The sequence below is a fragment of the Streptomyces sp. XM4193 genome (genome assembly GCF_023072595.1).
In the GTDB taxonomy this organism is placed as follows: Bacteria; Actinomycetota; Actinomycetes; order Streptomycetales; family Streptomycetaceae; genus Streptomyces.
On sequence record NZ_JALLGK010000003.1, the window covers coordinates 343,657 to 401,327 of the forward strand.

Annotated in this window: 46 protein-coding genes and 1 tRNA gene (2 of these 47 only partly in view); 27 read left to right on the forward strand and 20 right to left on the reverse strand. The window is 72.1% G+C overall.

Annotated features, from left to right (window positions below; all coding sequences use genetic code 11):
- The 7 genes from pth to MTQ01_RS12655 all read right to left on the reverse strand — a co-directional run.
- Window positions 1-81, reverse strand: the beginning of a protein-coding gene (pth, locus tag MTQ01_RS12625; RefSeq protein ID WP_247489703.1) for an aminoacyl-tRNA hydrolase. It extends 516 nt beyond the left edge of the window; only the first 81 of its 597 coding nucleotides appear in the window; its start codon is at window positions 79-81; its stop codon lies off the left edge, out of view.
- 155 nt (window positions 82-236) lie between these two features.
- Window positions 237-824: a 50S ribosomal protein L25/general stress protein Ctc gene (locus MTQ01_RS12630; RefSeq protein WP_247489704.1), complete on the reverse strand. Its 588-nt coding sequence runs from the start codon at window positions 822-824 to the stop codon at window positions 237-239.
- Window positions 825-1,129: 305 nt separating this feature from the next.
- Window positions 1,130-2,110 carry a ribose-phosphate diphosphokinase gene (locus MTQ01_RS12635; protein WP_247489706.1) on the reverse strand — a complete coding sequence of 327 codons (981 nt, stop codon included), beginning with the start codon at window positions 2,108-2,110 and terminating at the stop codon, window positions 1,130-1,132.
- Window positions 2,111-2,363: 253 nt separating this feature from the next.
- Complete coding sequence (glmU, locus tag MTQ01_RS12640; protein ID WP_247489708.1) at window positions 2,364-3,830, reverse strand: bifunctional UDP-N-acetylglucosamine diphosphorylase/glucosamine-1-phosphate N-acetyltransferase GlmU; 1,467 nt, start codon at window positions 3,828-3,830, stop codon at window positions 2,364-2,366.
- A 320-nt stretch (window positions 3,831-4,150) separates the two neighbouring features.
- Complete coding sequence (locus tag MTQ01_RS12645; RefSeq protein ID WP_247489710.1) at window positions 4,151-5,056, reverse strand: cellulose-binding protein; 906 nt, start codon at window positions 5,054-5,056, stop codon at window positions 4,151-4,153.
- Between the two features lie 223 nt (window positions 5,057-5,279).
- Window positions 5,280-7,949, reverse strand: a complete 2,670-nt coding sequence (locus MTQ01_RS12650) for an SUKH-4 family immunity protein (protein ID WP_247489711.1) — start codon at window positions 7,947-7,949, stop codon at window positions 5,280-5,282.
- Window positions 7,950-7,955: 6 nt separating this feature from the next.
- A complete protein-coding gene (locus MTQ01_RS12655; RefSeq protein WP_247489713.1) occupies window positions 7,956-8,933 on the reverse strand; it encodes an SMI1/KNR4 family protein in 978 nt (325 codons plus the stop codon).
- A gap of 468 nt (window positions 8,934-9,401) precedes the next feature.
- Here MTQ01_RS12655 and MTQ01_RS12660 point away from each other — a divergent pair, with 468 nt between their 5' ends.
- Both MTQ01_RS12660 and MTQ01_RS12665 read left to right on the forward strand, forming a co-directional pair.
- Complete coding sequence (locus tag MTQ01_RS12660) at window positions 9,402-9,899, forward strand: YwqJ-related putative deaminase (protein WP_247489716.1); 498 nt, start codon at window positions 9,402-9,404, stop codon at window positions 9,897-9,899.
- A complete protein-coding gene (locus tag MTQ01_RS12665) occupies window positions 9,896-10,399 on the forward strand; it encodes an SUKH-3 domain-containing protein (RefSeq protein ID WP_247489718.1) in 504 nt (167 codons plus the stop codon). The genes MTQ01_RS12660 and MTQ01_RS12665 overlap by 4 nt, the downstream gene beginning before the upstream one ends.
- A 227-nt stretch (window positions 10,400-10,626) precedes the next feature.
- On the opposite strand, the gene MTQ01_RS12670 is transcribed toward MTQ01_RS12665, so the two are convergent.
- The gene (locus MTQ01_RS12670; RefSeq protein ID WP_247489720.1) at window positions 10,627-11,973 is read right to left on the reverse strand and encodes a sensor histidine kinase; all 1,347 of its coding nucleotides are present in this window, start codon (window positions 11,971-11,973) and stop codon (window positions 10,627-10,629) included.
- A 174-nt stretch (window positions 11,974-12,147) separates the two neighbouring features.
- Between MTQ01_RS12670 and MTQ01_RS12675 the strand changes: the two genes are divergently transcribed.
- From MTQ01_RS12675 to MTQ01_RS12725, 11 genes are all read left to right on the forward strand, one after another.
- Window positions 12,148-13,044, forward strand: coding sequence for a helix-turn-helix domain-containing protein (locus MTQ01_RS12675; RefSeq protein WP_247489721.1), 897 nt, complete (start codon window positions 12,148-12,150; stop codon window positions 13,042-13,044).
- 24 nt (window positions 13,045-13,068) lie between these two features.
- Window positions 13,069-13,140, forward strand: a tRNA-Gln gene (locus tag MTQ01_RS12680).
- Between the two features lie 706 nt (window positions 13,141-13,846).
- The gene (locus MTQ01_RS12685; protein WP_247489723.1) at window positions 13,847-14,635 is read left to right on the forward strand and encodes an ABC transporter ATP-binding protein; all 789 of its coding nucleotides are present in this window, start codon (window positions 13,847-13,849) and stop codon (window positions 14,633-14,635) included.
- Window positions 14,632-17,211 (forward strand): ABC transporter permease, encoded by a 2,580-nt coding sequence (locus MTQ01_RS12690; RefSeq protein WP_247489725.1) that lies wholly within the window; start codon window positions 14,632-14,634, stop codon window positions 17,209-17,211. Before MTQ01_RS12685 ends, MTQ01_RS12690 begins: the two co-directional genes overlap by 4 nt.
- Before the next feature lie 212 nt (window positions 17,212-17,423).
- The gene (mfd, locus tag MTQ01_RS12695; protein WP_247489727.1) at window positions 17,424-20,960 is read left to right on the forward strand and encodes a transcription-repair coupling factor; all 3,537 of its coding nucleotides are present in this window, start codon (window positions 17,424-17,426) and stop codon (window positions 20,958-20,960) included.
- Between the two features lie 739 nt (window positions 20,961-21,699).
- Window positions 21,700-22,953, forward strand: a complete 1,254-nt coding sequence (locus tag MTQ01_RS12700; protein ID WP_247489729.1) for a nucleotide disphospho-sugar-binding domain-containing protein — start codon at window positions 21,700-21,702, stop codon at window positions 22,951-22,953.
- A gap of 335 nt (window positions 22,954-23,288) precedes the next feature.
- Complete coding sequence (locus MTQ01_RS12705; RefSeq protein ID WP_247489731.1) at window positions 23,289-24,755, forward strand: pyridoxal phosphate-dependent aminotransferase family protein; 1,467 nt, start codon at window positions 23,289-23,291, stop codon at window positions 24,753-24,755.
- Window positions 24,752-25,993 carry a trans-aconitate 2-methyltransferase gene (locus tag MTQ01_RS12710; protein ID WP_247489732.1) on the forward strand — a complete coding sequence of 414 codons (1,242 nt, stop codon included), beginning with the start codon at window positions 24,752-24,754 and terminating at the stop codon, window positions 25,991-25,993. The genes MTQ01_RS12705 and MTQ01_RS12710 overlap by 4 nt, the downstream gene beginning before the upstream one ends.
- Window positions 25,983-26,711, forward strand: a complete 729-nt coding sequence (locus MTQ01_RS12715; RefSeq protein ID WP_247489734.1) for an ABC transporter ATP-binding protein — start codon at window positions 25,983-25,985, stop codon at window positions 26,709-26,711. Before MTQ01_RS12710 ends, MTQ01_RS12715 begins: the two co-directional genes overlap by 11 nt.
- Window positions 26,708-28,888, forward strand: coding sequence for a hypothetical protein (locus MTQ01_RS12720; RefSeq protein WP_247489736.1), 2,181 nt, complete (start codon window positions 26,708-26,710; stop codon window positions 28,886-28,888). Before MTQ01_RS12715 ends, MTQ01_RS12720 begins: the two co-directional genes overlap by 4 nt.
- The gene (locus MTQ01_RS12725; RefSeq protein WP_247489738.1) at window positions 28,885-30,105 is read left to right on the forward strand and encodes a beta-ketoacyl synthase; all 1,221 of its coding nucleotides are present in this window, start codon (window positions 28,885-28,887) and stop codon (window positions 30,103-30,105) included. Before MTQ01_RS12720 ends, MTQ01_RS12725 begins: the two co-directional genes overlap by 4 nt.
- 133 nt (window positions 30,106-30,238) lie before the next feature.
- Here MTQ01_RS12725 and ygiD read toward each other — a convergent pair whose 3' ends face one another.
- A complete protein-coding gene (ygiD, locus tag MTQ01_RS12730) occupies window positions 30,239-31,099 on the reverse strand; it encodes a 4,5-DOPA dioxygenase extradiol (protein WP_247489740.1) in 861 nt (286 codons plus the stop codon).
- A gap of 537 nt (window positions 31,100-31,636) precedes the next feature.
- Between ygiD and MTQ01_RS12735 the strand changes: the two genes are divergently transcribed.
- Entirely contained in the window at window positions 31,637-32,191 is a 555-nt protein-coding gene (locus tag MTQ01_RS12735; protein ID WP_247489742.1) for an ester cyclase, read from the forward strand.
- Between the two features lie 46 nt (window positions 32,192-32,237).
- On the opposite strand, the gene MTQ01_RS12740 is transcribed toward MTQ01_RS12735, so the two are convergent.
- Window positions 32,238-33,143 carry a helix-turn-helix domain-containing GNAT family N-acetyltransferase gene (locus MTQ01_RS12740; RefSeq protein ID WP_247489744.1) on the reverse strand — a complete coding sequence of 302 codons (906 nt, stop codon included), beginning with the start codon at window positions 33,141-33,143 and terminating at the stop codon, window positions 32,238-32,240.
- Between the two features lie 281 nt (window positions 33,144-33,424).
- On the opposite strand from MTQ01_RS12740, the gene MTQ01_RS12750 reads away from it, so the two are divergent.
- Complete coding sequence (locus tag MTQ01_RS12750) at window positions 33,425-34,672, forward strand: beta-1,3-glucanase family protein (protein WP_374207730.1); 1,248 nt, start codon at window positions 33,425-33,427, stop codon at window positions 34,670-34,672.
- Between the two features lie 347 nt (window positions 34,673-35,019).
- Window positions 35,020-35,691: a glycoside hydrolase family protein gene (locus MTQ01_RS12755; RefSeq protein ID WP_282613629.1), complete on the forward strand. Its 672-nt coding sequence runs from the start codon at window positions 35,020-35,022 to the stop codon at window positions 35,689-35,691.
- 158 nt (window positions 35,692-35,849) lie between these two features.
- Here the strand turns inward: MTQ01_RS12755 and MTQ01_RS12760 are convergent, their stop codons facing one another.
- Complete coding sequence (locus tag MTQ01_RS12760; RefSeq protein ID WP_247489746.1) at window positions 35,850-36,215, reverse strand: hypothetical protein; 366 nt, start codon at window positions 36,213-36,215, stop codon at window positions 35,850-35,852.
- Window positions 36,216-36,522: 307 nt separating this feature from the next.
- On the opposite strand from MTQ01_RS12760, the gene MTQ01_RS12765 reads away from it, so the two are divergent.
- Window positions 36,523-37,857, forward strand: a complete 1,335-nt coding sequence (locus tag MTQ01_RS12765) for a helix-turn-helix transcriptional regulator (RefSeq protein WP_247489748.1) — start codon at window positions 36,523-36,525, stop codon at window positions 37,855-37,857.
- A 5-nt stretch (window positions 37,858-37,862) separates the two neighbouring features.
- Here the strand turns inward: MTQ01_RS12765 and cutA are convergent, their stop codons facing one another.
- The 3 genes from cutA to MTQ01_RS12780 form a co-directional block, all read right to left on the reverse strand.
- On the reverse strand, window positions 37,863-38,195 hold the full coding sequence (cutA, locus tag MTQ01_RS12770; RefSeq protein ID WP_247489749.1) for a divalent-cation tolerance protein CutA: 333 nt from the start codon (window positions 38,193-38,195) through the stop codon (window positions 37,863-37,865).
- Between the two features lie 102 nt (window positions 38,196-38,297).
- The gene (locus MTQ01_RS12775; RefSeq protein ID WP_247489752.1) at window positions 38,298-39,014 is read right to left on the reverse strand and encodes a nitroreductase; all 717 of its coding nucleotides are present in this window, start codon (window positions 39,012-39,014) and stop codon (window positions 38,298-38,300) included.
- A 246-nt stretch (window positions 39,015-39,260) separates the two neighbouring features.
- The gene (locus tag MTQ01_RS12780) at window positions 39,261-39,722 is read right to left on the reverse strand and encodes a Rid family hydrolase (protein WP_247489754.1); all 462 of its coding nucleotides are present in this window, start codon (window positions 39,720-39,722) and stop codon (window positions 39,261-39,263) included.
- Between the two features lie 242 nt (window positions 39,723-39,964).
- Here MTQ01_RS12780 and MTQ01_RS12785 point away from each other — a divergent pair, with 242 nt between their 5' ends.
- Window positions 39,965-40,468 (forward strand): MarR family winged helix-turn-helix transcriptional regulator, encoded by a 504-nt coding sequence (locus MTQ01_RS12785; RefSeq protein WP_247489756.1) that lies wholly within the window; start codon window positions 39,965-39,967, stop codon window positions 40,466-40,468.
- A gap of 118 nt (window positions 40,469-40,586) precedes the next feature.
- On the opposite strand, the gene MTQ01_RS12790 is transcribed toward MTQ01_RS12785, so the two are convergent.
- Window positions 40,587-40,964, reverse strand: a complete 378-nt coding sequence (locus MTQ01_RS12790; protein ID WP_247489758.1) for a VOC family protein — start codon at window positions 40,962-40,964, stop codon at window positions 40,587-40,589.
- 95 nt (window positions 40,965-41,059) lie between these two features.
- Between MTQ01_RS12790 and MTQ01_RS12795 the strand changes: the two genes are divergently transcribed.
- The gene (locus tag MTQ01_RS12795) at window positions 41,060-41,509 is read left to right on the forward strand and encodes a helix-turn-helix domain-containing protein (RefSeq protein WP_247489760.1); all 450 of its coding nucleotides are present in this window, start codon (window positions 41,060-41,062) and stop codon (window positions 41,507-41,509) included.
- A 12-nt stretch (window positions 41,510-41,521) separates the two neighbouring features.
- Here the strand turns inward: MTQ01_RS12795 and MTQ01_RS12800 are convergent, their stop codons facing one another.
- The 4 genes from MTQ01_RS12800 to tgmA form a co-directional block, all read right to left on the reverse strand.
- Complete coding sequence (locus MTQ01_RS12800; RefSeq protein WP_247489761.1) at window positions 41,522-42,286, reverse strand: 2-phosphosulfolactate phosphatase; 765 nt, start codon at window positions 42,284-42,286, stop codon at window positions 41,522-41,524.
- Between the two features lie 234 nt (window positions 42,287-42,520).
- Complete coding sequence (tgmC, locus tag MTQ01_RS12805) at window positions 42,521-43,696, reverse strand: ATP-grasp peptide maturase system methyltransferase (RefSeq protein ID WP_247489763.1); 1,176 nt, start codon at window positions 43,694-43,696, stop codon at window positions 42,521-42,523.
- A complete protein-coding gene (gene tgmB / locus MTQ01_RS12810; protein ID WP_247489766.1) occupies window positions 43,686-44,657 on the reverse strand; it encodes an ATP-grasp ribosomal peptide maturase in 972 nt (323 codons plus the stop codon). The genes tgmC and tgmB overlap by 11 nt, the downstream gene beginning before the upstream one ends.
- The gene (gene tgmA / locus MTQ01_RS12815) at window positions 44,654-44,902 is read right to left on the reverse strand and encodes a putative ATP-grasp-modified RiPP (protein WP_247489770.1); all 249 of its coding nucleotides are present in this window, start codon (window positions 44,900-44,902) and stop codon (window positions 44,654-44,656) included. Before tgmA ends, tgmB begins: the two co-directional genes overlap by 4 nt.
- Window positions 44,903-45,362: 460 nt before the next feature.
- Between tgmA and MTQ01_RS12820 the strand changes: the two genes are divergently transcribed.
- The 6 genes from MTQ01_RS12820 (at window position 45,363) to MTQ01_RS12845 (ending at window position 52,816) form a co-directional block, all read left to right on the forward strand.
- A complete protein-coding gene (locus tag MTQ01_RS12820) occupies window positions 45,363-45,965 on the forward strand; it encodes an isoprenylcysteine carboxylmethyltransferase family protein (protein ID WP_247489772.1) in 603 nt (200 codons plus the stop codon).
- A gap of 341 nt (window positions 45,966-46,306) precedes the next feature.
- Window positions 46,307-47,128: a trans-aconitate 2-methyltransferase gene (locus MTQ01_RS12825; RefSeq protein WP_247489774.1), complete on the forward strand. Its 822-nt coding sequence runs from the start codon at window positions 46,307-46,309 to the stop codon at window positions 47,126-47,128.
- Between the two features lie 439 nt (window positions 47,129-47,567).
- Window positions 47,568-48,293 (forward strand): hypothetical protein, encoded by a 726-nt coding sequence (locus MTQ01_RS12830; protein WP_247489777.1) that lies wholly within the window; start codon window positions 47,568-47,570, stop codon window positions 48,291-48,293.
- Window positions 48,294-48,524: 231 nt separating this feature from the next.
- The gene (locus MTQ01_RS12835) at window positions 48,525-49,496 is read left to right on the forward strand and encodes a glycosyltransferase family 2 protein (RefSeq protein WP_247489778.1); all 972 of its coding nucleotides are present in this window, start codon (window positions 48,525-48,527) and stop codon (window positions 49,494-49,496) included.
- Between the two features lie 128 nt (window positions 49,497-49,624).
- A complete protein-coding gene (locus tag MTQ01_RS12840) occupies window positions 49,625-51,061 on the forward strand; it encodes an alpha-2,8-polysialyltransferase family protein (protein ID WP_247490043.1) in 1,437 nt (478 codons plus the stop codon).
- A gap of 438 nt (window positions 51,062-51,499) precedes the next feature.
- A complete protein-coding gene (locus tag MTQ01_RS12845) occupies window positions 51,500-52,816 on the forward strand; it encodes a pyroglutamyl peptidase (RefSeq protein ID WP_308294391.1) in 1,317 nt (438 codons plus the stop codon).
- 146 nt (window positions 52,817-52,962) lie between these two features.
- On the opposite strand, the gene MTQ01_RS12850 is transcribed toward MTQ01_RS12845, so the two are convergent.
- On the reverse strand, window positions 52,963-54,096 hold the full coding sequence (locus MTQ01_RS12850; protein WP_247489780.1) for an acyltransferase: 1,134 nt from the start codon (window positions 54,094-54,096) through the stop codon (window positions 52,963-52,965).
- 247 nt (window positions 54,097-54,343) lie between these two features.
- Between MTQ01_RS12850 and MTQ01_RS12855 the strand changes: the two genes are divergently transcribed.
- The gene (locus MTQ01_RS12855; protein ID WP_247489782.1) at window positions 54,344-55,642 is read left to right on the forward strand and encodes a hypothetical protein; all 1,299 of its coding nucleotides are present in this window, start codon (window positions 54,344-54,346) and stop codon (window positions 55,640-55,642) included.
- Window positions 55,639-57,671, forward strand: partial view of a polysaccharide pyruvyl transferase family protein gene (locus MTQ01_RS12860; protein ID WP_247489784.1) — the 5' portion only. It continues 301 nt past the right edge of the window; only the first 2,033 of its 2,334 coding nucleotides appear in the window; its start codon is at window positions 55,639-55,641; the stop codon falls past the right edge of the window. The genes MTQ01_RS12855 and MTQ01_RS12860 overlap by 4 nt, the downstream gene beginning before the upstream one ends.

A 57,671-nucleotide genomic window follows, 5' to 3' on the forward strand; every position in this document is an offset into this window, starting at 1 on the left:
GTTGTGCCGGTTGCCCGCGTACTGCGGGCCGGGGTTGCCGAGCCCCGCGACGAGCCAGGGACCGGTGGACGTCTCGCTCATCGCGTGTGCTCCCGATGGGGTTGCGGAAGTGAAGGGTGTACGCGTCCGCGGGGCGGCGGCTGCTCCGCGCTCCGGCGGCGCCGTCGGAGGGGCACCGCCGCGGACGAAGAGCCCCGCGCGACCAGTCTGCGGTCGCGCGGGGCCCGGGCGCGGAACTACTCCGCGGCAGCCTCGGACTCGTCGGTCTCGGCAGCCGGCTCCTCGGCCTGCGCGGCCAGGACCTGCAGGACGACGGTCTCGTCCTCGACGTCCAGCTCGGTGCCCTTGGGCAGCTTGATGTCCTTCGCCTGGATGCTGTCGCCGGCGACCAGGCCCTCGACGGAGACGGTGATGCCGTCGGGGATGTGGGTCGCCTCGGCGATCACCGGCAGCGCGCTGAGCACGTGCTCGAGCAGGTGCTGGCCGGGGCCCAGGTCGCCCTCGGCGTGGACCGGGACCTCGACGTTGACCTTCTCGCCCTTCTTCACCAGGAGGAGGTCGATGTGGACCAGGAAGCCGCGGATGGCCTCGCGCTGGATCGCCTTGGGGATGACCAGCTCCTGCTTGCCCTCGATGTCCAGGGAGATCAGGGCGTTGGAGGTCTTGAGGGCCATCATCAGGTCGTAGCTGGGGATGGCGACGTGCATCGGGTCGGTGCCGTGACCGTAGATCACGCCGGGGACCAGCTCGGCACGGCGCAGACGGCGGGCGGAGCCCTTGCCGAACTCGCTGCGGACGGTGGCCTTGATCTTCGCGTCAGCCATGGGAACGCTCCTCGTGTCTTGTCGAAGGACCTGCGGCGTCACCCGGCCCACGACAGACCTTGCTGCGAAGAGCGCGTCGATAACGGATCGCCGTCCGCGGTGTCCGCGGGACCGGCATCCCTCGCCGAGCAACGTCTCGCATCGTACCCGCCGCCGCCCAGTACACCCAATCCGGCCCCGGGGCAAGCGAACGGGGCCGGTCCGCTCGGTCTCCCGAACGTCCCGACCCCGGTCGGTGGTGCCTGTGCGCGGCTGTCGCGCGACGGCGGTGCTGCTCGCGGCGGTACTCGCGGAAGAAGGGGCGCTCAGCGCTCCTCCTCCTCGAAGAGGCTGGTGACCGACCCGTCCTCGAACACCTCGCGCACCGCGCGGGCGATGGTCGGCGCCATCGACAGCACGGTGATCTTGTCGATGTCCAACTCCTCGGGAGTGGGCAGGGTGTTGGTGAAGACGAACTCGCTGACCTTGGAGTTCTTCAGCCGGTCGGGCGCGGGGTGGGAGAGGATGCCGTGCGTCGCGGTGACCACGACCTCCTCGGCGCCGTTGGCGTACAGGGCGTCGGCCGCGGCGCAGATGGTGCCGCCGGTGTCCACCATGTCGTCGACCAGCACGCACACCCGGTCCTTGACGTTGCCCACGACCTCGTGGACGGTCACCTGGTTCGCCACGTCCGGGTCGCGGCGCTTGTGCACGATCGCCAGCGGGGCGCCGAGCTTGTCGGCCCAGCGGTCGGCGACACGCACACGGCCGGCGTCCGGGGAGACGATGGTCAGCTTCTCGCGGTCCACGCGCTCACCGATGTACTGGGTCAGCACCGGCAGTGCGAAGAGGTGGTCGACGGGCCCGTCGAAGTAGCCCTGGACCTGGTCGGCGTGGAGGTCCACGCTCACCACGCGGTCGGCGCCGGCCGTCTTCAGCAGATCGGCCATCAACCGGGCGGAGATGGGCTCGCGTCCGCGGTGCTTCTTGTCCTGGCGGGCGTAGCCGTAGAAGGGGATGACGACGGAGATGCTGCGCGCCGACGCCCGCTTGAGGGCGTCGATCATGATCAGCTGCTCCATGATCCACTTGTTGATCGGAGCGGTGTGGCTCTGGATCAGAAAGCAGTCGGCGCCGCGCACCGACTCCTTGAAACGCACGTAGATCTCGCCGTTGGCGAAGTCGATCGCCTTCGTGGGGACCAGGTCCACCCCGAGCTCCTGGGCGACCTCCTCCGCGAGCTTCGGGTGGGCGCGGCCGGAGAAGAGCATCAGCTTCTTCTCGCTGGTCGTCTTGATCCCGGTCACTGCACCGTCTCCTTGAGTTCTGCTGAGTGTGCGCTTCTCACCGTACGCCCTCGGTCGCCGCGCCAGGGGGCGCAATGGCTGCTCGGGACAGTGACTCTCGCAACTGTCCGATCAGGTTGACGGCCCGCGTGATCAGGGCACTTGTGCGAACGGCGGCCGTGCGACAGAGGTCCGTGCACCCGCCCGCCTCCGCACTCGGGCCGGGCCGCACAGGGGCGTGTGCCCGCTGTGCGACCCGGCCCGCACCGCACCGTCAGGACTGCCGAACGCCGTCCGAACCGCCCTGCTCCCGGGCCGACTCGGCCGCCTGCGCCGCCGCACTGCCGGGACGCTTGCGCGCGACCCAGCCCTCGATGTTCCGCTGCTGGCCGCGCGCCACCGCCAGCGAACCGGCGGGCACGTCCCGGGTGATGACCGAACCCGCCGCGGTGTACGCGCCGTCGCCGACCGAGACGGGAGCCACGAACATGTTGTCCGAGCCGGTCTTGCAGTGCGATCCGATCGTGGTGTGGTGCTTGGCCTCGCCGTCGTAGTTCACGAAGACGCTCGCCGCACCGATGTTGGTGTGGTCGCCGATCGTCGCGTCGCCCACGTAGCTCAGATGCGGCACCTTGGTGCCCTCGCCGATCGTGGCGTTCTTCATCTCCACGTACGTCCCGGCCTTCGCCCCCGGCCCCAGCGAGGTGCCCGGGCGCAGATAGGCGTACGGACCCACTCCCGCTCCGGCGCCGACCCGGCTCTGCACCGCGACGGTGTTGACCACCGTCGCACCCTCGCCGACCTCGGTGTCCGTCAGCCTCGTGTTCGGTCCGACCTCGCAGCCGGCCGACAGGTGGGTGCGGCCCAGGAGTTGGGTGCCCGGGTGGACGACCGCGTCCGGCTCGACGGTGACCCGCACGTCGATCCAGGTGCTCGCGGGGTCGACCACGGTCACGCCGGCGAGCATCGCCGCCTCCAGCAGGCGGTCGTTGAGCAGCCTGCGCGCCTGCGCCAGCTGGACCCGGTTGTTGATGCCGGCGATCTCCCGGTGGTCGCCCGCCGTCGAGGCCCCCACCCGGTGCCCGGCCTCGCGCAGGATGCCGAGCACGTCGGTGAGGTACTCCTCGCCCTGGCTGTTGTCCGTGCTCACGCTGCCCAGGGCGTCGCCCAGCAGCTCCGCGTCGAAGGCGAACACCCCGGAGTTGATCTCGCGGATCGCCAACTGCGCCCGGTCGGCGTCCTTGTGCTCGACGATCGCCGTGACGCTGCCGTCCTCGGCGCGGACGATGCGCCCGTAGCCGGTGGCGTCCGGCACCTCCGCGGAGAGCACCGTCACCGCGTTGCCCTCGCTCTCGTGGGTCTCGGCGAGCGAACGCAGCGTGGCGCCGGTGAGCAGCGGGGTGTCACCGCACACGACGACGAGCGTCCCGCGCGGGCGCACCCCCTCGGCGGCCAGCGCCTCCAGCCCCATCCGCACCGCGTGCCCCGTGCCGTTCTGCTGGTCCTGAACGGCCGTGCGCACCTCGCCGTCCAGCGCGCCCAGGTGTGCGGAGACCTCCTCCCGGGCGTGACCGACGACCACCACCAGGTGCTCGGGGTCCAGTTCGCGGGAGGCGGCGACCACATGGCCGACGAGGGAGAGACCGCAGATCTCGTGCAGGACCTTCGGCTTCGTCGACCGCATACGGGTCCCCTCACCCGCGGCGAGGACGACGACGGCTGCGGGGCGTTTGGCGCTCACAGGGATGCCCTTCGGCTTCGGGTGAATGTCACCCGCAGGATACCGGCCGAACCCGCCCCGCCCGGCGCTGGCCTGCACCGGTGCGCGCCGCCGCACGGCCGGTGCGCGGGGCGCCGCGCACCGCCCGCCCGCCGCGGGGGACGCGGGACGCGAGGAGGCGTGCGGCGCGCATCGGCGCCACGTCGGCCGGGGTACGAGCGGGGCGTGCGGTGGGGCGCGAACCGGGGCGTGCGGTGCCGGCGCGAACCGGTGGCGCGGCGGCGCGCGGTCGGCGGCGCTGCGGGGGCCGGTCGGTGGGCCGGTCGACCGGGGGAGCGCGCTCAGCGGTGGTCGGCGCCGACCGTTCGGCGGGCCGGACGGCCGGAGAGCTCGGCCAACATCCCCTGCACGGACCGCAGATGGCCGTTCAGCTCGGCACGGCGTTCGGTGCTGCGGCGCTGCGAACGCTCCACCTCGGCCCGTACCAGCTCGGCCCGGGCCGCCGCCTCGGTCAGCACCTCGGCGGCCCGGGCCTCGGCGTCCTCGCGCTGGTGCCGGGCGCTCTCCTCGGCCTCCGCGTACGCGCGCCGGGCCGCGGCCCAGGCCCGTTCGCCGCGTTCGGTGAGGGCCGAGACATGTGCCTGCCCCTCCACCTCCCGGCGCGACAACTCCCGGACGAGGGCCTCCCAGCGCTCGCGGTGCTCGCGCTGCTGGTTGGCCAGCAGCGCCGCGCCCCGGCGGCGCGCCTCCGCCACCCGCGCCCGTCCCGACTCCTCGGTCTCCGCCGCGTCCGCCCGCGTCACGGCCAGCGCCTCCCGGGCCGCCGCCCGGGCCTGCCGCACCGCGTCCTTCGCCCGAGCCCGGGCCTGCGCCCGCCGGCACTCGGCGGCCTCCTCCGCCCGGGTGCACCGGGACTGCCCGTCCTCGCGCGCCGCCGCCCGCTGCTCCGCCGCGTCGGCCGCCGCCGCCCGCGCGATCCCGGCCGCCTCGGCCTCCGCCTCGCGCAGCAGCGCCCGCGCGCGCCCGCCGAGCGCTTCGAAGGTCGGCTCGGGCAGGGTCGCCACCGCGCCGCGCAGACGTTCGGTCTCCTCCGTCAACTCCCGCGCCAGCACCGCGAGTCGGCCCTCCTGCTCCCGCAGTTCCGCGCACTCCCGCTCCAGCGCCGCCACCCGCTCGTCGACCTGCGCGGGCCGGTAACCACGGCCGCGTACCACCGAGAACCCGTGCGGAGACTGATCCGAAGCCAATGCGAGCCCCTCACCTGGACGACTGCGCCGCCTCCCCGCAACAGGGCAGAACCCACAGAGGGTGCGATTCGCCCATAGCGTGACAGTACGGCCTAACCGGTCTCCAAGGATGGGGCATCAGCGGCCCCCGAACACGTACGGCACCCCGGTCGCCGCGGGTGTGTCTCGGCGGCAACCGGGGTGCGGCGCAGTGGAGTTAGCGGTGGAGCCGCGGCGTGCGCGCCTACAGCAGGCCGTCCCACAGCTGTTCGAGGATGACCGACCACCAGGTCTCGGTGGAACCCAGCGCCGCCGGGTCCAGAGCCGCCAACTGCTGCTGGAAGTCCACCGTCCAGCGGCCCGCCTGGTCCGGTGTGAGCCCGTACCGAAGCGGCCACATCCGGCCCAGCATCGCCAACGAACGAGCGAACTCCGGCAGGCCCGTGTTGACGAACTGCGGCGTCGCCGGCTGTCCGTCCGGCGAGCCCTCCAGCGGCACCGCCACGATGTGCGCCGTGCCGTACTGCACACAGATCTGGCGCCCGTAGTCGTTGCCCATCACCAAGTACGAACCCGCGTCCGAGCCCGGCTGCACGCCGCGCTCCTGCGCCAGCTCCGCCAACGTCGGTATCGGCCGCCCCGGCTGCGCCTGCGCCCAGAAGAACGGCGGCACCTCCAGCGGCAGTCCGGACCACATCAGCGTCTGCGCCACCACGTCCGGCACGCCCTGCCGGGAGACCGCCATCTGGTCGAAGCGGAACATCCCCTGCCCGAACGCCTGGCCCAACTCGTGCCCGATTCCGTCCAGCGGAATCGGCGGTGCCTGCTGCACCGGCATCAGCGCAGCCCGCACCGGCGCGTGCCGAGCGGGCGCGTCCGCCACCTGGTGCAACTCGCCCTGGTGCTCGACCAGATGACGCATGCCCTGCTGCCGGGAGGCGTGGTCGCGCCCGTACGGAGCGGTGTGCGAGATCCGCACCTGGGGCCAGGCCTCCTTGACCATGCGCGCGCAGTAGCCACCGGGCAGGTCGCAGCACTCCAGCTCGGTGTGCAGCTCCAGGACCTGCTCCGGCGGAATGTTCATCCCGCGCAGCTCCTGCATGATCTGCCACTCGGGGTGCGGCAGCCCGGGCGCCGCTCGACGGATGAGCTTCTGCTCGCTGCCGTCCGGAGCGCGGTAGGTGAGCACCGCCATGTACCCGGGGCCGACGAGCGGCTGCCCCGCCTGCGGCTGGTAGCCGCCCTGGGGCGGCTGCGGGTGGTGGCCGGACTGCCCGTGCTGTACGTGCTGCCCGTGCTGGCCGTGTCCCTGCGGGGGCCCGGCGGGGCCGGTCGGTCCGGCAGGTCCGGTCGGTCCGGCGAGCATCGTCGCGGCGTGGTGGACGCCGCCCGAACCACCCGGCGCACCGGGGGAGTTGGGCGGCGACGGCGGCTGCGGGCCACCGGTCGCACCCGGATCGGCGAGCATCGTCGCCGCGTGGTGCACCCCGCCCGAACCGCCGGACGAGGGGTCGGCGGGCGGGGGAGCGGTGCCCTGGCCGGGCTGGAGCCCCTGCCCGCCCTGGCTCGCCACCTCGTCGGCGGACACCAACTGCGTGGGCTCGTACGCCTTTCCGGCCGCGGCTGCGCCCGGCGCGCCGGACGGGCTGCCCGCCGCCGGCCGGGCGCCCGGGGTGCCCGGAGCGCTGGGCGGGGGCGGCACGGAGCGTCCGCCCGCCCCGCGCGACGGCCGCGCCGTGCGTCCGGGCGCCGGGGGCGCCGGACGCGGCGCACCGCTGGTCGGTATGTCCGCCATGTCCGCCGCGTCGCCCGTTGCGGAAGGGGCGGGCGGTGCGGGCGGGGGTGTGCCGCCGGCCATCATCCCGGGGTCGGCGAGCATCGTCGCCGCGTGGTGCACCCCGCCCGGTCCGCTGTCGGAAGCACCCGAACCCGCCGGGGGCTCGCCGGAGTCGGCCGGCCCCGGCGCCGGGGCAGCCTGCGGGGACTCGGCCGGTGGCGCCTGCGGAGCGGGCTGAGACGGCTGGTCCGGCGCGTCGGACCGCTTGTACGCGGGTGACAGCCGGGTCACCGGCAAGCCGCTGCCGTCCGGCAGCAGTTGTGTCTTGGCCTCGGTGCTGTACCGGCCGTCGGCGGTCTGCCCGCCCTCGTCCTCGTCCTGGTCGCTGCCGCTGATCGGCGGCGCGAAGACCGTCGCCGGCGGCGCGACCGAGGGGCCCGAACCCGAATCGGAGGTGTCCGCCCAGGAGACCGCGCCGGAGGACGGCGAGGACCAGGCGGCGGGCGGCGGCGTCGCGGGCGCGGACTGCGGCGCGGCGGGCGGAGGTGTGGCGGGCGGGGGCGCGGCAGGCGGCATCGACGGCGGCGGTGTCGCGGGCGCGGGGCCGGCGGACGGCGGGGGCGTCGACAGGACCGGCCCGCTGCCCCAACCGCCCGTGCCCGCACCGGAGTCGGCGCCCGTACCGGAACCGGCACCCGTACCGGAGTCGGCGCCCGCGGGCGTGGACGAGCCGGCCGGGCTGCGCGTACCCGTGCGGTTGTCGGGGACGCCCATCCGGTCCGCGGCCTCCTGCAACCAGTCCGGCGGCGACAGCAGGAAGGACGTCGACTCCAGATCCACCCGCTTCGGCGGCTCGGGCGCCGGAGGCGCGGCGGCCCCGGAACCGTAGGACTCCTCGTACCGCCGCACCACCTCCTCCGGCGGCAGCGCCGGCCACAGCGTCGTATCGCCGCTGTCCCGCGCGATCACCAGCCGTGCCGCACCGCCGTCGGAGGTCGGACCGTCCGCCCGGTCCTGCGCCCACACCACGTAGCCGAGATCGAACTCCAGCACCTGCACCTCACGGTGCTGGTACGCCGGCACACCGCCGTTGACCCAGTGCTCGGCGCGCTCGCGCGCCTGTGCGAGTGTCACCATCAGCCCTCACCCCTCCACCGGGACGGCGCGGGCGAAGCCGCCGTCCACCATCAGGTCGGCCACGGTCTCCAGCTCCGGGGGATTGCCCGCGAGCCGCAGCAGGAACGCGTCGAAGTCCGCGCCGCACGGCAGCAGCAGCTCCGCCATCCGCTCCGGCATCGGCACCCCGTCCCGGTCGCGCGCGTCGTCGTACGGACTGAACCACACCGAGCCGATGCCCTCGCCGCGCACCTTCACCGCCAGCACACCGCCCTGTACGAAGGCCACCCCGAGGTAGTCCTTCGTCAGGTGATCGCGCAGGCACTTGTTGATGTACACCAGGTCGTCCACCGCCGACTCCTCGCGCACCGTGAAGAACGGCTGGTCCAGCAGCATCCCCAGCTCGGGGTCGAGCGCCACTCCGGCGGGAGCGTGCCCGCCGGCCGCCTTGAGGAAGGACCGGTAGGCGCCCGGCAGCCGGTAGCCGAGCAACTCCTCGGCGTGCACGACGCGTTCCTCCGGCACCGCGGGCTCCCGCGGCACCTCGAACCGCACCGGCCGGGTCGCCTCCAGCGGCCGGGTGCCCCGCTTGGTGTGGTCCACCACCGCGGTCGCCAGCCCCGCGTGGTGCCGCAGCAGCGCCTTCACCTCGGCCGGCACCAACTCCAACCGACGGCTGCCCAGCACGTGGTGCCAGGAGAAGCCGTGCGGAGTGGCCACCGACGGCAGACCGCGCCACAACTCGTGCCCGGAGGCGTGCAGCGCGGCGTTCGCCGACACGTAGTCCGTCAGCCGCAGCTCGTCCACCCCGAAACCCTCGGGCGGCTCCGCCACCTCCGCCGCCGCGCGCGCGTACGGGGAGAACACCGGGGACCCGGCCGCGTCCACCCGCACACCCTGGTCGTACCGGGCGGCTCTCACGGGGTCGGGAAACCGCACGAGCTGGCCGGCGTAGGTCCCGTTCGGCGGCGCGGCAGGATGCTGCCCGAGCCGACCTGTCGTCATGCGGACTCCCTGGTGGATACGGCTGCCCCGAGGTGGGCACAGCTGTCCCGAACAGCCTAAGGCGTGGGCCCGCTTCTCCACCTTCGCGGCCTTCACCGCCTACCCTGCCACTCCGCGGCCCTCCCCTGTCACCGAAGCGGTACAAGGGCGGTACCGCGCCCGACTACGAAAAAGTCCGAAGCTTTGGCACAGTCGGATCGACTTGACCGCACCACGGGCCACTTCCGTCACACGGGATCGTCCACCGGAGCCGGGCGCACACCACCCCGCGCCACCGCGCACCACCGGCACCCGCACCGCGGCCAACACGCACCGCACGCACCACGCCCGACACGCACTACACCCGACACGCACCACGCCCGACACGCACCGCACGCTTCGCACCCCACGCACACCAAGCAGCACCGGACGAAACCAGCACGGCCCGCACACCACACCGTCCGCGGGCACCACAGGAGGCACCGCTCCATGCACGTCGCCGAGCACACCGGGGACCCCCGCATCAGCTGGGGCAGGACCGACACCTTCAGACCGGCCCCCACCCTGCACCACCGCCGCGACGGAATCCTGCCCACCACCGCCTCCGCACTCACCACCGACGGCGAGACCCTCACCAGCACCGCGAGCCGGTCCGAACTCCCGCCCGCGCACCACCCGTTGGTGCAGGAGGTACTCGACGGACTCGACCCAGCCGACCGCACCCGCCACGCCGGCCGCTGCCCCGAGGCGCTGCTGCTCACCCGCTGCCTCACCGCCGCCGACGAGGCCCGCAGCCGGCGCGCCGCCCGCAAACCCCTCACCCCCGCCGAAGCCCGCCGCGCACTCAAGGGCGCCCGACTCACCACGCGCCACCTCCGCGAGGAGGGCGACCCGCTCCACGGCAGCTACGCTCCACCGTGCCGCTCCTGCAGCGCACTCCTCGACCACTTCGGCGTACGCGCCGTCGACCCATCCACCGCGACATGACCACACGCTTCTCCGTCGCCGCCGACGCGGCACTGCGCGCCGCCGGCTGGCAGCCGGGCCGCCGCGACATGCGCCAGGCCGAGATCTGGGCCGACACCCTGCGCGCCCACACCTCGCCCGGAGGCCACCGGCACGCCCTCTTCCCCGCCGCCGTCGAAGCCTGGGCCGAGTTCGGCGGGCTCCTGCTCGTCCCCACCGCACCCGGCCGCCAGATCGCGCCGACCCCCTTCGTCGTCGACCCCGCTCACGGCCTCTACTGGGCCCGCACCCTCACCGAACTCGGCCGCGCGCTCGACACCGAGATCGCGCCGCTCGGGGCGGAACGCGGCGAACACCCCGCCACCCACGGCACCGCACTGCTCGCCATGGACATCGACGGACGCGTCTACAGCCTCGACCACAGCGGCGACTACTACCTCGGCGCGGACATCGAGACCGCGCTCACCACCCTGGTGGACGGCGTGCGCCCGGCCCGACTCACCCTCGCCGAGACCGTCTGACCCCGCCCCGCCCCGACCCGCCGCTCCGGACCGGCGCGCCCGACCTGCCCGGCGGGGCGGGGCGTGCCCGGCGCGCCCGACCTGCCCGGCGCGCCCGGCCTCCAGCCCGGCGCTCGGCGGGGCGTGCCCGGCCGCCCGGCGAGCGCCCGGTTCGAAGCCCGGTGTCCCCGCGCCCACCCGTACGCGGACCGTGCTCCGGCGCGCCGGTACTGCTGCCCGCCCGCCCCCTACGCGTCCGTACCGGCGTCCGTCACGTCCGGGATCACCGCGGAGACGCGGAAACCGCCGCTGTCCGTCGGCCCCGAGACGAAACCGCCGCCCAGCGCCGTCACCCGCTCCTTCATCCCCAACAGCCCGTTGCCGCCGCTCGGAAGCCCCGAATCGGCAGCCGAGACCGGCGACTCGTTCTCCACCTGCACCGCCACCTCCGTCCCGCGGTACGCCAACCGCACCCGCGTGCGCGCGCCGCCGGCGTGCTTGTGGACATTGGTCAGCGCCTCCTGCACCACCCGGAACGCGGTCTGCTCCACGACCGCCGCGAAACCGCACACCTCGCCCTCGACCGAGAGCTCCACCCGCATGCCCGCCGCCCGGGACTGCTCCACCAGCTGCTCCAGTTCGCCCAGCCGCGGGCCCGCCGCCGCGGTCGACTCGCGCTGGGCCGCCGCCGCGGCGTACTCCGCCACCTTCGCCAACGGCCGCTCCGCCGCGGCCGGTGTCGCGGCGGTGGCGCCGACCGCCGACAGCCCGTCCGCCGAACGCAGCACCCCGAGCATCGTGCGCAGTTCGGTCAGCGCCTGCCGGCCCATGTCGCCCACCAGCGCCGCGTTGCGCGACGCCTTCTCTGGGTCCTTCAGCGCAACCGCCTGGAGCGCCGCGGCGTGCACCACCATCAGGCTCACCCGGTGGGCCACCACATCGTGCATCTCCCGTGCGATGCGCGCCCGTTCCTCGCCCCGCGCCCACTCGGCGCGCTCCTCCGCGCGCTCGGCGAGCAGCAGCAACTCGCGCTCCAGGCCGTCGGTCCGCTCCCGCAGCGCTTCCACCAGCCGCCGCCGCGCGCCGACGTACATTCCGAGCAGCGCGGGCGGCACGACGGTGGAGAGCGTCAGAGTGGCCGCCGCGAAGAAGACGAACCAGTCGCTCGACAGCTGTGGACCGACATCACTGCGCAGGTCCAGGTAGACCACGATCAGACCGCCGACGAGCTGCATTCCCGTCAACAGCGCGATGATCCGCCTCGGCACATCGGAGGCGGCCAGGGTGTAGAGGCCCACCAGAGAGAGCAGAAAGCCCATTTCGGCCGGAATGATCGCGATCGTGATCAGCACCACCGCGATCGGGAAACGCCGCCGCAGCACCAGAGTGCTGCCGACCACCAGGCCGAGCGCGATGCCCGCGGCCACCGGGATATCGGCCTCGCCCGCGAATGCCCGGCCCTCGAAAGCGCATTCGACCATCGACAGCAGGGCGAGCGTGACATCCAGCACGGCGCTGCGCCGCCGGTCCCACCACAGCAGGCCGGACGCACCCTCCGCGGTGCGGGTGCGGACCTCGTCCCCCGTCTCGCTCATACGGGTCAGCCTACGGCGGCGGGCAACCGGATTTCGCGCGGCCCGCACTGATGTACGGAGGGGAAAATCTGTTCACTCTTCAACCTGAAGTGGAATTCGGCATTCCTCGCCCGTAACGGTGAAGCGAGCGGGCATTCGATTCCCGACAACACGCTTCCGCGCCACTGTGGGGTCATGATTCCCACGTCTCGCACCTTCGGCGGGCACCCCGAAACCGACACGGGATCCGACCATTCCGCAGGCGCGGACGGGGAGCTTCGCGCCCGGGCCGTCGCCCTGCGCCGCGCCGGGTTCAGCCGCCGCGAGATCCGCGACCGACTGGGCGTCCCCGGCAATTCGACGCTCACCGCGCTGCTCGCGGGCGAGCCGCCCCCGGTGGGGAGCAGGCGCCCCAACGCCAAGGACGAACTCCGCGCCCGCGCCCGCGGACTCCGCGCGCAGGGCAGGACGTACGACGAGATCACTGCGGCGCTGGGAGTCTCCAAGAGCTCCGTCTCGCTGTGGGTGCGCGATCTTCCCAAGCCGCCGACCCCGCCGGAGCGGCTGCGGCGGATGAGCGAGGCGCGCTGGGGCCCGCACCGAGCCGAGCGGGCGCGGGAACGCGAACGTGTCAGGGTCGAATCGGCGGCCGAGGTGGGGCTGTTGAGCGACCGTGAGCTGTTCCTGGTGGGTGTCGGCCTGTACTGGGCCGAAGGCGCGAAGAGCAAACCGCACCGGCCGAGTGAGCGGGTGCGCTTCGTCAACAGCGATCCGGGAATGATCGCGCTCTTTCTGCGGTGGCTCGATCTGCTGGGCGTGGAGAGGGAACGGCTCACCTTCCGTCTGATGATCCACGAGCGTGCGGATGTGGCGGCGGCCGAGCGTTACTGGGCCGAGGAGGTCGGCGTCGCGGTGTCGCGGCTGGCTCCCACGACCCTCAAACGGCACAACCCGAAGACCGGTCGGGGCAACACGGGGGAGAACTATCGGGGTTGTTTCGTCGTGACTGTGCTGAAATCAGCCGATCTTTACCGTCGCATCGAGGGCTGGTGGTGCGGCATAGTGGGGGCAGCCAACTCGGGATCGAGCTGAATGCCCGATTGGCCTGAATTGCTATCCGCTGTGGTGTAATCGGCAGCACTGCTGGTTTTGGTCCAGTAAGTCCGGGTTCGAGTCCTGGCAGCGGAGCTCTTGGGCAAGGCCCGGTCGTCAACCGACCGGGCCTTCTGTCGTTCCCCGCCGTACCGCCGTACCGCCGTACCGCCGTACCGCCGTACCGCCGTACCGCCGTACCGCCGTACCGCCGTACCGCCGTACCGCCGTACCGCCGTACCGCCGTACCGCCGTACCGCCGTACCGCCGTACCGCCGCATGCCCGCGCCGTGCCCGGGAGTCGCCCGCCGTGCCCGGGGCCGCCGCGCTCGTGCCACCGCGCCGCCCCTGATGTCCGTCTGCCTCAACTCCCCGCCTCTGCCCGGCTGTTCGGCGGCGGGGAGCGCCGTGTGCGAGCGGCTGACTCAGGGTGTCCGGGCGCTGCTCCCTTAGGGGAGGCCACAGGGGAGGTGTGGGGACGCTCTCGTCCTGGTGCACGACGAGCCGCGCGCCCGCTCTGCCTAACGTCGGAGATGGCTGCAACGGGGTGCGGCCACCACGAACGCGGTGGTGCTGGCCCCACCGCGAAGACGGTGCCTCTCCCCATGGTCCGGGCACCGCCACTGCGGAAGTCTCGTAGCCGTCCGTTCGAACGAACCGGGGGACGCATCGGTTCCCCTCCGGATTCCCCACGACCGGGGCCGCCCCGACGAGGCGCGCCTGCGGAAGTCCGAGGCCGGAACCACCGGATGTCGGGGCGGACCTTCCGATCGACACAACTTCCGTCTACCAAGGAGTCACCGTGACAACGGCTGTAGCGAATCCCCTGACCGGGGGCGGCGGAGATAGCACGGCGGTTGCGGCGCGAGCCCGGCAGCTCGTGAAGGCGTACGGCTCGGGCGAGACCAGGGTGGTGGCGCTCGACCGGGTGGACGTCGACATCGCCCGCGGCGCCTTCACCGCGATCATGGGCCCGTCCGGCTCGGGCAAGTCGACCCTGATGCACTGCCTGGCCGGGCTCGACTCGGTCAGTTCGGGGCAGATCTGGGTCGGCGGTACGGAGATCACCTCTCTGAAGGACAAGAAGCTGACGCGTCTTCGGCGCGACCACATCGGCTTCATCTTCCAGGCGTTCAATCTGCTTCCCACTCTGACCGCGGCGGAGAACATCACGCTGCCGATGGACATCGCCGGTGTGAAGCCGGACCGGGCGTGGCTGGACCAGGTGGTGCAGACCGTCGGGCTGGGCGGCCGGCTGCGCCACCGGCCGGCGCAGCTCTCCGGCGGTCAGCAGCAACGTGTCGCGGTGGCACGGGCGTTGGCGTCCCGGCCGGACATCATCTTCGGCGACGAGCCGACCGGGAACCTGGACTCGCGGGCGGGCGCGGAGGTGCTGGGCTTCCTGCGGCGTTCGGTCGACGAGCTGTCGCAGACGATCGTGATGGTGACGCACGACCCGGTGGCCGCCTCGTACGCGGACCGGGTGCTGTACCTGGCCGACGGCCGGATCGTGGACGAGATGTGGCGCCCGACGGCCGAGACCGTGCTGGACCGCATGAAGGCGTTCGACACCTTCGGGCGGGTGTCATGACCGTCCTGCGCACCTCGCTGCGGAACTTCTTCGCGCACAAGGGCCGCATGGTCCTCTCCGGTTTCGCGGTGGTCCTCTCGGTGGCCTTCGTCTGCGGCACGTTGGTGTTCACCGACACGATGAACACCACCTTCGACAAGCTGCTCGGCGACACCGCCGCCAATGTCACGGTCACTCCCGAGCAGGAGGAGGGCGGCGAGCAGTCGGGTACGGGGGTCCCGGCAACCGTCCCCGCCTCCCTGGTGAAGGACCTGTCCGAGGTCCAGGGCGCGCAGAGCGTCTTCGGTCTGGCCTCGACGATGGCGGTCACCGTGGTGGACGCCGACAACGAGAGCATCAGTCCGGACACCGGCGCCCCGACGGTCGCCTCCAACTGGACCGAGCTGGACAAGCGGTCGATGGCCGTCACCGAGGGGCACCCGCCGCGCGGGCCCACCGAGGTGATGGTGGACGCGGACACGGCCGACAAGCACGGCCTCGCCGTCGGCGACCGGCTGCGGACCATCGCGGCGCCGGGCGAGTTCGAGTCGGAGGTCGTGGGCATCGCGAAGTTCGAGTCGACCAACCCCGGTGCGGCCGTGCTGTTCTACGACACCGCCACGGTGCAGCGTCAACTGCTCGGCGGCCAGGGGGTGTTCACCGGTGTCGCGGTGCTGTCGGCGGACGGGGTGACCGACGGGCTGCTGAAGAAGAACGTCTCCGAGGCGCTCGCGGCGGGCGAGGGCTACACCGTGCGCACGCAGGCGGAGACGGCCGAGGCGGAGAAGGCCGACCTGGGCTTTCTGGACGTGATGAAGTACGCGCTGCTGGGCTTCGCCGGGATCTCGGTGCTGGTGGGGATCTTCCTGATCGTCAACACCTTCTCGATGCTGGTGGCGCAGCGGACGCGTGAGCTGGGTCTGATGCGGGCGATCGGTTCGAGTCGTCGGCAGGTGAACCGGTCGGTGCTGATCGAGGCGCTGCTGCTGGGGGTTCTCGGTTCGGTGGTGGGTGTGCTCGCGGGCGTGGGGCTGGCGGTCGGCCTGATGAAGCTGATGGGCATGGCCGGCATGAACCTCAGCACCGGTGATCTGACGGTCACCTGGGTGACACCGGTGGTCGGTGTGGCTCTGGGTGTGCTGGTGACGCTGGTGTCGGCGTATCTGCCGGCGCGGCGGGCGGGCCGTATCTCGCCGATGGCTGCGCTGCGGGACGTGGGGATGCCGGCGGAGGCGCGGTCGAGTCGGCTGCGGGCGGTCTTCGGCGGGTTGCTGACGGCCGCGGGTGCGGCGGGTCTCGTCGCGGCGGCCGCTTCGGGCGACGCGGGCGGGGGTTCGCTCCTGCTGGCGCTCGGCGTCTTCTTCTCGCTGGTCGGCTTTGTGCTGGTGGGGCCGCTGCTGGCCTCGTTGGTGGTGCGGGTGCTGAGCGTGGCGGTGCTGCGCGTGTGGGGGCCGGTGGGCCGCCTCGCGGAGCGGAACGCGTTGCGCAATCCGCGGCGCACGGGGGCCACGGGTGCGGCGCTGATGATCGGTCTGGCGCTGGTCGCGGCGCTTTCGGTGGTCGGCTCCTCGCTGGTGGCCTCGGCCACCGACGAGCTGGACCGCACGGTCGGCGCGGACTTCATCATGGAGGGCCAGGGGTTCGGTGGGGCGACGTTCACGCCGGCGGCGACCGAGCGGCTGCGCGGCACCCCGCACCTGGAGCACGTGACGGAGTACCGGGCGCTGGATCCGGTGAAGATCACGCTTCCGGACGGCGAGAAGGTCGACCACAACGCCTCGGCGGTCTCTCCCAGCTACGCCGAGGACGTGCGGACGAAGATGGCCGAGGGCGACATGGCGGAGGCGTTCGCCGAGGGCGGTGTGGCGGTGGACGAGCTGTTCGCCGAGAAGCACGGGCTGTCGGTCGGCGACCGGATCACCGTCACGTACGCGGGGGCCGGTGAGGAGCTGACGGTTCGCGGGATCTCCTCCAAGGAGGCGAATCTCGACTCCGGGGTGGCGTTCATGGGCATCTCGACGGCGGAGAGTTTCGTGCCGAAGGACCGGATGCCGCTGAACATGATGCTGCTGGCGAAGGCGAAGGACGGCGAGGCCGACGAGGCGTACGCCGCGCTGAAGGCGGCGATGAAGGAGTACCCGCAGTACACGGTGCGTGACCAGGCCGACTTCAAGGCGCTGCTCAAGGACCAGGTCGGGCAGCTGCTGAACATGGTCTACGGGCTGCTGGCGCTGGCGATCATCGTGGCGATTCTCGGTGTGGTGAACACCCTGGCGCTGTCGGTGGTGGAGCGGACCCGGGAGATCGGGCTGATGCGGGCGATCGGTCTCTCGCGGCGGCAGCTGCGGCGGATGATCCGGCTGGAGTCGGTGGTGATCGCGCTCTTCGGTGCGCTGCTGGGCATCGGCCTGGGGATGGCCTGGGGTGTGGCGGCGCAGAAGCTGCTGGTGCTGGAGGGGCTCCAGGTGCTGGACGTGCCCTGGCCGACCATCGGGACGGTGTTCCTGGGGGCCGCGCTGGTGGGTCTGGTGGCGGCGCTGGTGCCGGCGTTCCGGGCCGGTCGGATGAACGTGCTGAACGCGATCGCGACGGACTGAGTCCGGCGCGCACCGGTCGGGCTCCGGACCGGAAGTCCGACCGGCGAAACCTCGGGGGAGGAGCACGCGCCCCGGCGCGTGACCGGCTGCGACCGCCCTTCGGCTCGTGCCGGGGGCGGTCGCGGTCGGCGTAGGCTGGAAGGCCCGGTTTTCACGAACCGGGCCTTCTCGCGTTCTCCAGTTCGCGGTCCAGCTACCAGCGGGGTTGTTCCATGCGTTTGTCCGGTCTGCTCGACGCCGTCGTACGGGATGAGGCGCTGGCCGAGGCGGTACGGGCCGCTTCGGACGGCAACCGGCACCATGTCGATCTGGTCGGCCCGGCGGCGACGCGTCCGCTGGCGGTGGCGGCGCTGGCGCGCGACGCGGGCCGTACGGTGCTGGCGGTCACGGCGACCACGCGGGAGTCGGAGGATCTGGCGGCGGCGCTGCGTTCGCTGCTGCCGGAGGATTCGGTGGTGGAGTTCCCCTCGTGGGAGACGCTGCCGCACGAGCGGCTCTCGCCGCGCAGCGACACCGTCGGTCGGCGGCTGGCGGTGCTGCGCAGGCTGGCGCACCCGAGTCCGGACGATCCGGCGACCGGCCCGGTCTCGGTGGTGGTGGCGCCGGTGCGCTCGGTGCTCCAGCCGCAGGTCAAGGGTCTCGGTGAGCTTGTTCCGGTGGCGCTGCGCCCGGGCGGCGACGCGGACCTCGGGGAGGTGGTGGACGGTCTCGCGGCGGCGGCGTACTCCCGGGTCGAACTGGTGGAGAAGCGGGGCGAGTTCGCGGTGCGCGGCGGGATCCTGGACGTCTTTCCGCCGACCGAGGAGCATCCGCTGCGGGTGGAGTTCTGGGGCGACGAGGTGGAGGAGATCCGCTACTTCAAGGTCGCCGACCAGCGTTCCCTGGAGGTGGCGGAGCACGGGTTGTGGGCGCCGCCCTGCCGCGAGCTGCTGCTGACGCGGGAGGTGCGGGCGCGGGCGGCCGAGCTGGCGGAGCGGCATCCGGAGCTGGGGGAGCTGCTCGGCAAGCTCGCCGAGGGCATCGCGGTGGAGGGGATGGAGTCGCTGGCCCCGGTGCTGGTCGACGAGATGGAGCTGCTGCTCGACGTGTTGCCGCAGGGCAGCATGGCGGTGGTGTGCGATCCGGAGCGGGTGCGCACCCGGGCGGCCGATCTCGTCGCGACGAGCCAGGAGTTCCTCCAGGCGTCGTGGGCGGCGACGGCGGGCGGCGGCGAGGCGCCGATCGATGTGGACGCCGCCTCGTTGTGGGGCATCGCGGATGTGCGGGACCGGGCGCGCGAGCTGGGTGTGCTGTGGTGGACGGTGTCGCCGTTCGCCGCCGACGCGGAGGCCGAGCCGGAGGCGGACACGCTCGCGCCGCGGTTGAAGGCGGCGGAGGCGTACCGGGGCGACACGGCGCGGGCGCTGGCGGACACCAAGGAGTGGCTGGCGCGGGGCTGGCGCTGTGTCTTCCTGACGGAGGGGCACGGTCCGGCGGCCCGTACGGCCGAGGTGCTCGGCGGGGAGGGGGTGCCGGCCCGGCTGGAGGCGGAGCTGGGGGAGATCGTGCCCTCGGTGGTGCACGTGTCCTGCGGCGCGCTCGAAACGGGTTTCGTGGCACCGGAGTTGGGACTGATCGTCCTGACCGAGACGGATCTGACCGGGCAGAAGGCGGCGGGCCGCGAGGGTGCCCGGATGCCGGCGCGACGCCGCAAGAGCATCGACCCGCTCTCGCTGGTGCCGGGTGACTTCATCGTGCACGAGCAGCACGGTGTGGGCCGGTACGTCGAGATGGTGCAGCGCACGGTCCAGGGCGCGACGCGCGAGTATCTGCTGGTGGAGTACGCGCCGGCCAAGCGCGGCCAGCCGGGCGACCGGCTCTTCGTGCCGACGGACCAGTTGGAGCAGGTCACCAAGTACGTGGGCGGCGAGGCGCCGTCGCTGCACCGGTTGGGCGGCGCGGACTGGGCGAAGACGAAGGCCCGGGCGAAGAAGGCGGTCAAGGAGATCGCCGCGGATCTGATCAAGCTCTACTCGGCGCGGATGGCTGCGCCCGGTCACACCTTCGGCGCGGACACTCCGTGGCAGCGGGAGCTGGAGGACGCGTTCCCCTACATCGAGACGCCGGACCAGCTGACGACGATCGGCGAGGTCAAGGGCGATATGGAGAAGGCCGTTCCGATGGACCGGCTGATCTGCGGCGATGTGGGTTACGGCAAGACGGAGATCGCGGTCCGGGCCGCTTTCAAGGCGGTTCAGGACGGGAAGCAGGTCGCGGTGCTGGTGCCGACGACGCTGCTGGTGCAGCAGCACTTCGGCACCTTCACCGAGCGGTACGCGCAGTTCCCGGTGGTGGTGAAGGCGCTGTCGCGGTTCCAGTCGGACACGGAGGCGCAGGCGGTGCTGGACGGGCTGCGGGAGGGCTCGGTGGACGTGGTGATCGGCACCCACCGGCTGTTCGCCTCGTCGACGAAGTTCAAGGACCTGGGCCTGGTCATCGTGGACGAGGAGCAGCGGTTCGGTGTGGAGCACAAGGAGCAGCTGAAGAAGCTGCGCGCCAACGTGGATGTGCTCACGATGTCCGCGACGCCGATTCCGCGGACCCTGGAGATGGCGGTCACCGGCATCCGGGAGATGTCGACGATCACCACCCCGCCGGAGGAGCGGCATCCGGTGCTGACCTTCGTCGGCCCGTACGAGGAGAAGCAGATCGGCGCGGCGGTGCGTCGTGAACTTCTGCGCGAGGGCCAGGTGTTCTACATCCACAACCGGGTGGAGTCGATCGACCGGGCGGCCTCGCGGCTGCGTCAGATCGTCCCGGAGGCGCGGATCGCCACGGCGCACGGCCAGATGTCGGAGTCGGCTCTGGAGCAGGTGGTGGTGGACTTCTGGGAGAAGAAGTTCGATGTGCTGGTGTCCACGACGATCGTGGAGTCGGGCATCGACATCTCCAACGCCAACACCCTGATCGTCGAGCGCGGTGACAACTTCGGCCTCTCCCAGCTGCACCAGTTGCGCGGCCGGGTGGGGCGCGGCCGGGAGCGCGGGTACGCGTACTTCCTCTATCCGCCGGAGAAGCCGCTGACGGAGACGGCGCACGAGCGGCTGGCCACGATCGCGCAGCACACCGAGATGGGTGCGGGCATGTACGTGGCGATGAAGGACCTGGAGATCCGGGGTGCGGGCAATCTGCTCGGCGGCGAGCAGTCGGGCCACATCGCGGGGGTCGGTTTCGATCTGTACATCCGCATGGTCGGCGAGGCGGTGGCCGACTACCGGGCGGCGTTGGAGGACGGCGCGGAGGAGACGCCGCCGCTGGAGGTGAAGATCGAGCTGCCGGTCGACGCGCACGTGCCGCACGACTACGCGCCCGGCGAGCGGCTGCGGCTCCAGGCGTACCGGGCGATCGCCTCGGCCAACTCCGAGGCGGACATCGCCGCGGTGCGGGAGGAACTGACCGACCGCTACGGCAAGTTGCCCGAGCCGGTGGAGAACCTGCTGCTGGTCGCGGGGCTGCGGATGCTGGCCCGTGCGTGCGGCGTCACCGACATCACCCTTCAGGGCGCCAACATCCGGTTCTCGCCGGTGGAGTTGCGCGAGAGTCAGGAGCTCAGGCTCAAGCGGGTGTACAAGGGTGCGCTGATCAAGCCGGACCGGCAGCAGGTGCTGGTGCCGCGGCCCAAGCCGGGCAACATCGGCGCCAAGCCGCTGGTCGGCCGTGAACTGCTCGCCTGGGTGGGGGAGTTCCTGACGACGATCGTGGACTCGTAGCGGTACGTGCCCTGCACTGCGGGCATGGCCGTGCGGGCGTGCGGGCGGCGGCGGGCACGGGTACGGGCGCGGGGTGCTCCGGGTGCGGGTCGGGCGGGTGCCGGCGTGCCCGTCCGCAGCGCGCTGGGCGCGGTCATGACAGCTGAAACCAGCCTGTACAGCGATGTGTTCCGGACGTGTCCGACTGGTGGAGATACGAGTGACGCACCTCACTTTTCGAGCGTGCGAACTGCTTGCCGGTGATCGCCCCGGCACTGTCTGCAACGCGCTGGCGTGGTGATTTGCCGAATACGGACTTTCGACACGCCGACCGGTCGTTTCCATTCCGCTCTGCGATTGCGCCGAGGTACGTGTGAGTAACCGTCAGACGGGGCGGCATCGCCCTTGACGACCATGGAATGGCGGTTAGGCTCATTTCCACGATCTGGCGCACTCCAATGGCTGCGCCGAGCACGGGGGATGATCTTCATGAGGGAATTCACGGGCGCATCCATTGCGCCGTTCAATCGCTTACCGCACAGGTGTGTCGCTGTCGGGCCGGGTCGGCCCGTGTCGCTTCGCTGACGGATTCGACGGGTTCTCATTCCGAGCATGTTCCACGCTGGGTGCGCCCGTGCCTGCCCGGACGCCTTCCGCTGCGTCCACGGCAATCGGACGTGCCCTGCTCCGCAACGAACCGTCACCGCTCCTGTCGTGCGCCCCGGCGCGCGCCGGAGCCGCCGCCTTCGGAGACAGCGCCATGCCGCAACGCATTGTTTTCGCGCCGGAGACATTCAATCTGGCGGAAACCACCAGGGCTATCGAGGTCGCACGCCATCTGACCGCGAAGCCGGGTTGTGAAGTTCAATTCCTCGGTTATTCCGATGAGTTCGCCGGTCTGATTCGAGAGGCCGGATTCCGATTTCGTTCCCTCTCCCCGCGGCTGAGTCGCGAGGAGGCCCGACAGCTCATCAGGGTCGACCAGGGCAAGGGGGTGCGCCATCCCTTCACCGAGGACGTGGTGCGCCGCCGGGTCCGTGCGGAGCTTGCCGCCTACGAGGAGTTCGGTGCCGAGGCGGTGGTGATCGGGGCGACCATGAGCGCCTTCGTCTCCGCCCGGGCGTACGGGATTCCGCTGGTCTTCCCCAAGCCGTACGCGTACTCCCTGCCGCATCTGCGGCAGTTGCGGGAGGTGCCGCTGCTGGCGGGTCGGGGGCCGGTGCGGCGCGAGGTCAACCGCGCCGCGGCGGGGCTGGTCAGAGCGGTGGCGCCGCGGGTGATGTGGAAGCCCAGGGCGTTTCGCACCGTGCCGAGGGAGTTCGGCGTCGCCCTGCCGGGGCCGACGCTCGCCGCACTGGAGGCGGACCACAACCTGCTCACCGAGATCGGGGCGGTTCTGGGTGCGGACGTCGCGCGGAGCCTGCCGGCAAACCACCGCATGGTCGGCCCGATCTTCGCGAGGCTGCCGGGCGAGGTGCCCGAGCGCGTACTCGAACTGGCCGCGGGGAAGCGGCCGTTGGTCTATCTGGCGCTCGGCAGCTCGGGGAACAGATCGCTGCTGATGCGGCTGCTGAGGGCACTGGAACGGCTTCCGGTCGAAGTGATCGCCCCGGTGCGCGGCTATCTCGGTCCGGACGACCCCGCCCGCGTGCCGCGCAACGTCCACCTCACCGAGCTGCTTCCGGCGCATCGGCTGGGCCCGTACATCGACGCCTCGATCCTGCACGGCGGCCAGGGGTCCGTGCAGACCGCGTGCCTGGGAGGGAAGCCGTTCGTCGGGCTGCCCCTGCAACTGGAGCAGCGGTTCAACGTCGAGGCGTGTGTGCGCTACGGGAACGCCGTGCGCCTCTCGCCCGCGACGCTGACGCACGCGGGGCTGGCCCGTGCGCTCGGCCGCTGTCTGCACTCCGAGCCGATGCGCGAGCGCGCACGTGAACTCGCCGCCGTCGCAGCCCGGGAGGACGGCGCGGCCGGCGCCGCGCGCTATCTGCGGGAGCTGCTTCCCGTGAGGTGAGGACTGGCCTTCCGGCGCTCCTCTCCACCCGCTTCCGTCCGACTCCGTCCGACTCCGTCCGTTTCCGCTCCGCTTTCGTTCGCGTGTGCCGTCTCCGTCCGGCGGGCCGTTCGCCGTGCCGGCCCGCGCTGCCCCCGTGCCTGCCTGCCCGGGCGTCCCGGGACGGCTTCCGCACACCCCTCGTTCGTCACACACGGTCATGCAAGCGTCACTCGCTGCGTCAACACCGTTCGCGGCGGGTGCACATGACCCGACCCGGACCGCCCAGCCCGCTGGGCGCGAGCTCCACCGCACGGGCGCCACCGTTTCGCGCCGCCACCACACGAAGGAGAACCATGTCCGACATCGAGCACGACCTGCTGCAGGGCATCGCGCAGATAGGCATGTTCCAGCCCGAGGAGATCCACGGGCCCGACCTCCTCATCAGGGACCTCGGCTTCGACTCCCTGATGGTGATGGACCTGATCTCGAGCATGACGAAGAAGTACCCGCTGCTCGGAGACCTCAGCGCCGACCACGAACTCTTCCGCGACGACGTCGCCGTGGACACCCTGCGCGGCGCGCTCCGGCAGTTGACCGGTGTGCCGGTCGCCGCGGTGCCCCGGCAGCGGGCCGGCATCGAGCGGATGGAGTCGGTGACGGCGTTCAACGCCTTCCTGGACGCCTCGCCGCACCTTCCGTACTTCATCCCGCACGAGGGGGTGGCCGGCGCGCGCGTCTCGGTCGGCGGGCGCGAGCTGGTCAACTTCGCCAGCTACAACTACCTGGACTCCAACGGCGCCCCGCGGATCACCGACGCCGTGCGCGCCGCGGTGGAGACCTACGGCAGTTCGGTCTCCGCGAGCCGGATCATCGGTGGCGAGATCCCGCTCCACCGCGAACTGGAGCGGGAGATCGCCGACTTCATCGGGGTCGACGACGCGGTGCTCCAGGTCGGCGGCCACAGCACCAACGTCAACGTGCTCGGTCACCTCTTCGGCGAGAACGACCTGATCCTGCACGATTCGCTCGCCCACAACAGCATCATCCAGGGCGCGCTCCTCTCGGACGCCAAGCGCCGCCCCTTCCACCACAACGACATGGGCCATCTGGCACGCGAACTGAAGCGGCTGCGCCCGCGGTTCCGCAACATCGTGGTCGTCGTCGAGGGCGTCTACAGCATGGACGGCGACATCTGCGACCTGCCGGAGCTGGTGAAGCTCAAGGAGGAGCACGACGTCTTCCTGATGGTCGACGAGGCGCACTCCTTCGGCACGATGGGGGCCGCCGGCCGCGGCATCTGCTCGCACTTCGGCATCTCCCCGGAGCGTGTCGACATCCTGATGGGGACGCTCAGCAAGTCGTTCAACAGCTGCGGCGGCTACCTCGCCGGCAACCGCGACTTCGTGCGCTATCTGCGCTACAACCTGCCCGGCTTCGTGTTCAGCGTGGGGATGACACCCGCCAACACCGCCGCGGCCCTGGAATCCCTGCGGATGAGCGCGGCCAACCCGCAGTGGCAGGACGAACTCCATGCCTCGGCGGCCCGGTTGCTCGCAGGCGTACGGGCGCTGGGCTACGACACCGGGCTGAGCGACGGCACCCCGATCGTCCCGCTGATCACCGGTGACACCGCCCGTGCGGTGGAGCTGTCGAAGGAGCTGGACGCCGCCGGGGTGTTCGTCGCGCCGATCACCTACCCCGCGGTGGCCGAGGCGGAGGCGCGACTGCGCTTCTTCGTCTCCCGCGGCCACTCGCCCGCCGACATCGACCACACCCTGTCCGCCCTCGCCTCCCTCCGAGAGAAGCAGCTCGCCGCATGAAGATCACCGCACTGGAGGCCGCCCGGCACCGGCTCGCCGCCCGTCCTCCGCACCGTCCGATCGCCTCGCTGCTGACCCGCGCCGCGCACCTGGCGGGGGAGCGCAGCAGCCCCCTGTTCCAGCTGGTGGTCCTGCACCGCCTCAAGGGTTTCCTGCGCCACATCGTGGTGTCGGTGATCCGCCGCGAGTTCCCCGACGGGGACCTCACGCCGCGCACCGGGATGTCCGAGGAGATCCATCACGATCTGCTGGAGCTCGCCGAGAACCTGGGCGTGGTGCGTCTCCAGCAGCGCGCGCCCCGGGCACGGCTGCGTCCCGACTACGCGGCCGTGGTGCGGTCCCAGGACCCCGCCGCCCACGACACCCCCGCCTGGCGGCGCGACCGCGCCGACTATCGACGAATACGCGAACTGGTCGACCGCGGCGGGGTGTTGGAGGAGGACCGGGGCGCGGACACGCCGCCCCATCTGCGCCGCGACGACGTGCACTACCTGATGGTGCTGTGCCGCTACATCCTCGAACTGGAGGAGATGAGCCTGTACGAGCAGGTCAAACCCTCCTTCGAATCGGTCTTCTACTCCGATCTCGGTGAACTGGCGTACCGGCTCTACACCTCCGGCTCCTACCGGAAGCTCTGCCGCCGGCTGCGGCCCGCCTCGTTCCTGGACATCGGCTGCGGCGAGGGCCGGCATCTGGAGCCGCCGGCGCAGCTGCGCCCCGCACCCCGGGTGGTCGGGGTGGAACTGGACCCGAAGGTGGCGGAGTCGGCGAGGCGGCGGCTGGCCGGCCGGGTGGACGCGGAGATCGTCTCCACCGACCTCTTCGAGTGGCGCACCGAGGAACGCTTCGACATGATCCTCAGCAGCTACATGCTGTTCTATCTGGACCGCTCGCGGCACGTGGAGTTCTACTCCCGGGTGCGTGAACTGCTCGCGCCCGGCGGCACCTACGTGGTGGGCCAGTACTTCCCCGACTTCCAGGAGTACCAGCGGGCGCTGATCGACCGCTGTTCGCCGGCTCCGCGCATTCAGCGCTGGGCCTCGGACACCGGGAACTCGCTGCTGCTGGCGGAGGTGCTGCTCAACCGCACGCTGGTGCACTTCCGTTCGGTCGTCTACTGGGACGCCTTCCGCGACGATCTGGCCGCCGCAGGTCTCGCGGTCCGCGAGGTGCTGCCCGCCGACAGCCTCTACTACTCCCACTACGTGCTGATCGGCCGTGCCGACGATGAGCGTTGAGCCCTCGGCGCCGGCCGGTTCGCTCCGGCCGGCGCTGCACGCCGAAGCCCTCCGCAAGACCTTCTTCGCCGGGACCCCGAGGGAGTTCGCGGTGCTGCGCGGGGTCTCGCTCACCGTGGAACGCGGCCGGATCTGCACGATCCTGGGCCCCTCCGGTTCGGGCAAGACCACCCTGCTGCGGTGCCTGTCGGGGCTGGAGTCCGTCGACTCGGGCACGGTGGAGGTCGGCGGTACGAAGGTGCACGAGCTGTCGCCGCGCGAAACCCAGCGATTCCGCCGGGAGGACATCGCCTTCGTCTTCCAGGAGTACAACCTCATCAGCGATCTGACGCTGCGGGAGAACGTCGAACTGGACCGGCCGATGGCGGCCCGCCCGGCCGAACTCGCCGCCCGCTGGCGGCTGGAGCACGTGCTGGACCACTTCCCCGACCAGTGCTCGGGAGGCCAGCAGCAGAAGGCGGCGATCCTGCGCGCGCTCAACCGGGACGTCGATGTGCTCTTCTGCGACGAGCCGACCGGCGCCCTGGACGGGACCTCGGCCGGCGAAGTGCTCAGTGTGCTCCAGGAGGTGAGCGCGAACGGTGTCACCGTCGTCATGATCACGCACAACGAGATGGTCACCGAGATCTCCGACCGGGTGGTGCGGCTGCACGACGGCGAGGTCGTCTCGGACACCGTGGTCCCCGATCCGCGTCCGGCGGGGGAGCTGGAGTGGTGAGCGACCGGCTGGACACGCTGCTCACCCGCCGCGCCCGCCGCCGGCTGCGGCGCAACCGGACGGATCTGGCGGTGCTGCTGGGCGTCGTCGCACTGGGGCTCTCACTCGGCCTCACCTTCCTGGTGGCTGCCACCTCCTCGCTGCGCGGCATGGACGACTTCGCCGCCTCGCACCACCGGGAGTCGGGCCATTTCGAGCCCGCGTCCGGGAAGGACGTTCCGCCCGAGGGCACCCCGGGCTACGAGACGACCCGGACGGCGGACGTCACTGGGCCGGGCTCCTCGGTGCTGCGGCTGGGACCGCCCAGAGAGCGCATCAACCGCCACCAGATCGTCTCCGGCCGTGAACTGCGCGCCGCCGACGAGCTGTTGCTCAACCGGCGCTACGCCCAGGCGCACGGCATCGCGCTCGGCGACCGGATCACCGCCGGCGAGCGCCGACTGACCGTGGTGGGCTACGCGGCGGCGCCGGACCTCATCGCGGTCAGGAACAGCGAGATCGTCCTCCAGCCGAACCACGAACGCTTCGGGGTCGGCTTCGTCACCGCCGAGACCTTCGCGCACTGGCGGGACACGGCCCGCACCACGGTGTTCTGGGACTCCTCCGTGGACGTCGCGCGGATGAGCGGGACGTACGAGGCCGCGGCCGTGCGCGACGTGCAGAACAACTCCCGGGTGCAGCAGGCGATCGGCGACTCGCAGGGGCCGCGCGATCTCGCACTGCTCATTCTGGGGATCTTCCTCGTGATCATCTTCGCCCTGCTCGCCGTCCACCACTTCGAGAACCGCAAACGGGAAGCGGCCGATCTGGAGGCGTTCGACCTGCTCGGACACCGGCGGCGCGCCATGGCAAGGCATCTGCGGGACCCGCTGGCGCCGCTGCTGGTCGGCTGGGCGGTGGCCTCGGCCGTGGCGCTGGCGGCTGCCGGGCCGGCCATGGACATCAACGCCAAGCTCTACGACTACCCGCGGATGTCCGTGGACCTCGGCACGTGGGCGCTGGCGTCGCTCGCGGTCGGGCTGCTGCTCGCACTGCTCAACTGGGCCGCACACCGCATGTTCTACCCCGGGCGCCCCGCCAGGACGGTCCGCCGTCGGCGGCTGCCGCTGGCGCGACTGCGGTGGCTGCCCGACGCCGGCTACCGGCTGCGGCTGGTGCGCGGGCTGCGCAACCCGCGCGAGCCCGTCGCGACCGTCGTGCTGCTGCTGGTGGTCGCGTTCCTGGTCAACTTCTCGCTCTCGCTGCGGGTTTCGGTCGACTCCTATCTGGAGGCGCTGGAGGACCAGACGCCGTTCAGCCACATGTACGTGCTGCCCGACGACTCCGGCAGCTCCGACGACTCCGGCAGCTCCGAGGGCTCCGACGGCAAGGGACCGCCGGTCCGCGAAACCGACGAGGCCGGCCGGCTCAGCACCCTCTACCACGCCTCCGGCACCGCCCAGAGCGTCTTCGAAGTGCCCCCGAAGTCGCGGTACTTCGGGACCACCACCGGTCCCGTGGTGACCGGAGCGTTCCAGGAGAAGTACGGGATCGGCACCGGGGACCTGCTGACCCTGCGCTCACTGGACGGAACCCGCACACACCCGCTGCGGATCACCGGTGTCACCGACGAGACCACCTCCTCCTACGTCTATCTGCCCACGGGCGGACTGGCGGCGGTGGCCGAAGGAGGCGCCGGCGGAGCGGAGCCCGGGGTGCCGGTGCTGTTCACCGCCTCCGCCCACCCGCAGCTGGAGGGACGCACCCAGTCGGTCGGCAAGGAGGAGATCGTCTCCTCGGGGCGCAGCATCGTGGAGATCATCAACCTGCAGATCGGGCTGCTGATCGGACTCGCCTGTCTGCTGCTGGTCCTGATGCTGCTCGCGCTCTACCGGTTCGTGCTCGGAACCCAGCAGGAGTTCCTGCGGGTCATGCGGCTCAACGGCCACGGACCGCGCGTCCTGGTGCGCGCACTCTTCGGCTTCACCGCCCCGGCCGCGGTGCTCGCGGTGGTGCTCTCGCAACTCCTCGCGGTGCGGGTGGTCCGGTGGTTCTTCGACGGGATCATGTACGACTTCAGCGCTTATGTCCCGGTCGCCTCCGGGCTCGGGGTGCCACTCCTCACCGGTGCGCTCCTGGCCCTGCTCATGTCCGTCTTCCTTCTTCACGCCCACAAGAAAATGAGGAGCCCATCATGATGCCGACCAACCAGCGCCGGGTCGTCGTGACCGGAACGGGCGTGGTCAGCCCCATCGGACACGGCACCGAGGAGTTCTGGCAGTCGCTGTCCAAGGGCAGCACGAACTTCGTGCCCAGCGGGGTGGAGGGCATCCCGCTGGTGTCCCGGGTGCCCGACGGCTGGGACGAGGGGATCTCGCCCAAACGCCGCCGGGCGTCCGACCGTTGCACCCTGCTCGCCCTCACCGCCGCCGGCGAGGCCCTGGGCCGTTCCGGACTGCTGGAGGACCCCGACAACGCCCTGCACACCGGCGTCTACTTCGGCTCCTCCATCGGCGGGATAGGCACCATCAAGCAGGAGTTCGCCCGCGGCGCGACCGAGGGCACCCGCTCGGTGCACGCCCTGCTGGTGGTCAAGGGCCTGATGAACATGATCGCCTCCGCGATCGGCATCGAGTACGGCCTGCGCGGCGAGTCCCTGGTGACCGCCGCGGCCTGCGCCTCGGGCACGGTCGCCATCGGCGAGGCGTACCGGGCGGTGGCCTCCGGCCGGTTGCCGCGCGCGGTGGCCGGTGGCGCCGAGGCGTGCGTGCTCGACCATGTGATGGAGCCCTTCCGGAAGTTGGGCGCCCTCAACAGCAGCAGCGACCCGGAGGGCGCCTCCATCCCCTTCTCCCGGCACCGCAGCGGTTTCGTGATGGCCGAGGGCGCGGGAGCGGTCGTGCTGGAGGAGCTGGAGTCCGCACGCGAGCGCGGGGCGCCGATCCTCGGCGAGATCGTCGGCTACGCGGCCTCCTCCGACGCGGCCGGACTCATCACCCCCGACGCGGCCGGGGTGCGGCGTGCGGTGGAAGGTGTCTTCTCCGACGACCACCGGCCGGAGGACGTCGTGTACATCAACGCCCACGGCACCTCGACCACCCTCAACGAGCGGGTCGAGTCGGAGGTCTACTCGGCCGTCTTCCCGCACCGGCCCGCGGTGTCCTCGACCAAGTCCTACTACGGTCACCCGCTCGGCGCGGCCGGTGCCTTCGAGGTGATCGTCTGCCTGGAGAGCGCCCGCGCCGGCGTGGCTCTGCCGACCCTGAACGTCAGCGAGGCGGACATCGACCGGGAGGAGATCGACCTCAACCTGGTGCTGGACGAACCGGCGCCGCTCGCCGGCGGCCTCCTGCTCTCCAGCTCGTTCGCCTTCGGCGGCCAGAACGGAGTGCTGCTGATGCGCGGCGGCATCTGAGCCCGCCGCCGACGCGGGTGCGTACGCGCGGCGGGGCGCGGTCGGGCACGGCGCTCCCGACCGCGGGCGGGCGCCCGACCGCGTTCGGGGCGGCAGGGTGGCGGGGCGGTGCGGCGGTCCGGTGGTCCTCCGGTCAGAGGTTGGAGTCCAGGGGAGGGGCGTCGCAGCGGGAGGTGGCCGCCCCGCCGCCGGCTCCGGTCCCGGGCTCGCGGCGGTCCAGGCCGAGCGTGTACGCCGTCATCGACAGCGAGCCGGCGGCGTAGCCGTCGACCAGCACGTCCAGCGGCTCGCTGTCGGCGAGGCCGGCGAGGTAGAGCAGCGGGAGGTAGTGGTCCGGGGTGGGGACGGCGAGGCCGAAGTCGCGGTGGCCGTCGAGCGCGGCGACCCCGGTCGGGTCGGACTCCAGGATCTCGCGCGCGCTCTCGTTGAAGCGGCGGGCCCAGTCGAATCCCGCGTCGGGGCGGTCGAAGTCGACGGCCCGCAGATTGTGCACGATGTTCCCGCTGCCGATGATCAGGACGCCCTGGTCGCGCAGCGGCGCGAGTCTGCGTCCGAGGTCGAGGTGGTGGTCGAAGTCCTTGAAGGCGTTGAGGGACAGCTGGAGCACCGGGATCGAGGCGTCGGGGAAGGCGTGCAGCAGCACCGACCAGGTGCCGTGGTCGATGCCCCAGCTGTCCACGTCGTGGCCGACCCAGGTGGGCTTGACGACGTCCGAGACCATCTGCGCGACCTCGGGGTCACCGGGCGCGTCGTACCGCACGTCGAAGAGCTCCTGCGGAAAGCCGTAGAAGTCGTGGATGGTGCGCGGCTGGGGCATCGCGGTGACCGCGGTCGCGCCGGTGTACCAGTGCGCGGAGACGACGAGGATCGCGCGCGGGCGGGGCACCGAGCGCCCGAACTCCCGCCACGCCTCGGTGTACCTGTTGCGCTCCAGCGCGTTCATCGGGCTGCCGTGCCCGAGGAAGGCGGCGGGCATCCTCGTCGTCACACTCATGGGACTTCCTCTCGACCTCTCGGCTCTCGACCCGACGGCCGCGGACCTTCGGGCCCCGTCGCGCCGGTCTCGTCGCCGGTCCTGTCTGTGCGAACCGGCGCGGGCCGGTGGTTGTTCCCGGTCGGCGCCGGGTCTCGGTGGCGGGTCTCGGCGTCGGTCTCGGCGGCGGGTCCGGGCGGCGGGTCTCGGCGACGGCTCGGCGGCGGTGTCGGGGGCAGCGTACGGGCGGTGGGGCGGCAGGGCGGGGGAGCGCGTCGAGGCGCACGGCGCCGGGCGCGTCGGCACCGTGCGCCGTACCGGCGGCGGGAACAGCGGCGCGCGCTCCGTCGTTGAGAGCGTGACCATCGCAACTCCCGTGTGCACGGGGCCCGTTGGGTGCTGTGTGCCCGTCCGGCCCCGCTCCGCACCTCCGACCAGCGAGGCGGCATGTCCCCCACCGATCCCACCGGTCCTACCGGTCCTACCGACCCCGCAGATCCCACAGGCCCTGCAGATCCCACAGGCCCCGCAAGGCGCGCGGGCTCCGCGGACCCCACCGTGCTTCCCGCCCCCGAGGTGCTGCGGGCGCGCCAGAAGCTGGTGCTCGACCACTTCCGCGACGAGGTCGACCAGGACTGGGACGCGACCCTCGCGACCTTCCCGCACCCGCACTACGAGATCGTCGCCACCATGACCGTCCACGACGGCGACGGTGCGGTGCGCGACTACTACCGGGCGACCCGGGTCGCCTTCCCCGACCAGCACCACGAGCTGATCGACCTGCGGCACAGCCATGACGCGGTGGTGGCGGAGTTCTGGCTGATCGGCACCCACCGCGGCCCGTTCGGCTCGCTCCCGCCGACCGGTTCACGCTTTCGGGTGAGGATGACGGCGTACTTCGTCTTCGACGCGGACGAGCGGCTGGTGAGCGAGCGCATCTACTTCGACTCGCTCACCCTCCTCAAGCAACTTCTCGGCGGCATCGACCGCAGGAAGCCCCGCAACTGGCCGCTGCTGCTCCGCTTCGCCCGCGGTGCGCTGCGCATGTCCGGCGAGGCGCCCGACCCGCGCCTCCTGGAGACCACCGAACCCGCCCACCTGCGCACGACCTGATCGCCCGGTCCGGGGCCGGGGCGTCCCGGACCGGGCGCGGCGGTCGTCAGTCGAGGTGCTTCTCGAACCAGTGGTGGGCGTAGGGCTCGTCGTTGAAGGCGGGGACCTCGGTGTAGCCGCTGGTGCGGTAGAGCCGGGTGGCCGCTTCGAGCGCCCGGTTGGTGTCCAGCCGTACGACCTTGCGTCCCAAGTCGGTTGCGCGGGACTCCAGTTGGGCCAGGAGGCGTCGGGCGAGTCCGAGGCCGCGGGCCTGCGGGCTGACCCAGAGGCGTTTGATCTCGGCCGGGGCGTCGGCGGGCAGCTTGAGCCCGCCGCAGCCCACCGGTTCGCCGTGCAGCCGTGCCAGGAGGAACAGCCCGCGCGGGGCGCGGAGTTCGCCAGGGTCGGGCAGCAGGGTCCGGTCGGGGTCGAAGCCGGTGTCGAAGAGCCGGCCGAGTTCGGCGGTGTAGGCGCGCAGGCAGTGCACGGCGTCGGGGTGGTCGGGGTCGAGGGTCTCCACCGAGACGACGGAGGCGGTGAGCAGCCGTTCGACCTCGGCCATGGCGGCGGTGAGCCGGGTGCGCTGGGCGGGGTCGAGGGGGTGGAGCAGCGAGCCGGCGAGGTCCTGGCTGCGCGCGTCGAGCTGGGCGCGTTCCGCGCGGCCGGCGTCGGTCAGTGTCACGGTCCGTACGCGCCGGTCGCGCGGATGGGGCTCGACCGCGACGAGGCCGTCGGCCTCCAGGGCGCGCAGCAGTCGGCTGATGTAGCCGGAGTCCAGGCCGAGTCGGGCCCGTACGCTGCGGACGTCGTGGGTGCCGGTGCCGCCGAGCTCCCAGAGCAGCCGCGCCTGGCCGTAGGGGCGGGCGCCGCCCAGGTACTGGTCGTGCAGGACTCCGACGCGCTCGGCGACGGTCCGGTTGAACCGCCGCACCTGCTCGACCTGCTGCTCGGGTGTCCGCTGCTCGGTGCTCATTCTCTGACTCTAGTCAGGCAATGAGTGGTGCCGCAAAGAGGAGCGGGTCCTGTGCCGGTCCGTTCGCTGTCCGCGCCCCTCGCGCGTTCCGCCCGGTCATCGGTGTGCGTCGAGGGTGCGGCGCCCCAAGTGGGCGGAGTGGGCGCCCGGTTGGGCGTCCGGCGTGCCCGCGTCGTGACGCCTGGCGCGATACCGGTACGTACCCGTTGACGGTGGCAGGGCGGAGTGTGAGCATGCGAACCCCTGAGAGCGCTCCCACCCCCACACCTCCGGAGCAGCCCGTGATCTCCCGCCGCGCACTGCTGGCCACCACCGCCGCACTCCCGACGCTGCTGCTGCCACCGGCGGCCCGCGCCGCCGCCGGGCCCGCGCCCGGCACGGTGCGCGGCGCCCCGGCCGCACCCGAGACCTGCGAACTCGCCCTCGCCAACGAGTCCTCCGCCGGCGAGCTGCGCGCCTACGTCGCCGGTCTCGAACTCGGCACCGACCGCTGGATGCTGCTGCGCGAGGACGGCAGCACCTACTACCCGGAGTCGCCCGACGGACGCGCCCCGCTGCCCGTCGACTGCTCCATCGCGATGCCCGCCGCCGACGAGGAGCCCCGTGTGCTCACCCTGCCGCGGATGCACCGCGCCCGCGTCTACGTCGTGCGCGACGCCAGGTTGGAGCTGCTGGTCGACCCCGGGCCCGTGCTGCTGGACGTGCCGATCCACGACCCGAACGATCCGAACCACCAACTCGACTGGTTCTGGGCCGAGTTCACCTTCAACGAGCAGATGCTCTACGCCAACCTCAGCTACGTCGACATGGTGCCCCGGCTCCCGCTCGGCCTCACCCTCGAGGGCACCGGCACCCACACCGTCGCCGCCCCCGAACCGGGCGCGCCCGGCCGCATCGCCGACGGTCTGCGCACCCAGGCCGAGAAGGACGGCCGGCCCTGGCCCGACCTCTCCGTGCCCCATCCGGACGGTGACGGGGTGCTGCGCGTCATCGCCCCGCACATCCACCAGATACGCCACGACCACCTCCCGCCCGAGGAGATGCCCTTCGGCGACTACTACGACGACTATGCGCAGGAGGTCTGGGCCAAGTACCGGCAGGAGCCGCTGCGGGTCGACCTCCAGGGCGGACGCGGTGTGCTGGAGGGCCGGGTCGAGGGCGACACCCTGGTCTTCCCCGAGAGCGGCGACCGCTTCGAACTCCCCGTCTCCCGCGATGTGTTCAGCTGCGACCGCGGTCCGTTCACCCAGCGTCCGGACGACACCGAGGTGCGGCGCGGGCTGATGGCACGCGTCTCGGCGGCCTTCAACCGCAGCACGCTCCTCTCCCACGCGGACCAGCCCAGCGGGCCCACCGCCGAGGACTTCTACCGCGCCGAGACCACCAACCACTGGGCTCGGCTGGTGCACGAGCACACCCCCATCGGCTACGCCTTCCCGAGCGACGACGTCATGGGCGACGGCCAACCCGACGTCTCCGGAGCCGCCGCCGACCCCGAACCCCGCCGATTCACCGTCACCGCCCGCTGACCGCACGAGCCGGTTCGCACGGCCGCACCCGCACCCACGGCCGCACCCGTAGCCGCGGCCCGCGCGACCGGCGTCGCCGACCCTGTACCGCGGCCCGGGCGGTTCACCCCCTCGGGGCGCCGCCTGCTCGTCGCACTCCTTCGAACGAAAGGGGCACCGCCCTGAACACCGGCCGAAAGCACAGGAGTTCACGTTTCCGGCGTGGACCGGTACGACTGGTCCTCACCTTCCTCTGCGCGCTGCTCGCCGCGTCCGTCCTCGCCCCCTCGGCGGGCGCCGGCTCCGCGCCCGCCGCCGCCGACGGCAAGGGCGTCAGCGCGCGCCCCGCGCCCGGCGCGGACCAGGCGCTGGCCGACGTCAACGCCTCCTGGTACTACAACTGGGCCTCCGGCCCCGACCTGGCCACCCCGGACGGCACCGAGTTCGTGCCGATGATCTGGGGCCGGGAGTCGGTCACCGACGAGGAACTCGACCGTGCCGCCCGCGAGGGCAGCCAGCTCCTCGGCTTCAACGAACCCGACCTCGGTGAGCAGTCCGCGATGAGCGTGGAGGAGGCCCTGGACCTCTGGCCGCGGCTGGAGTCCACCGGCCTGCGCCTGGGCGCACCCGCTGTCGCACACAGCGGCGACGTCGCCGGCGGCTGGCTGGACCGCTTCATGCGCGGAGCCGAGGAGCGCGGCCTGCGCGTCGACTTCATCCCGGTCCATTGGTACGGCGCCGACTTCGGCCCGAACGCCACCGACCACCTGCGCTCCTACCTCGACGCGGTCGCCGAGCGCTACGGCAAGCCGGTCTGGCTCACCGAGTACGCGCTGATCGACTTCACCGGTTCGCAGCCGCGCTACCCCAGCGAGCAGGAGCAGACCGCCTTCGTCCGTTCCTCCACCGAGATGCTCAACTCGCTGCCGTACCTGGAGCGTTACGCCTGGTTCACCCTCTCCACCGACACCCACCAGACCGGTCTCTACGACGGAGCCAACGCCAACTCCAGCGGCGCCGCCTACCGCGACGCGGGCTGACCCGTACGGGGACGCGGGCTGACCTCCGCGGCCCGTCCCCCGGGCGCTCCCTTCCACGAGCCGCCGAACTCCCCCTCACGCGACGGGAGTTCGGCGGCTCGGCGCTGGTCGCACGTCGGGCCGGGGAACGGAGCGCACCGTCCTCGCCGGGCGCGGGTTCAGCGGTTGCCCGTCCCGGAGCGACGTTCGTTCCGGCCCGAACGCCGGTCGTCGGGGTCCGACGGGGGAGCCGCCGCGCGGTCGACGCGGGGGAGCCGGTCGCCTCTGCTGTCGGCCACCCGCAGCGCGTCGCGCAGTGCCTCGCTCAACCGGCGTGCGAGAAAACGCATTTCGTGCGGGTGGGTGCTCCCGTCGGTCACGAGGTCGCTCGCGAAGTCGAGCAACCGGACGCCTATGGCCAGCTGTTCGGCCTCCATACGGTCGGCGAGACGCGAGAGGCGGCAGTCGTCGTCGGTGACCAGATAGCAGGGCTTGCCGTCCTCGCCGCTCCACGGCGCGAGCCGGGGCCGCTCCCCACCGCTCACAACGCCGCCCCTGCTCCGTACGCCCGCGCGGAACCCGCCTCCGGGCCGTCCGGCATCCGCCCGGGCGCGGACGTCGACCGCCCCGCGAACCGTTCGCCACAAGCCGTGAAACCTCGCAACACCTCATGCACTCCCGTCAGTTCGGAGCCCCACCCCGCACCGCTCACACGGGCGCGGGATTTTGTCAGCCCCAACCCTGTTGCTTTGCCGATCGGCTGTCTTCCCTCCCTCGGGTATCCCCATGATGGGTAGGCTTTTGTTCCGACTGATCGGGCACAATGCTGCTCACAGATGCGATGGGCGCCAGATGACCGAATACCGACCGCAGACAGCGCTGCCGAGTGTTTTTCTCGATCGGGAAGACGTGAAGATCGCTGTCGCGGCTCACGACTTCGGCACCGTTTTCCGTCTTGCCCGCAGCGAGCTCGGGATCAGTTACTCGAAGATCGCAGCAGAGTGCGACATCAAGCCGGAACGTGTCGGGCTCCTTGCTCGAGGTCGCGGCAACATCACCTCGTTCGAGAAGGTTGCCAGCATCTCCGATGCCTTGCGCATCCCCGGTCGTCTGCTCGGACTCGCGGCCAGGGGATGGGAGACGAACGAGTCTTCCTGCACCGCCAGTTGCGCGTCTCCGGATGCCAACACCGCCACCAGCGAAGGAGGCACAGTGAAACGTCGGCATTTCTTCAGAGCGACAGCCGGTGCAGGGATGGCCGTCGGCTTTTCCGATCTGGACCGCATCGTGGTGGGGCGGCAGATCGGCCACAGCATTCCGAGCCAGTTGCGCAGACGGACTACTCGCTTGCGGCGGCTGGACGATGTCCTTGGCGGAGGAGACACCTACCGCATCTATCTCGGTGAGTACCAAGCCACCAAGCGCATGGCCCGAGAGTGCGACTACTCGGAGAGAACGGGCCGCGAGCTGCTGTCGGTTCTTGCCGAGCAGGCACAGCAGGCGGGATGGGCCGCTTTCGACGGAGGCAAGCATGCCGACGCCAGTGGCCTGTACGAGGAGAGCTACAGGGCGGCGACCGAAGCAGGAGACACAGCTCTCGCCGGTAACGCTCTCGCCTTTCTCGCTTATCAGAAGTCCGACGGAAGCAGAGAGGCAGGAGTTGAGTTCGCGGTTCGCTCGTGCCGTACCGCAGGCACCGACGCTCCGCGCGGAGTACGCGCGCTGCTGCACGAACGTCTGGCGTGGGCACATGCTTTGGCGGGGCAGCCAAGAGAGACAGCAGAAGCGCTCGACGCGGCGGAAGCGGCATTGAACGACGACGACGGTGAGCCGCAGCCCGACTGGGCGGCTTGGGTCGATCAGACCGAAATCAAGATCATGACTGGTCGATGCTGGGCTGAACTGCGTCGGCCACTGCGAGCCGTCCCTGTGTTGGAGGAGGCTCTGCGCGATTACGACGACACTCACGCACGTGACAAGAGCCTGTACCTTTCGTGGCTCGCCGACTCCTACCTGAGCGCAGGTGAAATCGAGCAGGCCGCAGCGGTTACCGGGCGTGCCCTGGACCTCTGTGCCGGGGTTGCCTCGGTGCGTCCACGCTCGAGACTTGCGCCCGTGCTGGCCCGGCTCGGCGAACACCGCGACCTCGGCGCGGTGGCTGATGTCCTGGAGCGCGCGAAGAGTTGACGCTTCTAGTCCGCAGGCAGCGAATCGGTGGTCGTTGCCACCCAGCGCAAGTAGGCGGCGGAGCCGGCGACGATCTCCACGGCTGAAACCTCGGGGTTTTCCCACGGGTGGTGGGCCACAAGGTGGGCTTCGAGATCGGAGTATCGAGTGCTGTGGGTTTTGAGGAGAACTTGCCATTCTTCACCCGTGCCGAACTTGCCCGCGTGCCAGAAAGCGGACACCACCGGCCCGATTACCTGAGCCCCGGCGGCCAGGCCCGCTGTTACCACCGTACGAGCAAGTTCCACGGCCTGTTCGCGGTTTTCCGTCGCGGTGGACACCTGGAGAAAGTCAGCCATGCCGCGAGCCTAGTTCGTGTTCTCGGAGCGCATCCAATTGTGTGGCAGCCCTCGTCGTGATCGATCTCGCGCCGAAGGCGGTGAACGGGCCTTGGTGCGGGGCTAGTTCGGATGCCAGGTCACCGCGGCCGGCACGTCCTCGCGGGCGGTGCGGAAACCGTTGACCGGGTGGTCGAGATCCGGGTGGCCGAAGGAGACACCGGCGACGACCCGGCGGTTCTCCGGCAGCCCGAAGTGCTCGCGCACGAACGGCGCGTACGAGGCGAGGGCGGCCTGCGGCGCGGCACCGAGTCCGAGGCTCTGCGCGGCGAGCAGGAAGGAGTTCAGGTAGAGCCCGCAGTCGACCGCGCCGTAGACGCCGAGGTCGGCCTCGGTGGTGACGAGCGCGACGTGCGGGGCGTCGAAGAGCTCGAAGTTCCGCAGCGTCTGCCGCCAGCGGCCCTCGCGATCGTCCCGCGCGATGTCGAGCGCGTCGTAGAGCTGGAAGCCGCAGGCGCGGCGCCGGTCCCGGTAGACGCCGGCGTACCGCTCGGGGAACGGGAAGTCTGGCGCCGGCGGCTGGGTGCGCACATGCTCCAGGAGCGCCGCGCGGAACCGTTCCGTGCCCGCGCCCTCGGTCAACTCCACCTGCCACGGCTGGGTGTTGCACCAGGACGGCGTGCGCTGCGCCAGTCGCAGCAGCCGTTCGACGGTCTCGCGCGGAACCGGTTCGGGGCGGAACGCGCGGCAGGTCCAGCGGCCGTCGAGCAGCTGGCGCAGCGCCCCGTACGGTCCGCCCTCGTGTGCGGTGTGCTGCTCGCCGTCGCTGCTCGTCCCCACGGGCGTGGCCTCCGTCGTGCGTTCGTCCGTCGCGGTCCGGGGCCCCGCCGGGGCGGGCCGCGGTGCGCCGCGTGCCGTGCGGCACCTCCGTCCCGCGCACGCTATGCGCGGAACCCGCGTCGCGAAAGGCCCTGTTCACGGACCGCACCCGACGGCGCGCCCGGCCGGGACACGTACGGCACGCGCGGCGGGTACGGCACGTACCGGGTCCCGTGCCGTACCAGCAGCCCGTCCCGTGCGTGGTCGTTACGCGGACGCCGGTTGGTCGTGCTTCGCGGCGAGGTGTGCCGTCACCCGGATCTCCACCCGCATCCCGGGAGCGCCGAGCGCCGGCACGCCGATCTGCGTCCAGATCGGCGCACGGTCGCCGAGGCGGAGCCGCATCTGCTCCACCATCGTGCGGGTGTGGTCCTCGCCGATGGTGTCGGGGGCGGTGGGTACGTGGAACGAGTCCATGGCGACCACGTCGTGCCAGCTCGCACCCGCGGTGGCGAGGGTGCGCCCGACGTTGTCGAAGGCGCGCACGATCTCCTCCTCCAGGCTCTCGGGGAACTCGAACTCCTCGCTCCAGCCGCCCTGGCCCGAGATCTCCACGCGGTCCCCGATCCGCACGGCCTGGCTGTAGTGGAGCTCCTTGCGGAGCCAGTCGCCGTACCCGGGGGTGATGGTGAACTCGGGCTCTTCGGTGCGGGTTGTCGACTCGGTCATGGTCTCGTTCCTCTCCTCGGACGGTGGACGGCCGCGCGTCGGCGTTCGGCGCGCAGCACGCGGTGCAGCTGGTCGCGGAAGCTCACGGCCGCCTGTGCGCGGGAACCTCTGCACGGGCACATCCACACGGACATATCCACACGGGCACGTCTGCACGGCCACGCAGCGACTTCACGCTTGAAGTAAACGTAGCAGCATTTTGCTTCAAGCATGAAGTCAATCCCGTTGGTAGACTCCCGCCCATGTCCAGCTCACCGCCTCCGGAACCTCGTGACGAACCCGCCGAGGACGTCCAGTGGCTCGACACGGAGGAGAAGGACGCCTGGACCGGGGTGATCTCCATGGCCGTACTGCTTCCCGGTCGCCTGGAGCAGCCGCTCCAGCGGGAGTTCGGCATCAGCCTCTTCGAGTACCTCACCCTCAGCCACATCTCCGAGGCGCCCGAACGCCGCCTGCGGATGAGCGAGTTGGCCTTCCTCGCCAACGGATCGCTCTCCCGCCTCTCGAACGTCGTCAAGCGCTTCGAGCAGCGCGGCTGGGTCGAGCGCTCCCCGGACCCGGTGGACGGTCGCTACACCCTCGCCCGCCTCACCGACGCCGGCTACGACATCGTGCTGGCCGCCGCCCCCACTCATGTGCGTGCGGTCCGTGAGCTGGTCATCGATCCGCTCACCGCCGCCGACCGCCGCGCTCTCGCCCGTATCGCCGCCAAGCTCCGCACCCGCCCGGCCGACCTCGCCCCGTGAGGGCCCCGCACCCCGCCGCCCGGCCGGCGCTGCCCGAAGCCCGAAGCTCGAAGCCCGCACTCCGCAGTCCGGCGTTCCCGCCGTGCGGTCGGCGAACTCGCTTGCGCCGTACGGTCGTTCAGTCGCGGAGGAGCCGGTCGGTCAGCTCCGTGTGCCACTGGACGTACTCGACGCCCGCGCCGCCCGGGTGGCGCGCGTAGAGGAACCGTCCCGTCGGGCCGTCCGTCACGGGGGTGGTGAGGGTGGCGCCGGTCGCCTCCAGAGTCGCCCGCAGCGCGTCGAGGTCGTCCACGACCACGGTGGCGGAGGCGTGGCTGTACTTCGCGCGCTCCTCGGCCGGTCCCGCGACGATCAGGAAGTCACCCACCGCGGCCAGTCCGACCGCCTCGAAAGCCAGCCGCAGATGCGGCCGTTCGCCCGTCAACTCCTCCAGCAGCGGCAGCGCCCGGTCGAGCTCGTCGGCCCACAGGCGTGCGTAGGTCTTCAGGATGGTCATGAAAGTGCTCCCCAGGTCTCTTCCGGTTACTCGCTCACCGTAGGAAAGTGAGGGCTGACGTGGAAGAACGCACTTTCGAGTGAGAGAGGCACCTGATGGAAACCGAGCAGCCCACGCCCGACGACGCCGATGTGCTGCGCGCCGATTCGCTCGCCCGGGAGATCTTCGCGGGGGTGGCGAACAAGTGGTCCCTGCTGATCATCAACGTCCTGGGCGAGCGCACCCTGCGCTTCACCGAGCTGCGCGCGGAGATCGGGGGCATCAGCCACAAGATGCTCACCCAGACCCTGCGCGGACTGGAGCGCGACGGCGTGGTGCACCGGACCGTCCACCCGACGGTGCCGCCGCGCGTCGAGTACCGGCTCACCGAGGCCGGCGGGGCGCTGCGCGACACCGTCAACGGCATGTGCGCCTGGACCCGCCGCCATCTGCCCGAGATCGACGCGGCCCGCCGCCGTTTCGCCGAACGTGAGACCGGGGCGGGCGCCAACACCACGGGCGCCACCACCACGAGCGTCAACACCGCGCCACGCCGAGCGGGTTGAGAGCCCAGAGGCTCAACCGCGATCTACGAAAGCGCTGTTGGTGAGCACCGGCACGCTGTCGCTGGAGTCCACCTCGGCGGCGATCTCCACGTCCTCGCGGAAGCCCTCCTCGGCCAACTCCCGCCCGGACGTGCTCTCGTGGAGGTCGGACGCGACATCCGGGCAGTGCGCGTACGCGTCCGCTGCGACGCGCGCCTCCGGGGAGAGCGGCGCGCACCTTCGCCCGCGCAGGGCGTCCACCACGAGGCCCGCGCCCAACAGGTCCTCCAGCGCCGGGCGCAGGCTGTCGTCGGGCCAGCGCTCACCCGCGGCGATCACCCCGACCGGTTTCCCGGCGGTTCCGTACCCGTGCGCGGCGAGCCACTCGGCGACCGCGCGACCGTTGCGCAGCGAGGCGGCGACCACCGCGGTGGCGCCGTCGGCGGCTGCCCTGGTGACGATCGCCGAGCCGTTCGGCGACGGCAGCACCAGCCGCTCCGCCTCCGGCGCCGCGCGCAGTGCGGCCGGCGAGAGCGACCAGGGCGAACGGCTGCTCGCGGCCCTACGGCCCACGGCCAGCTTCGCGTCCACCTGGTGGGCGAAGGTCACGGCCGACTCGTCCCGCCACCGGAACGGGAAGACCCGCGTCCCGCGCTCCACCGCCACCGACACCGAAGTCGTGAACGACAGCACGTCGACGACCACGAGGCAGGCGACCTCCGTCACCAAGCGCCGCGCGCCTTCCGCGCCCCACTCGAAACGTACTCCGTGCCCGGTTTGCAGGAGTGCCTCATCCATGGCCCCCATCGTGCACGTTCTCGGCCCCACGGGTAACCGGCGGGCACGCACTGATCGCCAACTGCGCCCGTGGAGGCGGCAGTTGGGACGTGCCCGCGACCCGGCCGGTGCTGCCCCGCGCAACGTCCGCCCGAGCCCGCGTCGCACGTCCCCGAGCCACCCGCCCCGCCCTGTCCGCGCTGCCCGCTCGCGCAGCCCCGCCCGTTCGCGCTGCCCGCGCGCCCAGGCGTCGGCTCAGATCGGCAGGTGCCAGCTGGGGCCGCCCGGCGAGCCGAGCCACACCGTCTGCTCCCAGGGCGTGGCGGTCATCCCGAAGCCGGTCATGTCCGGTGCTCCGCAGCTCTGCCAGGTCTCCAGCGCCTCCTCCACGCGGTCCCACAGACGCAGCGGCCCGTGCTGGTGAACCGCCCAGCCGGCGCCGTCCGGTTCGCACCACGCCTGTGAGCCGGTGGCGGTGTCGCGCAGCACGATGCCGTGCGCGCTGTCCACCAACTCCGCCGAGGGCGCCGCGAGTTGGGCGACGAACCGGCCCTCCCAGCGCTCCAGCAGTCTCGGGTCCACCGTCGCGGCGCGTCTTTCGCCCTCCTGCCGGAAGAAGACGGAGCGGGGCGGAGGTTCGTGCGGACGCGCGAGCATGTAGGTGACGGTGTCCGGGGCGAAGCGGCCGTGCGCCACCCCCTCCTCGTCGAGCGTGAGGCGGATCAGACCGGCGGACGGCATCCATCCGCTCACCGTGGTGGTGATCGAGCCGCCGTCCTTGAGCTGCCAGAACCAGGGCGGCGGGATCGATCGCACGGAGCAGGTGGCGATGACGGCGTCGTACGGGGCGTGCTCCTGGCAGCCCTGGAGCCCGTCGCCGGTGGCGAGCCTCGGGGCGTACCCGGCCTCGGTGAGCCGTACGGCCGACAGTGCGGCCAGGCCCGGGTCGTACTCCACGCTGACAACGTTTTCCGCGCCGAGCCGGTGGCACAGGATCGCGGTGGAGTAGCCCGTCCCGGTGCCCACCTCCAGCACCGTCCCGCCCTCGTGCAGTTCGGCCACCTCCGCGGTGCGCACGACGAGGGAGGGCAGCGTCGCCGAGGACGTCGGGCTGCCGGTGACGGGGCCGTCGGCGTCCGCCGCGTCGAGACCGTCGACCTGGGTGACCCAGGTGGTGTCCCGGTGGGCCATCCGAAGCCACTCCTGCTCGCCGACCTGCTCGCGCCGGACCGGGCTCCACGCGGTCCCGACCGGCCGGTAGACGGCGCTGCCGAGGAACAGCTCGCGCGGCACGGCCCGTACGGCGTCGAGCCACTGCGGTGCGGGTGCCGGGCCGACGCCGGCGATCTCCGCGGCGAGCCGGCCGCGCAGCTCCGAGGAGTCGGGGTCCGGCTGCGAGGGGCCGGGGCGCTCGGACGGATCAGGGTGCATAGGGCTCTCCCGCGTGTTGGAGCCGATCGGCGACCGCTCTGACGATCCTGCGGGTGATGGGTTCGGGAAACCAGGCGTACTGCCCGTTCGGGTTGCACTCGAACCACCAGGTGCGCCCGTCGCGGTCGATGCCGAAGTCGAACGCCCCGAAGGTGAGTCCGAAGACCTTGAGGTACCGCTCGATGCGGTGCGCCAGACGTGGGGGAGTGGAGACGAGCGTGTAGCTCAGCTCCTCGTAGTGCCGCCGCCAGTCCAGGCCGGGCGAACCGTCGATCCGCACCGAGAAGATCTCGCCGCCCACGGCCGTCACCCGCAGATGGGCGACCGTCGGGATCAGCTTCTGGAACAGGTGCATCGTCTGGGCGACTCCGCCGTCCAGGTCGGCGGCCTTCACCTCGTCGACCCACACGGTCAGCGCGCCCCGGTCGGCGTCCCGGTACTCGGTGTTGCGCAGGGGCTTGTACACCACCGGGCCGTGCTCCTCGGCGAACTTCCGTGCGGTGGAGAGCACGTTGGTCATCAGCGTGGGAGGGACGTCGAAGTCGCACCGGACGGCCGTCGCCAACTGCGCCGGCTTGTGCTCGGCCTGCTGGTTCTGCCAGGGATGGTTGAGGTAGTACGCCCCGGGGAGCGAGCAGAGGATGCCGCCGAGTCCGTATCTGGCCTGCTCGCGGCACCAGCGTGCGTCCTGCCCAGTGACTCCCGCGGGCGCGGTGTAGGGGCTCGGGCGTCGCCAGTAGACGGATCTGGCCCTGGTCGGGTCGGTGGACCGGCTGGGTGTGCGCAGCTCTCCGTCCAGACCCCAGCCGCCGACGACGACGGAGACGGCGACCTCTTCGGGGAAGTCGCCCGGATCGAGCCGAATCACCGGCACATGGCGTCTGTTGAGCTCCTCCACGACGAGGTCGGAGGTCGCGTCGTCCAGCCGGGAGACGACGATCACGGGCCGCCCGCTGGTCAATCGCTGTCCCCTTCCTGGTCGCTTCCCTCGTCGGTGGTGCCGTCGAGGCTGGTCCTGGTGCTCGTCTCCTTGCTGGTCTGCGAGCGCCTGTGCCGGTCCAGCGTGGGGATCCGGACGCCGTCCGGGTCGACCCACCGGGCGGTCTGGGTGGCGTGGTCCAGGACTAACCCGGTGGCGGGTGCGGCGATCACGCTCGGGTACGGGCGCATGCGGCTGGTTCCCCAGGGTGCCGGTGTCTGGTCCATGAATGCCTCCTGTGATTCCTCAACAGTTTGTTATTGCCTGCACACTTTGGGTAGTTGCAATCCGGTCGCTTGCTGGTCGAATGCGCCGAGGCCAGGGGCGCATGGCCTGATCCGGGCGCTCGTCGTGTGCGCCGCGGGGCGCTCCGAGCAGGGGTGCGAAAGCCGGGTTGCGGAGCCGTCGGCGGAGTCGTCCCCCGCGACGGTCGCTTCACGTCTGTCGCTTCGATGTCGGGGCCGGAGCTGCCTGGGTCTCGCCGAGAAATGCCGCTGCCGAGTCCGCCGGCGTCCGGTGTGCTCGGCGGTTCAGGGCGAAAGCGTGGAAAGGGTTGGATCCGGCCAGGGTGGATTCAGTCCGGTGGAAACGGCTGGAACTGGTGCGGTCCGCGCAAACGACTCGGGGTGCGAACTGTCCTGACAAGGACGCTCGGGGTGCGGAGCCCCGTGGACTGAAAGGTGTGCGGTGGAAGGTTGGGCGGTGGCGGCGTTCGCGCTCTACCTGGGCTGGGCGGTGACGGCGTTCGGGGTGCGGGCGCTGATCCACCGCCGACGCACCGGTGACACGGGTTTTCGAGGGCTGTCCGACGCCGGCGGCCCCGCCCGGTGGGCCGGAATCGGCTTCGTTCTCGCCGTGCTGGCGGGACTGGCGGCGCCGGTGGCGGCCATGGCGGGGCTGGGCGGGATCCCGGGCGCGGACGGGACGCCGACACGGGTAGCCGGGCTGGTGGTCGCACTCGCCGGTGTCGCGCTGACGCTGGTCGCGCAGTCGGGCATGGGCGCGTCCTGGCGTGTGGGAGTGGACGAGCGGGAGCGTACGGAGCTGGTGACCGGCGGCCTCTTCGGGTGGGTCCGCAACCCCGTCTTCACCGCGATGGTGGTCACCGCGTTCGGCCTCGCGCTGATGGTGCCCAACGTGGTGGCGCTGCTCGCGCTCGTGTCGCTGGTGGCCGCGGTCCAGGCGCAGGTGCGGGTGGTGGAGGAGCCCTTCCTGAGGTCTGTGCACGGTGCTGCGTACGAGGCGTACACCCGGCGGACGGGACGGTTCGTGCCGGGCGTCGGCCGCTGAGGCGCGCGGAGGTGTGCCGCCCCGGGCGGACGCGGTGCGGTCGGCCGGGTCCGGGACGGCTGCGGTGCGGGCCGTGTCGCCGGGCGCCTCCGCCGTGCGGTGGGTGGGGGCGCGGCGGTGCTTCGGTGGTGGAGTGGCAGGCGGTACGGCTGTGAGGTGGGACGATTTCGCTGCCGGAAGAGGAATCCTCTGCTGGAAATCGGTGAGGAGACTTCTCCCGCGGCACCCGCCGCGGAGAGTGGGATCGCCGGTCCGAACCCGGCTGCGACAGCCCCGACCCCACAGCGGGACAGCCGTACTCCGTGCCACGACGCAACCAACCGCCCCCACACCGTCCGAGGATGAGCACCGTGTACCACCAGCCTTCCGCCCCGAACGTCGCCGACCACCCGGCCGCATGGGACGTGGCGCGCTACGACAGTCAGTTCGGCTTCGTCGCCGCGCTCGGTGCGGGTGTGGTGGACCTTCTCGATCCACAGCCCGGTGAGCATGTGCTCGACCTCGGCTGCGGCAGCGGGCATCTGACCGCGCTGATCGCCGAGCGGGGCGCCACCGTGACCGCTGTGGACGGTGACCCGGCGATGGTCGCGGCTGCCACTGCGCGCCTCGGACAGCCCGTACAGCTCGCCGACGGGCACGACTTCACCGTCGCCGAGCCGGTGGACGCCGTCTTCTCCAACGCCGCTCTGCACTGGATGACCCGCCCGGCGGAGGTGCTGGCCTCCGTGCGCGGGGCGCTGCGGCCGGGTGGGCGCTTCGTCGGCGAGATGGGCGGCGCCCGCAACATCGCCGCGATCGTCGACGCCGTGCGTGCCGCGCTCGCGGAGCACGAACTGGCGGAGGGGATGCGGGTGCCGTGGTACTTCCCGACCCCGGCCGAGTACGCGACGCTGCTGGAGCGGCAGGGGTTCACCGTCGACAGCGTCGAGTACTTCGCGCGGCCCACGGAACTCAGCGCCTGCTCCGAGGGGTTGGCCGACTGGGTGCTGATGTTCGGCGCCTCGTTGATCGGCCATGTGCCCGAGGAGCTCAGGGCGACCGTGCTGACCAGGGTGGGGGAGCTCGCCGAGCCCACCCTGCGGCGCGAGGGCATCTGGTACGCCGACTACCGGCGGCTGCGGTTCCGCGCCCATCTGGAGCCCAAGGAGTCCGCTCCCCTGTGAGAGGACGCCTCCCGGGGACCGCCCGCCGAGGCCGCCCCGCCGGGAGCGTCCCGGTGAGGCTGCCTGTGTGAGGGCGTCCCGGTGTGAGGGCGTCCCGGTGATGCTGCCCCTGTGAGGGCGCCCCGGTGAGGGCGCGGTGAACGGTTCCCGGCCGGGTCGGCGTCGATCCCGTTGCGACCGGCGGGAGTTCGGGTCTGGCCCGGCCGTGTGCGGTGCCACGGGCGGTGGTTGAGCGTCCGGAGCCGCCAACTCCCCTTGTGGCGGAGCCGGTTGGGCGGCGGGTCCGTGCTGCGGTTGATGACATCGGTCATGCGCCGCTGGAGGCGGTTCGGTGCTTTACTCACGCCTCTGCGCGCCGGTGACGACGGGCGGTCCTTTCGACCGCCCGTCCGGCCGTGGGTGTTCCACCTCTGTCCCCGCAGCTCCCCCCACAGGAGGCATGGTGCGTTCCGCGCTTCTCGTCCGTATCGGTTCGGTGGCCGCGCTGGTGGCCGGCTCGATGCTGCTCACCGCCCCCGGAGGCCAGGCGCTCGACTCGGCCAAGACCGGGCCGGAGCAGACCCGCTCCGTGTCGCCGCAGGCCACGGACCCCGTCAACGTCTACTCGCCGATCCAGGGCACCTCGACCTGGAACCGCTTCGGGCTCAGCGACCCCTCGAGCCACCACACCGTCTTCTCCAACTGGGGCTACCAGAACGACTGGTCGGTGGACATCTACCAGAACCCGGGCGCCACCGTGGTCTCCCCGTTCGGCACCAAGACCGCTTCCGGAGCGCCGGTCTCGACGAAGGTCGTCACCGTGCGCGCGGGCTGCGCCACCGGGAACCTGGCCGACGGCGGCTGGCTCATCGGGCTGGAGGCGCGCAACGACAGCACCGGCGAGGTGATCGGCCGTGCCGACGTGATGCACGTCGACAACAAGGCGGGCGGCATCGAGGTCGGCGCCTCCGTCGGCCCGTGGACACCGCTCGGAACCACCGGCCGGTTCCGCTACTCCAGCTGCTACCAGGTGAACGGCGACGCCGGCGCCCACATCCACCTGGAGGTCATCAACAAGACCCGCTACTCCTGCTACATCGCGCGCGGTGCGGGTACGAACATCGGCGACGAGACCGCGGTCGGCAAGGCCGGCACCCAGAACACCGGTCGGCGCCAGGCCTGTTAGCGCGTCGGCGCCCGGCCCGCACCCGGGCCGGGCGCCGCCCACCCGTACCGCCCGCGCCGCCGGCGCACGGGGCGCGGGGCGCGAGTACGGGGCACGTCGGGAGGGCCCGGCCGGCGCTCGGTTGGCTGAGAGTACGGCGGGCGTTCACCGCCGCGCTGCCTGTACGTACCGGCTGTGCGAACGCGGTGTTTACCGTTCCGGGTATCCCTCGACCCGGTGACTGGATTCCACGTGCCCAAACTCTCTGTGATCGTTCCTTGCCGCAATGTGCAGGACTTCGCGCCCGACATGCTGCGCTCGCTCGCGCGCAACGCGGGCCCGGAGAAGGAGTTCCTGCTGGTCGACGACTGTTCGACGGACGCGACCCCGGAGATCCTGCGCCGGGCGGCCGACGAGCTGCCCGGTGCGAAGCTGCTGCGGCACGAGACCAACAGGGGCATCTCCCAGGCGCGCAACACCGGCCTGGAGCACGCGCGCGGTGAGTACGTCACCTTCCTGGACGGCGACGACTGGTACGCCCCCGGGTACCTGGACGAGCTGACCGACGCCATCGAGCGGCTGGGCTGCGACTTCGTCCGCACCGACCACGTCCAGGCGACCGGGAGGGAGCGGGTCGTGCGCCGCGCTCCGGCCCGCCGTCGCGGCGTGGTGCTCGACCCGCGCGACGGCATCGCCCCGGCCGAGATGGCGACGATGGTCGACTACCCCTTCGTGTGGGCCGCGGTCTACCGCCGCTCGGTGCTGGAGGAACTGGATCTGCGCTTCGAGGCGCCGCTGCGCACCGCCGAGGACCGGGTCTTCATCTGGAAGCTCTATCTGCGCGCGGCCAGCTGCGCGACGGTCGGGCTGCACGGGGTCTTCTACCGCCGCGGTGTGACGACCTCGCTCACCCAGATCAAGGACGCGCGCCAGCTGGACTTCATTCCGGCGCACGACCTCATCCTCGACGAGGTCTGCGCCCACCCCGACGCCGCCCGCTTCCTGCCGAAGATCGTGCGCACGTACTGCGCGATGATCGCCTTCCACGCGGGCAACGCGCACGAGTACGAGGCGACCGCGGCGAAACGTCTGCGGCGAGAGGCGGCTGCCGCACTGCGCCGGATGCCGCAGGACGTACTCCGTTCCACACTGCGCGAGTTGAACCCCGAGCGGCGCGGCGTGCTCCGCGGTCTGCTCGGCTCGGCCCGGAAGGCGGCGGCATGACCGGCGAACGGACGAGCGACGCGGTCTCGGCAAGCGGCCCGGTCTCGGCAAGCGGCCCCGGTGTGGACGGCGCGGTCGGCGCGAACGGTGTGGACGGCGCGACCGGCGCGGACGAGGAGCGGGACGGAATGGCGGCGACGGCGCAACAGGCGCAACAGGCGTACGGCGAGCGGACGTTGGTCTTCGAGGTCTCCACGCTGTACGGGCTGGCGACGCTCTCCGCCGCGCTGGACGCCGGCCGGTTCGGCAGCCGCGAGGGAACCCGGCGCATCCTGCTGACCTCGCACAACGCGGCCGTGCCCGAGACCGCGACCAGGCTGCCGGAGATGGCCGGTTGGCGCACCCTCGCCGCCCGCTTCGACACGGTGGTGGACTGGAACGAGACCATCGCACCGCTGCACCCCTCGGCCTGGGCGCCGTCCGAACGCGAACTGCCGCTGCTCCAGCGGCTGTTGAGCGACCGCTGGGGCGTGCGCGGCCGACTGACGCTGGTCGTCGAGTCGGTGCACGCCGCACCCGCCGCCTCGCTCGCCTCGATCTTCGCCGAGGCGGACATCGAGGTGTACGCGGACGGGCTGATGAGCTACGGGCCCACTCGCGAGAAGCTGCGACAGGCCACCGCCAGCCGGGTGCAGCGCCTGCTCCACCTCGACCTCGTCCCCGGGCTGGTGCCGCTGCTGCTCTCGGAGTACCAGGTGCCCGCCGAACCGGTCCCGGACGCGGCGTTCCGCGCGGTGCTGGACGAGATCAGCAAGGTCGCGGCCGGTGCGGAGAACGCCGCCGACGCGCTGGACGACACCGCGCGCCGCGCCACCGCCGTACTGCTGGGGCAGTACCTGGCCGCGCTCAACCTGCTCACCGCACGCGAGGAGGAGCAGCTGCACATCCGGATGCTGAACGGTGTCGCAGCCGCCGGCCATCGCACCGTGCTCTTCAAACCGCACCCGACCGCGCCCGCGAGCTACTCGCGTTCGCTGGCCGAAGCCGCCGCGGCGGCGGACGTCGAGCTGGTGGTGCTGGACGCGCCGATGCTCGCGGAGATGGTGTTCGACCGGGTGCGACCGGAGCTGGTGGTCGGCTGCTTCTCCACCGCGATGTTCACCGCCTCGGCGTACTACGGCATCCCGGTGGCCCGGGTCGGCACCGAGCAGCTGCTGGAGCGGCTGACGCCGTACCAGAACAGCAACCGCGTACCGGTGACGCTGGTCGACTGGCTGGTGCCCGAGCTCTCCGGCGAAGGGCCGGGCGCACAGGGGCAGTTGGTGCGCGAGCGGGCCGACGGTACGACCACGGCACTGGTGCGCGCGGTCGGCTACTGCATGCAGGCCAAGCTCCACCCCTCGCTGCGGGCCGACACCGCTCGCTGGCTCTCCGCGGAGCTGGGCCCGCGCACCGCGCGCTACTTCAAGAAGCGCCGGCTGACCGCGCTGGAGCTGCCCGGCGGAATGGCGCCGCCCGGTGTCGTCGGACAACTGCGGAAGGTGCCGGGCAGCGCGTACGCCCTGCGGGTGCTGCGCCGGGCGAAGCGCGGACTCACCGCCCGCCGCGCCGCCACCGGCCGCTGAGCGGCTCGGCACGGCTCGGCGGCACGCCGGTACGCACGCGTCGTACCGCCGTGCCGCCGAGCCGTTCTGCCTCCGAGCTGCCGCCGTGCCGCCGAGCTGTTCTGCCCCGTCGTTCGACGTCCGGTGTGCGAAACCGGGCGTTGCCCCGTGCTCGCTCGCCGTACCGCCCCGGGACACCGGCCGACGGTCGGTGTCCCGGGGCGGTGTGCCGGCTCAACGGCCGCCTTCCCACGGGCCGTTGAGGCGTGCGTACGCGGACTCGCCGGCGCGGAACCGGCGCGGAACCGGCGTGGGCGGGCCGCAGGGGTCCGGGGCCGACCGGTCGTTGTGAATGGACACCGGGCTTGTGGGGGTGGTGGCGGGGGCGCGGCAGCTGTTACGTTCCGCGCGTTCCGGCCCGCGCGAGGCGTGCGGGTACACCAGTGGAGTGGAGTCGGCGTGCGCATCCAGCTAACTGGCCTTCGTGTCGCGGCGGCGGCGATCGTCGCGGTCCCCGCCCTCGGACTGAGCGTTCCGGCCCAGGCGGCAGGCCCGGCCGTCGACTGCCTCGGCGAGGAGGGCGCCACGGTCGAAGAGGCCCGGCTGGACGGCGAGGTGCCGCAGGAGATCCTGCGTCGCTCCCAACTGGCGGACACCGCGGCGGAGTTCACGCGTGAGCTGTGCGCCGCGACCGACCTCGACGGGGCGCGCGGTGTCGTCGAGCGGCACGCGGACGCGCTCTGGCGCTCCGCCGTGGAGCGGGCCCAGTCGTCGGACGGGCAGGGCGGCGCGAACGGCGGCAAGGGCGGCGGTCTCGGCAAGCGCGGCGAGCAGTTGAGCGCGGGTGACGACCGGCCGCTGTACTGGGCGCGGCTGGGCATGACCTCGGCGCTCAACCGCTGGCAGCCGGACTTCTCGCTGGACGCGGCCGACCGCGCCGGGCTGGTCGCCGAGACCGACCGCCGCTCGCGCGGTCAGGCGGACGCCGACTTCCCGGAGGAGTACGGGAGCTCGGACGTCAAGCGGGTCGTGGTCACCGGCTTCGACCCCTTCCAGCTGGACAACGACGTCCGCCAGGCCAACCCCTCGGGGGCCGCGGCGCTGGCCCTGGACGGCGCGGTGATCGAGACCGCCGACGGCGTCGTGGTCGTCGAGGCGATGCTCTTCCCGGTGCGCTGGCGGGACTTCACCGACGGCATGGTCGAGCGGGCGCTCGTACCGCACCACACCGGCGAGCGTCCGGCCGACGCGGTGATCACCGTCAGCCAGGGCAGGGAGGGGCAGTTCGACCTGGAGCAGCACAACGGCGCCTGGCGCGGCGGCTTCGACGACAACGAGAACGAGGGCACCGCGGAGATCGCCCCGATCCCCGACGGCGTCCCCACCGTCACGCCCCAACCGCAGTGGTCCGACTCGACGTTGGACGCGGAGGCCGTCATCGCGGCGACGGACGGATCGCCGTTCCCGGTGATCCACAACACCGGCGTCACGGAGATCCCCGAGGGCGAGACCGAGTCGGTCTTCCGCCCCGACGGTCCCACTCCCGGCTCCGAGGCCCGGGCCGGTGGCGGCGGCGACTATCTCTCCAACGAGATCGCCTACCGCAACACCCTGCTGCGCGACGCCACCGAGGGGGACCTCCCCGCGGGCCACGTCCACACCCCGATCCTCCACCTCGGAACCGGCGACGCCGTGACCGACCCGCAGTTCGAGGCCGACCGCACCGCCATCGTCGACCAGGTCAGGGCCATCGTCGCCGCCGCCGCTCGCCCCTGACCCCGCCACCGGCCGCCGGGCCCGTGAGTCCGGCAGGAACGGGGCAGGCGGCGCCTCTGTGCGCTGCCGAACTGCCCTGCTGCCGAACTGCCGAACTGCCGAACTGCCTCACCGCCGAACCGCCGCAAACTGCCGAACTGCCGTGCTCAGCCGAGGAGTTTGCGCAGGCCCAGGCGGCCCCACAGGAGGCTGGCGGCGTAGGAGAGCGCGATCGTCGCCAGCCAGAGCACCGGCAGCAGCACGGCGGCGGCCGGGGCGCCGAGGTCGGCGGAGACCCTGGGCACGACCAGCTCCTCGACGACGATCACGTGCACCATGTACGCGCCGAGCGCCGCTCCCGCGAGCTGTGAGACCCGCGGCCGGAAGCGCTCGGGGACGCGCACGCGGTTGACCAGCAGCAGCATGCTGCCGGTGAGCGCGGCGACGAAGAGGTGGGCGTTCGGGATGACGTAGTGGACCTGGGTGTTGTACCAGAGGCAGCCCGCGAAGGCGGCCAGGAAGCCGGGCACCAGCAGCCAGCGGTGGCGGTCCGGCACGCCCTTGGGGAGCGCGAAGAGCAGCGCGCCGAGGACGGCGTAGACGAGCGAGTACGTGCCGAAGCCCCAGCTGACCGGCGGGCCGTCCCAGCCGGTGACCTTTTCGGCCGTCTCCATCGCCGCCGGCGCCACCGCGACGGCGGCGAGCAACGCGCCCAGGAGCCAGGGGCGTTGGCCGGCTCGCAGCAGGACGACGAAGGCCAGCACCGCCACCAGCGGCAGATACACGTACATGAACCACAGGTGGTAGGCCGGTTGGACCGAACCGAAGAGCGAGGTGAACGCCAGCTCCGTCATCGGCTCGTCGTTGCGGCTGCGCAGCCAGGCCCAGAGGAGGTAGATCGCCGTCCAGGCCAGCAGCGGCAGTCCGTTGCGCACCAGGCGCTGCCGGGCTGCGCGGCCGTCCCGCGGCGGGGCGCCGGCCAGGACCGCCCAGCCGGCCATGGCGAAGTACATCGGGACGGCGAACTCGTTGGCGGAGTCCGCGATGTGGCCGACCCAGTACGCTCCGGCGCCGTTCTCCACCTGGCGGTCCACCGCTCTGATGAAGGTGGCTCCGACATGGCCCAGCATCACCGCGCAGGAGCAGATCAGCCGCATCAGATCGATGTCGACGCGGTGCTCGCGGCGTCGGGGCGGGGCGGGCGCCCGGGTGTCGGCGGGGGCGTCCGGCCTCGTGTCCGGCGCCGCCGCTGCGGGCGCGGTCCCTGGTTCCGTTCCGGTGACGGCTTGCTTGTTCGGCACCAGGACACCTTCCGGCAGCCGACCCAGCCGCAGGTGTACTGCGACCCAACAGCAGAACAACTCGCCCCCACCTCCGGCCGACGCGGTGCGGGAGCCGCGGAGGTGACGTTCCGCGCGCGGGCCGTGCAGGCGCGGCGACGCGCACAGGGGGTTCGCCGACTGTTCATGTGCCGTGTGCCCGCCCCTTGGGTGCCATGGGCGGCGGGTGGGGCACAGTGCGGCCTCCAGCACCCGGCGGTGGAGATTCATGAGACGACAAGCAGCCCGACTGCTCCGGCCCACATCCCGTACGGCCAGGGGCGGTTCGCCGCAGACGGCGGCGGTTCTGCGCCGCTGCGAGCGGAGCTGCGCAGGATATCTCGCCGACCCGGGGCCGGGCCGCGGCGGTACGCCCGCACCGCTGGTGGCGGCCCTCGGCGCCCTGCTGTACGCGCTGCGACCGGACGTGCCGGAGGGGCCGGGAGGGCCGGAGGGGCCGCGTACCGCGTCCCCGGACGCCGTACCGCTGGACGAGCTGCTCGGAGCCGTCGCACCGGCGCTGGACGCCGACGGCGCACCGGAACGCGAGCTGGCGCTGGCGTTGACCGAGGCCGCCGTCGAGCTGCGTCCGCGTTCCAAGGGCGCCTGGCGGTTGCGCGGGCGGGCGCTGGAGGAGGCGGGCCGCCTGTCCGAGGCGATCGTCGCCCACGAGCGGTACGCGGCGCTGGACGGCGCCGAGCCCCGGTGCCTGCGCCGTCCCCAAGTGCTGCGCGAGCAGCGGGAGTTGCTGGACGAGGCGACGGGCCTGCTGCCGGACGTCGCACAGACGGCGGGCGGTTCCGGTTCCGGCCGGGCGTTCGCCGCTGCCGTGGCCGAGGGCCGGCCGCTGCCGGAGGTGCGCGACGCCTTCACCGCGCATCTGACCACGGCGCTCGCCGCACACGGCGCCGCGCACCCCGACGTCGCACGGCTGGCAGTGCTCCACGGCCGGCACCGCCGCCTCCTGGCGCTCGACCCGGCGCCCGACGGCCACCTCGCCGACGCCCGGCTGCTCGGCGTGCACGAACTGCGCGGCCGGCTGGAGGGCCGCACCGTCTGCGTACTGGCCGGCGAGACGCAGCCGCCCGCGGCGGCGTACGACGTGGTGGTCCGCTGCGACGAGCTGCCCGCCTCCGTGACCGGCCCGATCGACGTGCACGCCACCCGTACCGGGAGCCGCAGGGGCTGGACGACGCACGCCGCGGTCCGCATCGTGCTGGACGAATCGCCGCGCCCCGGCCGGTGGACGGAAGCGATCCGCTCGCTGGCACCGGGCGCGCAGGACCTGGTGGGTGACGCCGGGCTGCGACGGCCCCTCTCCGACCCCGCCCTCTGCGACGAACGGCAGTGGGGCGAGACGCCCTCCACCCCCTTCGTGGTGCTGCGGCTGCTGGATTTCCTGGACGTCAGCCCCCGGATCGAACTTCGCACCGCCGCGCCGCCGGCCGAGACGCTCCGGGCCCCCGAGCTCGACTGGCTGCGCGCCCGTGCCCAGGACTGCGACCGGACGAGGATCACGCTGCGATGACCACCGCCCGAACCCCCGCCGACGCCGTGTCCGACCGCGTGCCCGACGCCGCGCCCGACCGAGCGCCTGCCCCCGTGTCCGACCGAGCGCCCGACGCCGCGCCTGCCCCCGCGGCCGACGGCTTCGCCGATGCGGCGCGGCTCACCGGGAAGCGGCGCGTCGCCTTCGCCTGTTTCGCGACCGAGCCCGAACTCCCGGGTCTGGCAGTGCTGTTGCGCAGTCTGGCGCTGTCCAATCCCGCGCTGTGCGAGGACTTCGTACTGGTCCGCCCCGAGCTGCCCGAGGAGCGGATAGCGCCGCTGCGCCGACTGCACCCGCGGCTGGTGGAGCGGCACGGGAGCAGCCGCGCGGACCTGCTGCGGACCACCGGCTACGACACGCTGATCGCGCTCACGCCCGGCATGCTGGTGCGCGGCGACCTCTCGCCCCTGCTGCGGATCAACACCGGCACCGCGGCGGTCCTCCAGCCCGTCGGCCCGCACCCGGACCAGCTCGCGCCCGACCCGGACGGACTGCTGGTCCTCCAGACCGCGGACGCCCAACGGGTCGGCTCTCTCGCCGAGTTGGCGGCCGACGCCGACCAACTGCTCGGCGCGGCACACGACTTCCCCGTACGACGCCTGCACGGCGACATGCCGCTGCCGGAACCCTCCGACGCACGTGTGCTGCGGCTGCACCCCGAGCACCGGCCCTGGGAGGGGCCGCGTCCCGGGTACGGGCCGGTCGAAACGGCCTGGGCCGCCCACGAGTTGGACGACGAGACCTTCCGCGCGCGCTGGTGCGAGCTGCGCGCGCCCCAACACCCCGATCTCTTCCGCCACTTCGCGCCCTCCGTCCTCGCCTCCCGCCCCACCGTGGACCTCGCGCACCGGCTCGGGACCGTCCATCTGGCCGCGGGCGAGTACGAGGAGGCCGTCGAGGTGCTCGCCGCCGCCGGGGCCAGAGCGAACCAGCCCCGTTTCCACGAGACCCTGGGCCGGGCGCTGTCGGCGCTCTCGCGCTACGACGAGGCCCGCACCCACTTTCTGCTGGCAGCCGCCGATCCCGAGGTCGCCCCGCGCGCCTTCGGCCGACTGGCCAAACTCGCCCGGATACGGGGAGGAGCGGCGGACGCGCAGGAGTACGCGCGGCAGGGGCTGGCCGTCGACCCCACCCACCGCGAGTGCCGCGTCCAGTTGCACCCGGAGCCGTTCCAGTTGGACGCGAAGAAGTTCCGGCCCGACCCGGCGCCGTCGCCCGGCGAGCAGTTCGCCCACGTCGCCCTCTACGCCACCGGGCAGGAGAACGCCGGCGACAAGGTGCTGCCGGAAGCCGTGCGGCGCAGCCTGGAGCCGAAGGAGCCGGGCCCGGCCCGCTGGCACGGAATCGACGCCCACCGCCTCTTCGACGAGGACGCCCTCGCGGCGGTCAACGCCCGCCGCGGCCTGGTCATCGGCGGCGGCGGCCTCTTCCTGCCGGACACCGTGCCCAACGGGCACAGCGGCTGGCAGTGGAACGTCCCGGACGAACTGCTGCGCCGGATCGAGGTGCCCGTCGCGGTGTTCGCGGTCGGCTACAACGTCTTCGACGGCCAGAGCTACCGCCGCGAACGCTTCCTGCGCAGCCTCCGCACGCTGGTGGAACGCGCCGACTTCGTCGGTCTGCGCAACCACGGCTCGGTGGAGAGGGTGCGCGCACTGCTGCCCGAGGAGTTGCGGGAGAGAGTCGGCTACCAGCCCTGCCCCACCACCGTCACCCGGCACATCCAGCCCGACTGGGTCGACCCCGCCTCCCGTACCGACACCGTCCTGCTCAACTGCGCCTACGACCGCTCGGGCCACCGCTTCGGACACGACTACGGGCACTTCCTGGGCCAACTGGCCCGAGCGGTAAGGGCGTTGAGCGAACACGCCGAGGTCCGGTACGCCCCGCACATGCCGGACGACGAACGGCTGGTCGCCGACCTGCGCCGCGCCCACGGGCTCACACTTCCCGTCGAACGCCTCTACGGCCGCAGCAACGCCCAGATCCACGAACTCTTCGCCCGGGC

Coding starts and splice junctions, on each gene's coding strand:
- MTQ01_RS12725 (WP_247489738.1), top strand. CDS start 28,885: ATGATGCCGACCAACCAGCGCCGGGTCGTCGTGACCGGAACGGGCGTG.
- tgmC (WP_247489763.1), bottom strand. CDS start 43,696: ATGCACCCTGATCCGTCCGAGCGCCCCGGCCCCTCGCAGCCGGACCCC.
- MTQ01_RS12715 (WP_247489734.1), top strand. CDS start 25,983: ATGAGCGTTGAGCCCTCGGCGCCGGCCGGTTCGCTCCGGCCGGCGCTG.
- MTQ01_RS12785 (WP_247489756.1), top strand. CDS start 39,965: ATGTCCAGCTCACCGCCTCCGGAACCTCGTGACGAACCCGCCGAGGAC.
- MTQ01_RS12825 (WP_247489774.1), top strand. CDS start 46,307: ATGAGCACCGTGTACCACCAGCCTTCCGCCCCGAACGTCGCCGACCAC.
- MTQ01_RS12675 (WP_247489721.1), top strand. CDS start 12,148: ATGATTCCCACGTCTCGCACCTTCGGCGGGCACCCCGAAACCGACACG.
- MTQ01_RS12780 (WP_247489754.1), bottom strand. CDS start 39,722: ATGACCGAGTCGACAACCCGCACCGAAGAGCCCGAGTTCACCATCACC.
- MTQ01_RS12705 (WP_247489731.1), top strand. CDS start 23,289: ATGTCCGACATCGAGCACGACCTGCTGCAGGGCATCGCGCAGATAGGC.
- tgmA (WP_247489770.1), bottom strand. CDS start 44,902: ATGGACCAGACACCGGCACCCTGGGGAACCAGCCGCATGCGCCCGTAC.
- cutA (WP_247489749.1), bottom strand. CDS start 38,195: ATGGCTGACTTTCTCCAGGTGTCCACCGCGACGGAAAACCGCGAACAG.
- MTQ01_RS12700 (WP_247489729.1), top strand. CDS start 21,700: ATGCCGCAACGCATTGTTTTCGCGCCGGAGACATTCAATCTGGCGGAA.
- MTQ01_RS12855 (WP_247489782.1), top strand. CDS start 54,344: ATGAGACGACAAGCAGCCCGACTGCTCCGGCCCACATCCCGTACGGCC.
- MTQ01_RS12795 (WP_247489760.1), top strand. CDS start 41,060: ATGGAAACCGAGCAGCCCACGCCCGACGACGCCGATGTGCTGCGCGCC.
- MTQ01_RS12840 (WP_247490043.1), top strand. CDS start 49,625: ATGGCGGCGACGGCGCAACAGGCGCAACAGGCGTACGGCGAGCGGACG.
- MTQ01_RS12670 (WP_247489720.1), bottom strand. CDS start 11,973: ATGAGCGAGACGGGGGACGAGGTCCGCACCCGCACCGCGGAGGGTGCG.
- MTQ01_RS12655 (WP_247489713.1), bottom strand. CDS start 8,933: ATGACGACAGGTCGGCTCGGGCAGCATCCTGCCGCGCCGCCGAACGGG.
- MTQ01_RS12800 (WP_247489761.1), bottom strand. CDS start 42,286: ATGGATGAGGCACTCCTGCAAACCGGGCACGGAGTACGTTTCGAGTGG.
- MTQ01_RS12660 (WP_247489716.1), top strand. CDS start 9,402: ATGCACGTCGCCGAGCACACCGGGGACCCCCGCATCAGCTGGGGCAGG.
- MTQ01_RS12650 (WP_247489711.1), bottom strand. CDS start 7,949: ATGGTGACACTCGCACAGGCGCGCGAGCGCGCCGAGCACTGGGTCAAC.
- MTQ01_RS12740 (WP_247489744.1), bottom strand. CDS start 33,143: ATGAGCACCGAGCAGCGGACACCCGAGCAGCAGGTCGAGCAGGTGCGG.
- MTQ01_RS12830 (WP_247489777.1), top strand. CDS start 47,568: ATGGTGCGTTCCGCGCTTCTCGTCCGTATCGGTTCGGTGGCCGCGCTG.
- MTQ01_RS12690 (WP_247489725.1), top strand. CDS start 14,632: ATGACCGTCCTGCGCACCTCGCTGCGGAACTTCTTCGCGCACAAGGGC.
- MTQ01_RS12665 (WP_247489718.1), top strand. CDS start 9,896: ATGACCACACGCTTCTCCGTCGCCGCCGACGCGGCACTGCGCGCCGCC.
- MTQ01_RS12790 (WP_247489758.1), bottom strand. CDS start 40,964: ATGACCATCCTGAAGACCTACGCACGCCTGTGGGCCGACGAGCTCGAC.
- MTQ01_RS12630 (WP_247489704.1), bottom strand. CDS start 824: ATGGCTGACGCGAAGATCAAGGCCACCGTCCGCAGCGAGTTCGGCAAG.
- mfd (WP_247489727.1), top strand. CDS start 17,424: ATGCGTTTGTCCGGTCTGCTCGACGCCGTCGTACGGGATGAGGCGCTG.
- MTQ01_RS12765 (WP_247489748.1), top strand. CDS start 36,523: ATGACCGAATACCGACCGCAGACAGCGCTGCCGAGTGTTTTTCTCGAT.
- ygiD (WP_247489740.1), bottom strand. CDS start 31,099: ATGAGTGTGACGACGAGGATGCCCGCCGCCTTCCTCGGGCACGGCAGC.
- MTQ01_RS12710 (WP_247489732.1), top strand. CDS start 24,752: ATGAAGATCACCGCACTGGAGGCCGCCCGGCACCGGCTCGCCGCCCGT.